Source organism: Streptomyces sp. NPDC032198 (assembly GCF_040636975.1).
GTDB lineage: Bacteria > Actinomycetota > Actinomycetes > Streptomycetales > Streptomycetaceae > Streptomyces.
In genome coordinates this window covers 1-54,845 of sequence record NZ_JBEZVL010000004.1, presented here as the reverse complement: position 1 = coordinate 54,845, position 54,845 = coordinate 1, and the positions used below count along the sequence as shown (strand labels likewise).

Sequence of the window (54,845 nt, the reverse complement as noted above, 5' to 3'; positions counted from 1 at the left end):
TTCGTGCTGGTCGCCCTGGTGGGTCTGACCATCGGACGGTGGCCCGCGCTCGGTTCGCAGGGATCACAGGTCGCCACGGCCGCGTTCTTCGCCTTCTCCACCTATGCCGCCGCCACCTCCGCCACCCAGAAGATCACCCAGCTCGGGGAGATCATCCTGCTGGTCCTCATCGGCTGCGGCATCGGCGTCGTCGTCAACGTCACGGTGGCCCCGCCGATGCGGTACCGCAGCGCCGAGCACGGCATCCGCTCGCTGTCCACCGCCCTGGGCGAGCTGGTGAGCGACATGTACCCGGTGCTGCGCGAAGGGGAGTTGGACGAGGAGCGCTGCCAGCAGTGGCGCTGGCGAGCCGAGCAGACCGGAGGCCTGATCACGCAGGCGCGGGAAGGGTTCCGGACAGCGGAGGAGAGCCTCTACTTCAACCCTCGCCGACTGCTGCGCAGGCACCGGGGCCGGTCCTCGTTCGAGGGATACGGCGCAGTGCTGTCGGCTCTCGAACGCTCGCTGTACCAGGTGGCGTCACTGACGCGCAGCCTGCACCAGTGGCATGAGGAGGACGGGGGCCGACACGACGATCGGGCCTTCCTCGACAGCTACGCCGACTTCCTCGAATCCCTCGCGAAGATCGGCAGGGTGCTCGGCGAGCTGGACGAGGACACGCTCACCGAGCAGGCCCGGCAGCTGTGCCAGTTGGCCGACGAGTCCCAGGGATGCTGCCGGAAGGTGACCGACGCGGCGAGCCGGGCCGGTCTTCCGCTGACCGACCCGGCTCGTCCGTACGGTGTCCTCGTCGTGGAGTCCACCCGGCTCATGGAGGAGTTCCAGCACGCCTGCGACGTGCTCCAGCGGCACGTCGATCAACCGGCGTGACCGGGCCTCGCGGACCCGGGTGGACGCCCTGCGCTCAGTGGTGGCCGTGGGCACTGGAGGAAGCCCCTCCGAAGAGCCGCGCGACGGCACGGAAGGGCAGCGTGACCACCGTGGCAATGGCTCCACCGATGGCTCGGAGTACATCTGCAATGGCCTTCAGCATGAGGGACCTCCATAGAACGTCTTTACTTGCCGGCCGTCAGTTCGTTAGCCGCGGCACGGCTTGATTGCTACCGGTTGCCCTGCGAGCGACGACGAAAACATGGCAGCGTTCGAGCGACGCCTCCATGCCGTTCCCACTCCACCCTTGAATGCCATTTCGTTCCGCGGGTGCTTGATTAGGGTTGATCCCAAAGGGAACGCCTCCCAGGGATACGACGGGTACGACGGGATACGACCCGTACACCCCACGCCGCTGACGAATGGAGCCCCCTATGCGCGCGCTGTCCTTGGTATGCACGCTGAATTCCTCGCCCACTCCATCGAGCAGCCACACCCTGTCCGATCAGGTCATGGCTGAATTCGACAAGCTGGGGGTCGAGACCGAGACGGTCCGGGTGGCCGACCACGACGTCCACCCCGGTGTCGCCGCCGACCTGGGCGACGGCGACGCGTGGCCGGCCCTGCGCGAGAAGGTGCTGGCGGCCGACATCCTGCTGGTCGCCACGCCGATCTGGCTGGGCCACCCGTCGAGCGTCTGCCAGCGGGTCCTGGAGCGCCTGAACGCGGACATGTCGGAGACCGACGCCACGGGCCGGCCCCTGATGTACGGGAAGGTCGCCGCGGTGGCCGTGGTCGGCAACGAGGACGGCGCCCACAAGGTGAGTGCCGATGTCTTCCAGGCCTGCAACGACCTCGGCTTCTCGCTGGCGCCCGGCGCGGTCACCTACTGGGTGGGCGAGGCGAAACAGGGCACCGACTACCAGGACCTGGACGAGACCCCCGAGTCCGTCGCCTCCGCCACCCACGCCCTCGCGGTCAACGCCTTCCACTTGGCCGAACTGCTCGCCCGTCAGCCCTACCCGGCACCCTGACGTGCGCTTGCCGCGACAGACACCACAGGACGGGAGAGATGACCACGAGAACGGGTGCCGGTAGATGGACGTGACCGCTGCGGACCTCGGATACGCCTGCATGGGGATCGGCGCCCTGCTGGCCGCGGTGCTCCCCAGACTGGTGGCGCGGCAGCCCATGTCCATGCCGATGGTCTTCCTGGCCGTCGGATTCGTCGTCTATCTGCTGCCGACGGGGCTTCCCGACCTCGACCCCTACGAGCACAGGGCGTGGCTGGAGCACCTCACCGAAGTCTGCGTCATCGTGGCCCTGATGGGCGCCGGGCTGGCGATCAACCGGCCGTTCGGCAGACGGTCCTGGTCCACCGCATGGCGGCTCCTCGGCATCACGATGCCGCTGACCGTGGTGGCCACCGCCCTCGTCGCCTGGGGTCTCGTGGACTGGCCGCCCGCCGTCGTCCTGCTCCTGGGCGCCGTGCTCGCCCCGACCGACCCCGTGCTCGCGGCGGAGGTGCGTGTCGGTGAGCCGACCGACGCCGAGAACGACGAGGAGGAGGTGCGCGTCGCCCTCACCGGGGAAGCGGGCCTCAACGACGGTCTCGCCTTCCCGCTGGTCCTGGCCGCCCTCGCGATGTTCGCCGCCTCGCAGACGGGCTGGTCAGGGGAGTGGGTGGGCCACTGGCTGTGGAGCGACGTGATCGTGCGCGTCACGGTGGGCGTGGCGGTCGGCCTGCTGATCGGCCGACTGCTCGGGTGGATGTTCTTCCGGGCGGGCTGGGAAGCGCTCCGGCTGTCCGAGCACCGGGAAGGGTTCGTCGCACTGGCGGCGACCTTCATCTCGTACGGCCTCACAGAAGTGCTGCACGGCTACGGCTTCCTCGCCGTGTTCACGACGGCCTGCGCGATCCGGGCCGCCGAACGGGCCCACGGCTACCAAGTGGTGATGCACACCTTCATGGAACAGGTGGAGAGGCTTCTCACGGCCGGTGTGCTGCTCCTCATCGGAGGGTTCATCGCCTGCGGCGGCCTCTCCGCGCTCTCCTGGGGCAGCGCGGTCACGGCCGTCCTGGTGCTGCTCGTGATCCGTCCGCTCACCGGCTGGATCGCGCAGCTCGGTGGGAGGACGACTCTGCGGGAACGCGCGGTGACCTCCTTCTTCGGCGTCCGGGGGATCGGGTCCGTCTTCTACCTCGCCTACGCCCTGGGTGAGGGGCATCTCCAGGCGTACCAGGCGGAGTTGTGGGCGGTGGTGACGTTCACCGTCCTGCTGTCGGTGATGCTGCACGGGGCCGCGGCCTCGCCCGTGCTCAGACGCCTGGACAAGGTCAGCTACCGCTGACGCCCGTGGCGGGGGAGCCGTGCCTATCTGCCCGGCCCCCGGGCACTCGGTCGGTGATCGGACGGTGAGAGGACGCCAACAAAGGGGAAATCGTGGAGATTTCGGGTCTCATCAGTGCGGTGCTCATCGGCATCGTCATCGGGATACTGGGGCGATTCGTCGCTCCTGGACGGCAGCACATCGGCATTCTCTGGACGCTCGTCGTCGGCATCGCGGCGGCGCTGGTCGGCACGGCCGTCGCGGCGGGCCTGGGAGTGGCGAACACCGACGGCGTGGACTGGATCGAATGGCTCATCCAGATCGGTCTCGCGGCGCTGGGCGTCGCCGCGTTGAGCAAGGTGAAGCTGCGCTAGCGGCGACGCGAAGGCCCGCGTGAGGCGGGCCCACGTGCTTCTCGCCGGTCAGACCTCGGCGCCTGCTTCCTCCCAGGGGCTGGGGCCGGTGCCGTCGGACCAGGCCCGCAGCTCTTCACCGTTCACGCACACGATGCCGCACTGCTGCGCGTAATCGAGGGCAGGAGTGGTGAAATCACTCGTCGTGACGAGCGCCGCGATGTCGGCGCCGTGGACGGTGAAACACGTCCCGCCGAAGCGCTGCAGGTCCTGCGAGCCGACCTTGTTGTCGTCACCGTAGAGCTTGCACTGGATGACGATGCGGAGCCCCTCGGCGGTGACCGCCACGACATCCGCGCCCAAGTCACCGGCACCTCCCACCACTTCCACCTCCCGGCATGCGTCACGGACGCACAGGTCGGCTATCGCCTGCTCGAATTCGTCGGGGTCGAGTTCGGCGTCATCGTCCGGAGGGTCGAGGACGACGGTGGCCTCCTCGCCGTCCAACACCTGCGCCGCAGAGTCGACATGGCCCGCATCCGTGAGAACCTCCGACCTCGCGGAGGCCAGTTCGGCTGCCTCTTCCAGTGCCTCGGCGGCACGGCGCGCGTACCTCGCGGCGGAGAAGCGACGCCATCTGGACCGGCCCAGGTGCGCGGCCGCGATGCCCATCACGACGATCGAACCGGCCCACAGCGGACGGCTCTCGGCGATGTCCGCCGCGGTGCGGATCACGAAGACCAGGATGCACAGGATGAGCGCGAGCAGGGCGAAGAACAGGGCGGTCGCGCGCAGATTGAAGCGCCGCTCACGGTCCAGGGGGCGAACCGGGCGCGAGGGTACGGTCATTGGATTTCCCTACGGAGGACGACGACGAAGATCACTCGTCTCCGTGTGCCCAAGATCAACGTACTCAAGATCCCTTGTCCCGACGGGACACGTCCGCCGTGGCCGCGGGAACCGGGACCGTGGCTGCCCTGTACGACGGCGGGCCCGCACCCCGGAGAGGTGCGGGCCCGCCGTGCGGCAGCTGGATCAGGCGGTGGCGAGGGAGACCTCGGTGGACTTCACGAGGATCCTCGCCTCGGAGCCCTCGGCGAGGCCGAGGTCCTTGACGGACTCGGTGGTGATCGCGGCAGTGACGTCCTGGCGGCCCACGAGGCGGACCTTGACGGTCGCCATGGCTTCCCTGGCGGGAACGGACGCGACGGTGCCGGGGATCTGGTTGCGGATGCTCAGGCTCATGGGGGCGTTGCCTCACAGGTTCGTCGGGAACAGGAGCGGGGCGGAGTCGACCTGTCGCGCCCGAGCCTCATACGTCCGCGAACGTCCTGTTGTGAGGCTGCCGCACCCACGAGGGGAAACCAGACGATCGGCTGGCAGATCGGACGGGGCCGAAGGCCGCCGATTCCGGGGGTCCTTCACACCGGTCGATTCGCGCGGCTGTGCGCACGATGGCGGCCGTCGGCTTGTGGAGCGGGTTCGGCGCTCACACACTGGTCTTCTCGGGGCTGTCACGGAGGTACCGCATGCCCCGCCCCGTCTGGTCAGGCGCGATCTCGTTCGGCCTGGTCACGATCCCGATCAAGGTCCTGCCGGCCACCGAGAACCACAGCATCAGCTTCCACCAGTACCACCTGGAGGACATGAGCCGCGTCCGCACGCGGAAGATCTGCGATCTCGACGGCAAGCAGCTCACGAATGCCGAGATCGGCAAGGGGTTCGAGGTCAGCAAGGACACGATCGTCGCGGTCACCGACGAGGAGCTCGACGAGATGCCGCTCCCGACCGCGAAGGCGATCGAGATCGCCGGCTTCGTGCCCTATGAGTCGATCGATCCGATCCGGATCGGCGAGGGGTACTACCTGCAGGCCGACGGGCAGGTCGCGAACAAGCCCTACACGCTCCTCCGCAAGGCCCTCGAACGGAACAGCAAGGCCGCCGTCGCCAAGTTCGCCTGGCACGGGCGAGAGCGGCTGGGCCTGCTGCGCGTCCAGGACGACGTGATCCTGCTGCACGCCATGAAGTGGGACGACGAGGTCCGCGACCCCGAGGAGCTGGCTCCCAAGGCGATGGACCTGGACGACGACGAGATCGACCGGGCGATCCTCCTCATCGACTCCATGACCGCTGACGGCATCGCCGACCAGGACTGGGCCACCGACCGCTACACCGAAGCCCTGGAGCAGATCATCCGGGCGAAGGCCGGGGGGAAGAAGCCGCCCAAACCGGATGAGGGAGAGGAGCCGGCCGGGCAGGTGCTCGACCTGATGGCCGCGCTGCAGGAGTCCGTACAAAAGGCCCGGTCGGCCCGTGGCGAGACCGGTAAGGACGCCACCGTCCACGAGATGCCGAAGAAGAAGACGGCGGCTGGGAAAACCGCGAAGAAGACAACGACGGCCAAGACCTCCGCGGCCAAGAAGACCGTCGGCAAGAAGACGGCCGGCGGCACCAAGGCCACCGCCAAGAAGTCGACCGCCAAGAGCACAGCGAGCAAGTCCGCGACGGCCAAGAAGGCGCCCGAGAAGAAGACGGCCGCACGGAAACCGAGGCGCACCGCCTGAGGCGATCAGTTTCCGGACGGCTCCAGGTGCGCGCGCTCTCCCTGCGGGCCGAACAGGGCGAGCAGCTCCGCGGGACGGCTGTCGGCGCTGCCGATCCAGTGCGGCACGCGGGTGTCGAACTCGGCGGCCTCGCCCTCACCGAGCTGGAACTCCTGCTCGCCGAGCACGAACCTGACGATGCCGTTGAGGACGTAGAACCACTCGTATCCGTCATGGACCTGCAGCTTCAAGGTGGGCGCCCGGTCGACGGGCGGGTAGATCACCTTGTACGCCTGGATGCCGCCGGCCCGCCTGGTCAGCGGCACCATCACGAGCCCGTGCCGCCGCACCGGCCGCAGATGGACACGTGGATCGCCGGTGGGTGGCGCCGCGACCAGATCGTCGAGCGGGACGCCGTGCGCCCGGGCCAGGGGCAGCAGCTGCTCCAGCGTGGGGCGGAGCTTCCCGTTCTCGAGGCGGGACAGGGTGCTCGCCGTGAGGCCGGTTTCGTCTGCCAGCGCCGCCAGCGTGGCGTTCCGCGCCTGGCGCAGCGCCCGCAGACGTGGCCCGACGCCGGCCAGGACGTCTCCCGCGCCGTTGTGCTCCTCCATGCTGTCCATGCCCTCGATGATGCGGATCCGCAATTTTTCTTGCAAGCCCGAAACCGTGATGCCAATGCTGTCCGTACACCACCGGCGTCGAGCCGGTCGATGAAGGGGCACCCGATGGATTCCGTCCACAGCCGACGAGCCGTGACCGATACTTCCGACACTTCTGATACTTCTGACGCTTCCGAGGGCGGCCGGAGCGCGGCAGAGGAGAGCGCCGAGTCGTTCTGGGAGCGGCACTACCGCTCCCGGCGTCCCGGAGCCGCACGCGTCAACCCGCTGCTCGCCGAGACCGTCTCTCCGCTGCGTCCGGGCGCCGCCCTGGACCTGGGCTGCGGCGCGGGCGGCGACACCATCTGGCTCGCCGAGGAGGGCTGGCAGGTCACCGCGGTGGACATCTCCACCACCGCCGTCGAACGCGTGCGGGAGCGCGCCCGCGAGCTCGGCATCGGGGACCGGGTAGCCGCCGAACAGCACGATCTGGCCGACAGTTTCCCGGCCGGGCGGTTCGATCTCGTCTCCGCCCAGTACTTCCACACCCCGCTCCAGCTCTCCCGCGGCCGAGTCCTGCGCACCGCCGCGCGGGCCCTGCGGCCGGGTGGTCTCCTGCTGATCGTCGACCACGGTTCCACCGCGCCCTGGTCCTGGAACCAGGACCCCGACATCCACTACCCCACACCCACCGAGATCGCCGCCGAACTCGATCTCGATCCGGCGCGCTGGTCCGTCCTGCGCGCGGACATGCCCCAGCGCCGGGCCACCGGACCGGCCGGGGAGACCGCCACAGTCACCGACAACGTCCTGCTCGTCCAGCGGACCGCCGAATGACCGCGGAAGGCCGGGCACAGCGGACGAAGGACACCGGACCTCCGCGAACCGGCGCCGACGAAAAGGACACGCTGCGGGGCTTCCTCGACTATCTGCGCAACTCGATCGCGGACAAGGTCGCGGACGTGCCGGAACCGCAGGTCCGCACGGGCGGAGTGCCCTCGGGCACGAACCTTCTCGGGCTGGTCAGGCATCTGACCTGCGTCGAACGGTTCTACTTCCTCGGCGAGGACGTCGACAACTGGCCTGCGACCCTGCGGCCCTCGGCCGAGGACTCCGTCGCCGGCGTGCTCGCCGACTACCGGGAGACGGTCCAGCGGGCGAACCAGATCATCGACGCCTGCGCGGACCTGGCCCTTCCCGCCCCGCGAGCCCCGCGCAGAGGGGCCGCACCATCGATGCGCTGGGTGTTGGTGCACGTGATCGAAGAGACCGGCCGGCACGCGGGCCACGCCGACATCCTCCGGGAGCGGATCGACGGCGCCACCGGCCGCTGACCGGGGTCAGCGGCAGGGCACCGACATGACTCAGACCATTTCGGGCTGGGGTTCAGGTTGCTGCGCCGGTAGGGGCTTCGGATCCCACAGCTTGGTGGTCCGCACATACCCCTGGACCACCGAGAGCATCGCCAGGACAAGAAGCGGTCCGAACACCCACGGGTAGGTGGCCATCTGCATCGGCAGAAAGCGATACGACACCAGGAGCAGCGCGAAGACCGTCGCGCCGTAGGCGACCAGTTGGATGCCCGCCCGGTCCCAGCCGCGGTCGAGCGAGCGCAGCGCCGCGTCGATCGTGAACGCGAACACCACGCCGGCGATGATGTCCACGCCGTAGTGGTAGCCGAACCCCAGCGTCGCGCCGAGCGTGGCGACCAGCCAGAAGACGCCCGCGTACCGCAGCAGGCGTGGGCCCTTGCGGGAGTGGATGAAGATCGTGGTGGCCCACGCCGTGTGCAGGCTGGGCATGCAGTTGCGCGGAGTGATCTCGTCGAACGGTATCGCGTGGGGGGTGGCGATCGGCGGCGGCGTGTGCGGCCACAGGTCGGCCAGGGCCCACTGCTCGCCACCGGTGCCGAAGGCGCCGGTGCCGTAGGTGAATATGGGTCCGACCACCGGGAAGATCATGTAGATGGCCGGTCCAAGGAGGCCGATCACCAGGAACGTACGCACCAGGTGATGGCCCGGGAAGCGGCGCTCGACCGACACGTTGCGCAGTTGGTACAGCGCGACGATGACCGCGGCCACCGCGAGCTGGATGTAGACGTAGTCGAGGACGTGAGCACCGACCGGGCCGGTGGCCGAGACCATCCGTCCCACCAGCCACGAGGGGTTGCCCAGCGCGTGGTCGGCGGTGGCGACGTACTGGTCGAGCACCGTCGGGCGGGTCTTCGACGTGATGAGCAGCCAGGTGTCGCCCGTCTTGCGGCCGGCCACCAGGAGCAGGCTCAGCCCGACGCCCTTCAGGAGCAGTACGCGTTCCTGGCCGGTGCGGCGTGTGACGGCGATGACCGCACAGCCAAGGATCACCCACAACGCGCCGTTGCCGAACATCATTTCGGCGTCGAGAGCCCACCGCACCAGGAAGAAGACGACGTCGATGCCGACTGCGACACCCAGCGCGATGAATCTCTGCCGCCAGGTGAACACCACCATCATCAACGCCATGCCGGCGTACAGCAGCGGCCCCGACTTGGGGGCGAAGATCACCTCTCGCGCCTGGTTGGTGATCGGCCCCGCGACGCCGTAGTGGCGCGCGGCGATCTCCAGCGCGACGAGGAACCCGAAGGCCACCACGGCCGCCGCGGTCCACAGCATCGCCCGCGGTCGGCGCCACGCCGCGAGCACTGATCGGTAGTCGATTCGCGGAGAAATCCGCGATGCTCTAGATATCAATTGATTTGGCCGATTTGTTAGTTGTGGGTAATAGCTCACTCTTCGTGCTAGATGGCGTCAATTCCTGGCGAAATAGGGGCGATCAGGGCACTCGTCGTGAGTTCGATCATGTTAGCGGAGCGGCGCGGATGGCGGTACGGATGAGTTTCACTCCCCTGAAACAGCCCGTTCATGCTCCGCTGCGGACTTGGACTCCCCGCTCAGGTCAGGGCGTTCCACCCGTTCTCCAGTAGCTCGAAGGCGCGGGTGATGGCCCGGCGGGGGTCCTCGTTGCCGCGCGCGGTCCGGGGGGCTTCGAGGGCGAAGTGGGCCAGCGCGGTGCAGGCGGAGTCGTTCGCGGGCAGGCCGCTTTCCTCGGCGATGGCCTGAGCCAGGGCGGAGGTGTGGCGCAGCCACATGTTCTGGACGTAATCGCGCAGGGCCGGGGTGTTGTTGACCAGGTCGAAGAAGGCGGTGAAGCGGGCGTCGCCGCCTGCGGCCGCCATGCGGTGGCGCAGCGCGTGCTCGCGCAGTGCCGCGGGGATGGACTGACCCTGGGGGCGCTCGCGTACGGCGGCGAGCAGACGGGCTTCTTGCGCGGAGTCCTCGTCGAAGACGAGGGCCTCCTTGACCGGGAAGTGCTTGAACAGCGTGGTGGTGCTCACGTCGGCGGCGTCCGCGATCTCGCGGATGCCGACCTCGTCGTACCCGCGCTCCAGGAACAGTCGCAGGGCCGCATCCGCGATGGCCTGGCGGGTCGCGGCCTTCTTGCGCTCGCGGCGCCCCATCGGCGCCGGCGGGGCGCCGGTCTCGCCCTCGGTGCCGTCGTGGGTGTCGCCCTTGGTCTCGATCTCGGTCATGCCGCGACTCTACCCCTTCGGTTGCTCAGCTTTAAAAGTTGATTCGTTGCACTTAGTGAGTTGATGTGCTTTTCTGGATCGGCGGCTGCGAGGCACTGCCCGGCCCCTCGCGCCTTCCCTCCTGTTCGTCATCTCCGAAGTTCCCGCAGCCCCCGAAAGGGGTGATCAGCCATGTCCGCGTCCACGTCCCTCCCTGATGGCTCCACCGACCCCACCGCCGTACCGAAGAACGTGCGCTGGGTGCTGCTCGGCGTCATGCTCGCGATGCTCCTGGCGATGCTCGACAACATGGTCGTGGGCACCGCGATGCCCACGATCGTCGGTGACCTCGGCGGCCTCGAGCACATGTCCTGGGTCGTGACCGCGTACACGCTCGTCACCGCCGTGACCACGCCGATCTGGGGCAAGTTCGGCGACCTGGTCGGCCGCAAGCCCATGTACCTGGCCTCGATCGCCGTGTTCGTCCTCGGCTCCGCGCTGTGCGGCGCCGCCCAGTCCATGACCGAACTGATCGCCTTCCGTGCCCTGCAGGGCATCGGTGCGGGCGGCATCGGTGCGGGCGCCTTCACCTTGATCGCCGCCCTCGTGCCGCCCCGGGAACGGGGCAAGTACCAGGGCATGACCGCCTCGGTCATGGCGATCGGCACCATCGGCGGCCCGCTCCTCGGCGGGTTCATCACCGGGCACTGGGACTGGCGTTGGGCCTTCTACGTCAACCTGCCGCTCGGCCTGCTCGCCCTGGTGTGGCTGGGGCGGATGCTCCACGTGCCCACCCAGCGCCTCAAGGCGAAGATCGACTGGGCGGGGATCGCCCTGCTGACCCTTTCCATCGGCGCCATCGTGCTGGCCGCCACGTGGGCGGGAACCACCTACGCCTGGGGCTCCTGGCAGATCCTCGCCCTGGGTGCCGTGGCCGTGATCGGGCTCGCCCTGTTCGTCCGCACCGAGAAGCGGGCCGGTGAGCCGCTGCTGCCCCTGTCGGTGTTCACCGGCCACCGCAACTATCCGCTCGCGGTGACCATGATCCTGGCCGCAGGTGTGGTCATGTTCGGTGCGGGGCTCTACCTTCCGCTGTTCCAGCAGACCGTCCAGGGAGCGTCGGCCGCCAACTCCGGGCTGCTGATGCTGCCCATGATGATCCCGGTGGTGATCGTCTCCACCCTGGCGGGGAAGGTCATGTCCGCCACGGGCAGGTACAAGATCTTCCCCGTTCTCGGTACGGCGTTCCTGACCGCGGGCCTGGCCCTGCTGGCCACCATGGACACCGGCACCTCACGGCTGCTTACGGGGCTCTACATGGTGCTGGTCGGCATCGGCCTGGGCTTCACCCTGCAGATGGCGGGCACCATCGCGCAGAACAGCGTCGCCATGCGTGACATGGGTGCCGCGATGAGCTCGGTGAACCTCTTCCGCACGCTGGGCGGTTCGCTCGGCGTCGCGGTCTTCGGCTCGCTGTTCACCCGTGCCGTCCACGCGCATCTGCCGGGCGCCGGCACCCCGGCCGACGTATCCGCCGTGTCCGCGTCCGAGTTGCCCGCCGGGGTCAGGAACGCCTACCTCGGCGCGGTCACTGACGGCACCCACCAGATCTTCCTCACCGGAGCGGTGCTGTGTGCCCTCGCCTTCGTCGCCGCGCTGTTCGTCATCGAAGTCCCGCTGAAGAAGGCCGGGCCGCCGCCCGCCACCGACCGGCCCCGGAACAGCACCGCCACCACGGCGGTCAACTGACCTCCGCCACAGCGCACATCGCGTCGTAGAAGAGCGCGGCACACCACTACACACCACAGCACGGCACCGCTGTGCGACACGAAGGGAACACCACCTTGAACACCACCTCCGCACCCCGCATCGCCATCATCGGCGCCGGACCCGGCGGCCTGACCTGCGCCCGCATCCTGCAGGAGCACGGCATCACCGCCACCCTCTACGACGGGGACGCCTCCCGCACCGCCCGCGACCAGGGCGGCACCCTCGACATGCATCCCGCATCCGGCCAGCACGCGCTGCGGGCAGCCGGGTTGCTGGAGGACTTCCTGGCCGAGGCCCGGCCCGAGGGTCAGCAGATGCGGCTGGCCGGCCGCGACGGCCGGGTCCTGTTCGACGCGGTTCCGCCCGAGGCGGACGCCACCGTGGGCAATCCGGAGATCGACCGCGGCCAGCTCCGAGGCCTCCTCCTCGACTCCCTCAAGCCGGACACGGTGCGCTGGGGCCACAGGCTCACCCGCGTCGACCCCCTCGGCGACGGCACCCACCGCCTGCACTTCGCCGACGGCACGATCACCGAAGCCGACCTCGTCGTCGGAGCCGACGGCGCCTGGTCCAAGGTGCGCCGCCAGCTGTCCGACGCGACGCCGGTCTACACCGGCGTCACCTTCGTCGAGACCGGCCTCAGCGATGCCGATCGCCGCCACCCCGGCCTCGCCGAACTCACCGGCGACGGCACCATGATGGCCCTCGACAACAACCAGGGTTTCGTCGCCCAGCGCAACAGCGACGGACACATCCGCGTCTACGTCGGCATGCGCACCGACGAGAACTGGCACCGGAAAGCCGGACTCGACCTCACCGACACCGCTGCCGTACGCGACGCCCTCCTTGACGAGTTCACCGGCTGGAGCCCCGGCCTCCTCGGCTTCATCACCGCCACCGACACCGGCTACACCAACCGCCCCCTGTACGCCCTGCCCGTCCCGCACACCTGGCCCCACACACCCGGCCTCACCCTCCTCGGTGACGCCGCCCACCTGATGTCCCCCTTCTCCGGGATGGGCGCCAACCTCGCCATGCTCGACGGAGCCGACCTCGCACGGGCCCTCGTCGACCACCCCACCGTCGACGAGGCGATCACCGCGTACGAGAAGACCCTCCTGCCGCGCAGCGTCGAAGCCGCCGAAGGAGCGGCCGAGGGAATCGACGGCGCCTTCGCCCCCGACAGCGCCGCGCAGACCCTCGCTCACATGACGCAGCGTCACTGAAACCGGGGCCGAAGCCGCCCCCGGCGCGTGCTCAGCGGGGTGTGCGCGGCCACCGCGTCGATGATCTCGGGCCAGAGTTCGCGGGGGCGGCCGTGTCCCATGTCGGGGATCAGCAAGAGCTTCGCTCCGGGCACCAGGCCGGCGGTCCACTTGCCGCCGCTGGGATCGATCAGCGTGTCGTCCAGACCGTGCATCACCAGTGTCGGCACGCGAAGCTCTCGCAGTGCGTCGGCGCGTGAGCCGCCGAGGACCATCGCGCCGATTTGCCGCCCGATCCCGGACGGGCGGCAGGCGCGGTCGTAGCTCTGGGCGGCCGGCTCCGCGGCGATGAACCGGCCCAGGTCGACAGGGTGATCGTCGAAGGTGGTGGAAAGACCGCAGTCGCGGTTGTCGTAGCGGATCACATGGCGCCCACGCCGGGCGAGCGCACGGCAGAAGTGCTCGTGCCAGGCGATCAGCTGGGTGCCGAACCCCATCACCAGCAACACGGCCGGATCCGCGGGATCACCGAACGCCTCGTAGGCCAGGGACACTCCGGGCGAGGCTTCGGCGATCGGCATGGCGGAAGTGTCCCAGCCCCGCGCGCGGAGGCAGATGGAGGGTTCCTTGGTCTATACCAGCACTCCCCGTCCCAGTAGTCTCATGCGTGGCCAGTAGCACACCATCCCCCACCCAGGTTGCGCGCCGGCGCGGGCGACACACCCCCTCACCTCTGCCCCCAGCAGCCGGGCGACCTCCCCCTTTTCGCCGCCTCCAGGAGGATCACGGTGAACGTTCGCACCAGAAGCACGGCCGTCATCGGCGCCATCTGCCTTGTCGCTTCCCTCGCCTTGACCACCGCGTCCGCCGACGAGCCCGCCGCCCCACGGAAAGCCCCGGCGGTCGCGCTCAAGAAAGTGGCCACGGCCACGAACCCGACCGCGGGCACCGCCGGTCCCGGCGGCACGGTCTGGCTGGCCGAACGCGCGGGCACCGTACGCGTCCTGGACCGCCATGGGCTCGGCAATCCCGTCCTCGACATATCCAAAGAGACCACCACCGACGGCGAACGCGGGCTGCTCGGCATCGCGTTCGACAAGAAGTTCGCGCACTTCTACATCTCGTTCACGAATCTCGAAGGCACCAGCACCGTCGACGAGTTCGCCGTCCGGAAGGGCAAGATCCGGCCGGAGACCCGGCGCACCGTCATCACCCAGACGCAGCCGTACCCGAACCACAACGGCGGCGACATCAAGATCGGCCCGGACGGCTACCTCTACATCGCGCTCGGCGACGGCGGCTCGGGCGGCGACCCGCACGGCAACGGCCAGAACCTCGACACGCTGCTCGGCAAGCTGCTGCGGATCGACCCGAGGGGCGGCAAGCCGTACGCGATCCCGCGGGACAACCCCTTCGTGGACGACCCGAAGGCGCGGGACGAGATCTGGGCGTACGGGCTGCGCAACCCCTGGCGGTTCTCCTTCGACAAGGGCACGGGCGACCTGCTGATCGGTGACGTCGGTCAGAGTGCCTGGGAGGAGATCGACTGGGCCCCGGCGAACAGCGAGGGCGGCGCGAACTACGGCTGGTCCCAGATGGAGGGCACCCACCCCTTCCGGGACGGCACGGAGCCCGCGAACCACGTACCGCCGGTCCACGAGTACGACCGCACCGGCCTCGGCTGCTCGGTGACCGGCGGATACGTCTACCGGGGCAAGGCGATCCCGGCCCTGAGGGGTCAGTACGTGTTCAGCGACTACTGCGACGGCACCATCCGCGCGCTGCGGATGGAGAACGGCAAGGTGACCGGCGCGAGCGACCTCGGGGTGAACGGCGGGGAGGTCATCTCGTTCGCCCAGGGCGGCAGCGGCGAGCTGTACGTGCTCGACATAGGCGGCAGCGTCTACCGCATCGCCCCGGCGTAACGACCGCTACGACCGTCGGCCGGAGATCATCCGACTCGGGCGCGTGCGGGGACGCACGACTCTGGTGGCAGAGTGGAAGGGCTAGTTCCGTCGCCGCCCAGGGAAGGTAGTCCCCGCATGCGCCTGCTGCTCATACGCCATGGTCAGACCCCGTCCAACCTCAAGCACCTCCTGGACACCGGGGCACCGGGCCCGGGGCTGACACCGCTGGGGCAGGACCAGGCGGCGGCCCTGCCGGAGGCGTTGGCGGCGGAGAAGATCGATGCCCTGTACGTCTCCACGCTGCTGCGCACCCAGCTCACCGCCGCGCCCCTCGCCGCCGCGACCGGGCTTGAGCCCCGGATCCGGGACGGTATCCGGGAGCTGGTCGCGGGGGACCTGGAGATGCGGGGCGACAAGGAGGCCGCCACCGTCTACATGGGCACCGCCTTCGCCTGGTCCGGCGGCGACACCGAGCGCCGGATGCCGGGTGGCGAGAACGGCGTGGAGGCCCTCGGCCGCTTCGACGCCGTCGTCGCCGAAGCGGCCGCGACGGGAGCCGAGACGGTGGCGATGGTCAGCCACGGTGCCGTGATCCGTACGTGGGTGGCGGCCCGGGCGGCCAACGTCGACGTCGCGTACTCGGCGGGTCACCCGCTGGCCAACACGGGCGTGGTGATCCTCGAAGGCTCACCCGAGGAGGGCTGGCAGGCCCTGGTGTGGGAGGGCCGCCCGCTGGGCCCGGAAGGGGAGTTCCCCGAGGAGAGCGGTCCGGCGGGAGAGGTCACGGTCCCGGTGGCCTGAGCCGCGGACCCGGCCAAAGGGCGCGGCGCCGCGGCTTACGGCTCGCACCGCGATGCTCGGCAGGCGGAACTGTGGCGGTGATCGTACGGTGGCCGCATGCGTTCCCGAGGACGCTGTGGGTGGGCCCGTTTCCGTTCGCACGTGGCGGGCCCACCCTTTTCTCTGCCCCCTGCCGCGCGGGCGGGTCAGGCCCGGCGTGCCGCCCACACGCCGCGTTCGGTGCGGACCGCGAGGTCGTCGCGGCGCAGGATGCTGAACGGGCTCTCGGCGTCGAGCAGTCGGTCGAGGGCGGCGAGATCCTCGGCGGGCAGGGCATGGGCGGCGCCCGCGCGCAGGCGCTTCATGCTGCTGAGCGCGTACCGGCCGACCGCGGCGCTGCCGGAGCCGTCGACGTTCACGGTGATCGTGCGCTCGCCCTCGATGCCGAACCCGGCGGCCGCGAGCTTGGGCCCCCAGTCGGCGCCGCGGTGCGGCATGTGGGCTGCTTCCTGGTGCGCGAGAGCGGTGTGGCAGCGCTCCTCGAGGCCGGGCCGATCCGCCGGGGCGTCGGCGGGCAGGAAGCGCGGGAAGCCCGCCAGCTCGACGACGGCGAACAGGCCGCCGGGCGCGAGCAGCTCGTGCACTGTGCGCAGGGTGCGGTCGGGGTCGGACATGTGGTGCATCGACGCCGACGCCCACACCAGCTCGGGCCGGTCGAGGCCGGGCCGTCCGAGGTGGGGCCAGTCCGCGTCGAGATCGGCCCGCACCGTGTGTACTTGGCCGGCCAGACCGAGCTCCGCGGCCCTCGCCCGCAGACGCCGCAGATGATCGTCCGACGCGTCTACGGCGGTCACCTGCGCTTCGGGGAAGCGGGCCAGCAGGGCGAAGGTGCCGGCCCCGGTCCCGCACCCCAGGTCCACGATGTGGCGCGGCGCCTTCTCCAGGGGCAGCCATGCGGTGATGGACGCGATGTGCTCGGCGAGCACCTCCGCGTCCAGGTCGAGGATCTCCGCCTGGCTGTCGGTGTCCGGCTCGTGCTGGTGGGCGGCGCGGTGGTGGCCCGCGTCTGAGGAAACGTGGTTCATGCGGGCGACGCTAGGTCGGTCATGCGTTCACGGCACCACCAATCCCGGGCTGCGCAAGAAGATGGTTCGCTGTGCTGCCGTATGCGCAACTGAATGGTCAGCGCGTTCCGGCGCGGACCTGGGCGGCGGGGGCCTCCGCCCGGTAGGTCACTGCCCGGTGCGACCGCTCTCGCCCTAGCTGCCCCTGTCGTCCTTGTCCTCGCGCTGGTGACCGCGGCGGGCGTCGCGGTCGAAGATGCCCAGGATCTCGCACGGCCCGTGCTCGGCGCCGATGGCGTGCGGGAGCATCGTGGGGAACTCGGCGGCCTGGTTGGTCTCGATGCGGAAGCGCCGGTTGCCCAGCAGCAGGACCGCGGTGCCGGAGAGGACCACGAGCCATTCGCGGCCGGGGTGCGCGCGCATGCGTGCGGGGTTGTCCGGCGGCGGATTCGTCATCCGCTGGCGTACGACACTCATACCGGGCTCCGCCTTGATCGGCCAGCGCATCTGTCCGTGGGCCCCGTCGATCGTCGGGCTGGTGATGACGTCGTCGGTGGCCGTCTCGACGAGCTGGTCCAGGGAGGTGTCCAGGGCCCGCGCGAGGGTGACGAGCTGGTCCAGGGCCAGGCGGCGTTGACCGTTCTCGATGCGGCTCAGGGTGGACTGGCTGACCGAGGCGCGGGTGGCCAGTTCTTCCAGGGACCAGCCCTGTGCGACCCGCAGGGCGCGGATCCGTTTGCGTACGAGGCTGTCCAGCTCGTCATTGTCTTGCGTCATAGGCAACATCGTATGCCTTGCCCGCAAGGTGTGCCTATCGTCGTGACCGTAGCCCCCGGACGGCTGGGGGTCCGCGTGAAGAACGCGATGTACGTGATGGACGTGCAGGACGAGAGGGAAAGGGCGTGCCGCCATGTCTGAGACCACCATGACCACTGTGAATCCTGGGACTGCCGTGACCGGTGCCGTGGAGGCGACCGACGAGCTGCCGAGGGAGGCCGTCGATGCCGTGGTGATCGGTGGCGGCGCCGCGGGCCTGAACGGCGCGCTGATGCTCGCCCGCTCCCGCCGCGCGGTCGTCGTGATCGACAGCGGAACCCCGCGCAACGCACCCGCCGACGGTGTGCACGGCTTGCTCGGTCTGGACGGCACGCCGCCGGCCGAACTGCTGCGGAGAGGACGTGCGGAGGTACGCGGCTACGGCGGACTGGTCGTGAACGGGGAAGTGGCATCCGCTGCCCCGGCCGCCCCCTCCGCCGAGGGAGATCCGCGCTTCGTGGTCACCCTCACCGACGGCAGCACCCTGTCGGCGCGCCGCCTGCTCATCGCCACCGGACTGCGCGACGTCCTGCCCGGCGTCCCCGGCCTGGCGGAGCACTGGGGGCACGGCGTGGTGCACTGCCCGTACTGCCACGGCTGGGAGGTGCGTGACGAGCCCATCGGGATCCTGGCCGTGGGTCCGGCCTCCGTCCACCACGCCTTGCTGTTCCGCCAGTTGACCGACGACCTCGTCTACTTCACTCGCGGCACCGATCTCGACGAGGGCACCCGCGCGCGCTTCGCCGCTCGCGGCATCCGCGTCGTCGACACCCCGGTGACCGAGGTCGTCGCCGCCGAGGAGGGCGGCGTCGCGGGCGTACGCCTGCGTGACGGAGACCTGGTGCCCCGGCGTGTCCTCGCCGTCGCCACCACCATGCAGGCCCGCACCGAGGGCCTGGCCGAACTGGCTCTGCCGATGGACGACTTGCCGGGCGGCATGGGCCGCCACTTCGCCACGGGCGCGGCGGGGGTCACCGAAGTGCCGGGGGTGTGGGTGGCCGGCAACGCCACCGATCTGGCGGCCCAGGTCGGCGCCTCCGCCGCGGCCGGTGCTCTGGCGGGCGCCCGCATGAACGCCGACCTGGCCGCCGCCGACACCGAGGCGGCCCTCGCCGCCACGCAACGGGACGCCGTCACCCGCGCCTGAACCCTCCGCCGCTCCCAAGGCCTCTCGTACCGCGCTCGGCGTAGCGCTGCTCGGCGCGCTCCTGTCCTCCGGCTACCGCAGCGCCATCGACTCCCAACTCGACGGCGTCCCCCGGGAAGCCGCCGACACGGCACGCGAAGGCGTCGCCAACGCGATCGGAGCGGCGGACGGAACCGGCGCCCACGCACAGGCGCTGATCCGCGCCGCGAAGGAGTCGTTCGTCGACGGCTGGCAGCAGGCCATGTGGGCAGGCGTCGCCGTCATGGCCGTCCTGTTCCTCTACATCCTCACGCGAGGACCGCAGCGCCTGGAGTACGCGGCGGCGGACGAAGCTGAGGAGGCCGTCTCGGGTCAACACGGCGCCGCAGCATGACGGGCAGGACCGGCTGCGGTGCTCCGTGGGGGGAAATCCCAACTGAAGGAGTGATCTATGCGCTCGCAGGAGTGACGCTCCTTGCTGGGGCGCCGACAGTGTTGTGACCATCGCCGGATGAACGGACAGAAGCGGAAGGCCGAGTTGGATGGCGTCGCCGAGACGACGCTATGGACGTTGCACCACCGCGCTCTGGCCGCGAAGGACCCTGGCTCGGCACTGCGGGACCCGAAGGCGATCGAGGTGATCGACGCTGTCGACTACCCCTTTGAGGGGCGGTTCGGCACCGGCAACTGGGGCTTCGCGCAAGGGATGGCAGTACGGGCACGCTGTTACGACCGTGAGGTGCGACGTTTCCTCAGTGATCATCCGGACGGCATGGTCGTCTCGCTGGGGGAGGGCCTGGAGACGCAGTTCTGGCGGGTGGACAACGGCCGGGTGCAGTGGCTCGGCGTCGACCTGCCCGACGTCGCGGAGCTGCGCCAACGGCTGCTGCCGGACGCGCCACGCCACCGCACGCTGCCCTGTTCGGCCACCGACGCCCGGTGGATGGACGAGGTCGATGACTCGCGCGGGCTGCTGATCCTCGCCCAGGGGATGCTGATGTATCTCCCGAGGGACGTGGTGCACCGGCTCATCGAGGCGTGCGCCGCCCGATTCCCCGGAGCGGAGCTGGTCTTCGACACCCCGCCCGCCTGGATGGCCGCCCGCACCGAACGCGGCCGGTGGAAGTACCCCGCCGGGTACCGTCCGCCGCCGATGCTCTGGGGGATGACACCGACGGAACAGCGCACGCTGCGCACGGTGCACCCGAACGTCGCCGCCGTACGGCAGGTGCGCGCACCACGGGGCCGGGGATTCCTCTGCGGGTGGCTCCTGCCGCTCGCCAACGTTCTTCCTGCGATCCGTACGCGAAAGCCCCTCTGGGTCACGCGCGTGTCGTTCGGCCCGACGAAACAGCACCAAGGAGTCAACGCATGACGGATCGACTGCAAGTCGAGGCCGAGCGGGAACAAGCCCACCTGTGGCCTCCGCGAGAAGCGCCCCAGGCGTTGGTCGACGAACGGCCGCCGCCGATGCCCGAGCAGCGTGCGGTTCTCGTCGAAGGCTCCACGCTGCGGTTGCGGGAGTTCGTGCCCAGCGATGTCGACGGCGTCCTCGGCATCTTCGGCGACCCCCGCACGACCCGCGAGTTCGGCATGCCGCCCTTCCGGCGGTCCGACGCCGCGGCGCTGGTCGAGCAGGCCAGGGCAGGTGCCCGGCGGACTCCTCGCTCGCACTACCGCCTTGGCGTCAGCGAGATCGCCACAGGCGAGCTGATCGGCTCGGCGAAACTGATCGTCGAGGACCAGTCGGGCGAGGGCGGGATGGTCCGCACCGGCTACCGCAGCGCGGAGGTGGGCCTGGCGCTGCGAGCCGACCGGGTGAGCGTCGGCCACAGCGTCGAGATCGGCTTCCTGCTGGGCATCCTGGGCTTCGACCGGCTCGGCCTGCACCGCGTCTGGTCGGGATTCATGCCGTCGAACGTCGCCGCGCAGCGGGCCATCGAGAAGGCAGGAATGGTCCGGGAGGGGTGCCTGCGCCACTACGGCCACGTGGACGGGGTGTGGCACGACATCGTCCAGTACTCGATCCTCGAGGACGACTGGAAGGCTCTGCGGGGCCGCTGAGACCCCGGATATTGGTACGAGGCGACGAGTTCCCCCTCCCAACTTGTATCTCCACACGAACGTCAGTGATAGTCGCCCTCATAGCCTGAGGTGGTGACCAGTGACGTGCCCATGAACCTGCGCACCAGCCTTGCCCGCGTACTCGAGGACTTCAGTCCCGCCCTGCTCGATCTCGTCCATGGGACTCCCGGGCTGACCGACGAGGTCGGCGGGGTCGTCATCCACGACCCGGGGGATGCCGTCGCGTACCCGCCGCGCGCCATCGTGCTGGGCGTCGGCGTCTACGGTCCGGTGGCGATCGCCCGGCTCATGCACGAGCTGGGCGCGCACGGTGCGGCGGCCCTGGTGGTGCGCGGCCCGGTGGAGCGGGACGCGGCGCTCGCCAAGGCGTCGGCGGCCTCGAACGTGGTCCTGATCAGCTTGACGCAGGGCGCGTCGTGGTCGCAGCTCACGGAACTCCTGCGGACGCTGCTCACCGAAGGAGACGTCGGTGACGCGGGCGTCGAGTCGCTCGGGGGAGTTGCTTCCGGTGATCTGTTCGCGCTCGCCAATGCCGTCGCGACCTTGCTGGACGCGCCGGTCACGATCGAGGACCGCCGCCAGCGCATCCTGGCCTTCTCGGGCCGTCAGGATGAGGCCGACCAGTCGCGCGTCGCCACGATCCTGGCCCGCCAGGTGCCGGACGGCTATCTGCGGATCCTGGAGAGCCGCGGGGTCTTCAGCGAGCTGTACCGCAGTGACCGTCCCGTGCACATCGCCCCGGCGACGCTCGAAGAGGGGGAGACGGCCATCCCACGGGTGGCCGTCGCGGTGCGGGCCGGTGACGAGTTCCTGGGATCGGTGTGGGCCGCGGTCGAGGAGCCGCTGACCCCTGATCGTGAGCAGGCGTTCCAGGACGCGGCGAAGCTCGTCGTCCTGCACCTGCTGCGCTACCGGGCGGGCGCCGACGCGCAGAACCGGCTCCGGGCCGACCTCGTGAGCACGGTCCTCGAAGGCGGTACGGGTGCGGTGGACGCCCTGGACCGGCTGGGACTGGTCAAGGAGCCCACGGTGGTGATGGCCATGGGCCTCGCCGGGCAGAAGGGCGATCATGCTCAGCTCGCGGCGGAACGACAGCGGCTGACCAGCGCCCTGGGTATCCACCTCAACGCGGTGCAGCCACGGTCGGCTCTGGCGCTGCTCGGCGATGTCGCCTACGCCGTCGTCCCGGTGCCGGCGGATCCGGTGGCCGGCCGGGAGCGGGCGGTGCAGATCGCGGCCAACTTCCTGGAGCGTGCCGGCAAGCGGTCGCAGGTGGTGATCGGCATCGGGTCGGTGGCGACCGACCCGTCGGCCCTCGGCCGGTCACGGACCAGGGCGGACCGCGCGCTGCGCGTGCTGATGAGTGACCTGGGCAGCAGGCGGGTGGCCTCGATCGGCGACGTGTACATCGACGCGCTGCTGCTCGACCTGCGGGACCTGGCCGCGGTCCAGGGGGATGAACTGCTCAGCCCGGTGGCCCGGCTGGTGGAGTACGACACCAGGCACCGCTCGCACCTGGTCGAGACACTGCGCGCGTGGCTGGACGCCTTCGGCGACATCATCGCGGCGTCGGCGAGCGTCTTCGTCCACCCCAACACCTTTCGCTATCGCATCCGCCGGGTCGCGGAGGTGGCACAGGTCGATCTGCAGGATCCCTCCGTGCGGTTCGCCCTCACGCTGCAGCTGCGGCTGATGACTGCCTCGGGCTCGGGCGCACCGGGGGAGTGAGCCGGGGCGCGCGGGTTGGCCTCCACCGGCGGCAGGCCGCGGGGCGGCCTGGCCGTGGTGCGCTACGTCACCGACACCGACACCGACACCGACACCGACACCGACACCGACACCGACGCCGTGATGCGGGCGGAGCGCCTGGTGGAAACGGGCACGGTGGACGAGGTCAGCGGCGCGCCCCGGCACCCCTGCACCCGCGCGCTGCTGGATGCCGTGCCCCGGCCGGCGGCCACGCGGTAGCGCCCTACGCAACGGCCCCTGGGGCAGGTCCGGGAAGGACCTGCCCCAGGGGCCGTTTCATGCTGTCGCCGCCGGGCGGATCCGTTACAGCTGGATCCACTCCTTGGCCGTGGTCACCCGCTCGAGGATCTCGTCGACCGGCTCGACACCGAGCCCGGGCCCGGTGGGGACGGCGAGATGACCGTCGGCGAGTTCGAAGGGCTCGGTGACGTCCGTGGCGAAGTAGCGGCTTGAGCCGGAGGTGTCGCCGGGCAGTGTGAAGCCGGGCAGCGCGGCGAGCGCGACGTTGGCGGCGCGGCCGAGCCCGGTCTCCAGCATGCCTCCGCACCACACGGGGACGCCGTGGGCCACGCACACGTCGTGGATGGCCTTGGCCTCCAGATAGCCGCCGACCCGGCCCGGCTTGACGTTGATGATCGACGCGGCGCCCAGGGTGATGGCCGCGGCGGCGTCCTCGGCGGACTCGATGGACTCGTCCAGACACACCGGCGTACGCAGCTGCTTGGCCAGCGCGGCATGCTGGACCAGGTCGTCGTCGGCCAGCGGCTGCTCGATGAGCAGGAGGTCGAAGGCGTCGAGCTTGGCGAGCTGACGCGCGTCGGCCAGGGTGTACGCGGCGTTGGCGTCCACCTGGAGCAGCAGGTCGTCGCCGAACCGCTCCCGCACCGCGCGGACCGGCGCGATGTCCCAGCCCGGTTCGATCTTGAGCTTGATGCGTACGTACCCCTCGTCGATGAAGCCGCCGACGGCGTCGAGGAGTTCGGGGACCGAGTCCATGATGCCGACGGAGACACCGCACGGAACGCTCTCGCGCTCGGCGCCGAGGAAGCCTCCGAAGGACTGGCCGGTGGCGCGCAGCTGGGCGTCGAGTACGGCCGTCTCCAGGGCCGCCTTGGCCATCTTGTGGCCCTTGAACGGCTTCATGGCGCGCTTGACCGCGTGGGCGTCCGCTTCGTCGGGCAGCGCCGGGATCAGGAAGCGGCGCAGCACGTCGGCCGCCCCGTCGACGTACTCCGAGCAGTAGCGCGGTTCGGACATGGCGACGCACTCGCCCCAGCCCTCGCCGTCGGGCGTGACCACGCGGACGAGCAGGACGTCGCGTGCGGTCTCGACGCCGAAGGAGGTCCGGAACGGCGCCCGCAGGGGCATCGCGATCCGGCGCAGTTCAATTCCGTTGATCTTCATGCTGCTTGGCTCCTGGAGGAGGGGGAGGGGGCGGCGGTCACGTGACGTCGGTGGCGCGCGCGACGACGTAGGAACTGCGGTCGTGGAAGCCGGTGACGCGGGCGCCATCGGCGAGGAGACCGCCGAGCACGTCGCGCATCGCGAGCCGCCACGCCTTGGCCGCGCCGGGGTCGGTGCGGCGCAGTCCCTCGATGTCCGGCGGTACCTCGACGAGCAGGGTCGCGGCGTCCAGGCGCCCGACGGCGGGCAGGCCGTCGCGCACGGACAGCGCGGTCGTGGCGTCGTCGGGGACCTCCACGGGCAGGAGGCGCGACTCCGCGGCGTCGTTCAACTCCCAGGCGATGAGCGCCCGGTCGGTGTCGTCGCCGCCGTTGATGACGTCATCCATCGCCCCGTAGAAGCTGGTGAGGTACTCCACCGGCCGCCCGCCCAGCTTCGTCAGGTTGAAGTGGGCGTTGCGCCGCACCAGCGGGTCGTAGGTCCACGTGATCCGGCGCAGCCCGCGGTCCAGGGCCCACCGGCGCTGATGGAGCTTGAGGGCCAGGCCCGCACGACGGCCGGGCAGCGCACCGGTGACGTGCGAGTGCAGGGCCTCACCGGCCGGGGCCGCGAAGAAGGCGACGGACGCGCCGACGAGCCGGCCGTCCTCGAAGGCTCCAGCGACGTAGTTGCCCGCGTGGGACAGCGCCCGCATCTGCTCGACACCCATGGGCGAGCTGCCGGGGGAACTGCCCCAGATCGTCTCGAACAGTGCGTTGGCGCCCGCCAGTTCGTGCAGTTCGTGCAGCTCCTGCACGACGAGACCGTGCTGGGTGGCCGGTGCCTGTACGTCGAGGGAGCTCACCGGGCCACCTCCTCGACGAGGGCTGCGAGCAGCCGGGCGCGGGGGACCATCTCGGCGACGACCAGGTGCTCGTTGTCGGCGTGCGCTCCGCCGCCGACAGCGCCCAGGCCGTCGAGGGTGGGGCAGCCGAGCCCTGCGGTGAAGTTCCCGTCGGACGCGCCGCCGACCGCGGCGGACGACAGGTGCCCCAGGCCCTGCCGCTCGGCGATGCGCTGGGCCCGCTCGAACAGGCCGGCCGAGGAAGTCGCCTCAAGCGGCGGCCGGTTGGGTCCGCCGCGCACGTCGAGGCGCGCACCGGGCACGGTGGTCTTCAGGGCACGCATCGCCACGTCCACCCGCTCCTGCGCGCTGAGGGTCGGGACGCGGACGTCCACCGAGACGCGTGCCTCGGCGGGCACCGTATTGGTCGTCGTGCCCGCCCCGACCACCGTGGGGACCACGGTGGTGCGCCAGTCATGCGGGGCGCCGATGTTGATCTCCTCGGCCAGCGTGTCCAGGGCGAGGGTCAGATGCGCGGCCTCCACGGCCGCGTTGATGCCCTTCTCCGGTTCGAGGCCGGAGTGGGCGGCCTTGCCGTGCACCACCAACTCGTAGGCGGAGGTGCCCTTGCGGGCCGTCTTCAGCGCACCGCCGTCCGCCGACGCCTCCAGGACGAAGGTCGCCGCACACTGCCCGGCGACCTCCTCGATCAGCGCTCGCGACGCGTCCGAGCCGACCTCCTCGTCGCCGGTCACCAGGACACAGACCCCCTCCAGGGAGGGCAGCGTGGCCAGGGCGTGGAACATCTGCACAAGACCGGCCTTCATGTCGAAGATCCCCGGGCCGCGCGCGATGCCGTCGGTCACCGACCACGGATGCGTGGCCAGCGAGCCCATCGGCCACACCGTGTCGTGATGACCGAGGAGCAGTACCCGGGGCGTGCCGAAGGACCACCGCAGGTGCGTGATGCCGTCGACGACGATGCGCTCGGGCGGGACGCCCAGGTGCCGGGTCCCCTGCGCGGCCACGACGTCCGCGCTGTGCGCCACCGCGTCCAGGTCGGAGGAGAAGGACTCGCACACCACGAGTTCCTCCAGGTCCGCGAGCATCGCGGGAAGGCTGAGGTCCGGCTGTTCCGGCTGTTCCGGTATCGCGTGGCTCATCGGGTCCTCCCCAGTTGCTCGCGGAAGAGGCGCTGCACGTTCTTCGGTCACCTTCGACTCCTCCTCTGATACATGCCTGCGACGCTATGCGAGTCCGAAGGAGCAAGGTTCGTCGGGGAGAACCAACATCGACAACGGGCTCCGTATCTCCGGACGACTTGCCCAGCATTCATCGCCCAGGGCAGGGGAGCCGTGCCGGCCTGGGATCCCGCCACATACCGGCCGCCCAGTGTTCGGACGGGGTGACGAAGCGCGTGACGCCCCGGGGGCATGGGCCCGATGGCCACCGCCCACTGATCTGGGCCGACCCCACGGTGCCCGATCGCACGGAGGCTCTGCTCGGGCGCGGCCCCTCACCACTGAGCGCCATGGTCACTGGTGTGTCCTGGCTCGCCGAGGGCCGCGCCACGTGCGTCGCGATGCCCTGCAACACCGCGCACGCCTACCTCGACGCGCTGCGCGCCCACACCGACGTCCCCATCCTCGACATGGTGTCCGCCGCCCTCGAAGCCTGCCGCAGTCTGCGGCCCTCCGTGGACCGGATCGGGATCCTCGCCACCGAGGGGGCCCGCCTCACGCGCCTTTACGACGTGACGGGCGCATGGCTGGACCCGCACATCATCCATGTGCGCCCGGCCACGCAGACGCACCACGTCAACCGCGCCATCGCCGACGTCAAACAAGGCGGCGACACGGCGCGGGCGCGGCGCGAGCGACATCGCTGTGGCCGTCGGTGAACTCGACGCGGCCGGAGCCGAGATGACCGTCATCGCCTGCACCGAGATTCCCCTGGTGGCAGACACGGCTCAGCGCATCATGCCGGTCCTCGACTCCACCGCGGCACTGGCCGACCAGGCCCTCGCCGCACCGCGCGCGGGCCGCGGGCCCGGATCAGCCCTCGTACCCGACCGCCTTGGCGTTGCGCCGGAAGTCCGACCAGACAGGTGAGGAGCACGCACGGCAGTCGGTACCGAAGAATTCGCCGCGCGCCTCGTGGTCGCCCATCAGGAAATACCGGAACCAGGCGGTGATCGGGCCCCGGAAGCCGCCGCCGTCCCCTGCGGGAGTCACATGCGATGCTCCCGCCAACTCCCCGTAGACGGCGGGTACATGACCGGCGCCGTTGTACCGGGGAATCACCAGGAGCTCGGGGATCACCACCAGGTCGTGCTCGCCGCCGAGGAGGAACAGGGGGCCCTTGAGATCGCCGATCCTGCCCTGGGGGCCCGGCTCGACGGGGACGGTCACGTCGACGCGTGGGTCGGCACCGGCGTTGATCGCTCCGCCGCCGCCCTGCGAGTGCCCCGACGCGCCGACCTTTTCCAGGTCGACCTTTCCGTAATACGGGCTCCGGGGGTCCGCGTCGGCCTTCTTCAGCACATCGAGACCGTCGAGCATCGCGGTGCCCGAGCCCGACTGCGTGGTGTTCGCGGCGACCACGATGAACCCGTGCGAGGCGAGGTGCTTGAGGAGCCCGTCGTAGATGACCGGAGTCACGAACGAGCCGTTGCCCCAGATGATCACCGGGTGCTTCGTGCAGCCCCTGCTGCCCAGTTCAGTGGGTCGCAGGATGGTGTGACTCAGTCCGGCGCGCTCCTTGGTCACGGCGAAGGGTCCGTCCTCGGCCCAGCGGCCGCCGACCGACGCACAACCGTCGACCGTACGAGCGGCAGAGCCAGAGCCGGTGTCCGGCTGCCGGGGACTCGGCTGCGCGAGGCCTTGGCCCGTGAGCGCGGCCGACAGCGCGAGCGACGCGGCGAGGACGGCCGCGGACCGCCGCACCCTTCGGTTCCTCGGCATGGGGATCTCCTCTGCTGCGGTGCGGGCCGTCACGGACGCGCCGCGGCCCGGGCGACGGCTGCGCCGAAGGCGGCCATGCCTTGGGCGTTGGGGTGCAGCGGCGCCGCGACGCTGGACGGCACCAGACCCTCGATGTAGCGCTCGGACGGTGCGGCGCAGGTGTCGTGCCCGGCGCTGACGGCAGCGGTGTCGACGTACGTGGCGTCGTGGGCCTTGCTCTGCTGCGCGAGCACGCCGTTGAGCTGGTTCACGCGAGCCTGGAGGTAGTTGCCGTCCTTGTCCCAGATGGGCTGGGTGGGCCAGCAGCCGTCCTTGCGGATGTAGGTGGCGTACCCGGCGATGACGATCCGGGCGTTCGGGGCCCGGCGGTGCACCTCGTCGAGGGCCCGGCCGAAGGTGGCGCTCCAGGCCTCGATGGCCTTCGCGGTGGGGTCACCCTTGGCCGCGGCGGTGTCGGCGCAGGAGATGCCGGCGGGCTTCGGCAGCAGGTTGACGCAGCCGAGCGCCGTGGCGACGAGACTGACATCGTTGCCGCCGATGGTCAGGGTCACCAGATCGGTGCTCGGCTTGAGGGCCTCGTACTGGGGCGGCAGCAGCCCGAACTGACGGCCCGAGAAGTCACTCACCTTCGCGCCCGAGCAGCTGACGTCGGTGAGCTGCGCGCCCAGCGCCTCGGCGGCGACCGCCGGATAGTTCCGTCCGGAGCGCAGACAGGACCACTGGCTCTGGTTGGGGATGAGGGGCCCTGCCGCGAACGAATCGCCGATGGCGACGTACTCCAGGGGCTCCGCGGCCCGCGAGGACGTCGCGCCGGCCGGAGAGACTCCAAGGGCGCAGGCGGACAGGGCGGCGGCCATGACCGCGGTGGTGCGGGCGCGTGTGGGGCGCACGGGCTCTCCTGTGTGGGGTGTACCGGGAGTAACGGACGCCCTTATGATCCGGGCCATCGCCGCCCGGGTGTTCTGGGCGCGCCACCAGACTTTCCGGGGGATCAGTTGTGACCGGTGACAAAAGCGTGGGCCGCTTCCTGATCGCCGACGTACCCGGACTGGCCGCGACCGTCACCCGGCGCATCGCCGACGACCTGCCCGTCTACGGGCGGCTGCCCGCCGAAGAGCTGCACGGCGACGTCCGGGCCATCGTCGACATGACGATCCGCGCCTTCGCCGACGTACTGCGCACCGAGCGCATGCCACCGCCGGAGTTCATCGAGACGGTGCGCCGCTCGGCCGCCAGGCGAGCCGAGGAACGCATCCCCGTGGAGGCGGTCATCAGCGCCTACCACTACGGGGCCCGCATCTGCGTGGAGGAGGTGACGGCCACGGCCGAACCGCACGACCTGATCGAGGCCCACCGGCTGCTGCTCGACTGCCTGCGGGAGATCACGGCCGCCGTCACCTCGGGATACGTGGAGGAGAGCCAGTCCCTGATCGGGGAGCGCGACGCGGCCCGCCACACCGTCCTGTCCGCCCTGCTCGACGGCAGAGGAAGCCAACTCGACTCCGCCCACCTGGGGATACGCCTCCCGCCGTGCTATCTGGCCCTCGCCTTCACCATCGGGCGCCACCCCGACGAGGACCGCGACGACGTCGACGCCACCGTGGCCTCCCGCCGCAAGATCAGACGCCTGCGCACGGAACTCGACCGCACCCTCGGCCAGCCCGTCCTCTCCCGCCTGTCCGCCGACGAGGGCCTGGCGCTCATCCCGTCCGAGGCGGCACCGGACCGCGCGGCCGACACCGACCGGGCCCGGCTCGAAAGGCTGACGGCCTCCCTCATCACCGTCAGCGGAGTCCCCCTGGTCGCGGGTGTCGCCGCCAGCACCCCGGCCGACGTCCCGCACGCCGTCCGCCTTGCCACCGAGCTGCGCGACACCGCGACGGGCACGGGTCGGCCGCCGGGTGTCTACCCCCTGACCGCGCTGCTCCTGGACTACCAGCTCACCCGCGCCAGCCCCGCCCGCGCCCACCTGGCCGCGCTGCTGACCCCTCTGGCGGACGGCCCGGACCTGCCGGCGACCCTGCGGACGTACTTCGCGTCGAACCTGGACCGCCGCGAGACGGCGGCGCGCCTGCACGTGCACCCCAACACCGTCGACTACCGCCTGCGCCGCATCGCCGCTCTGACGGGCCTCGACCTCGCCGCACACACCGATCTTCTGACGCTGCGGGCGGCACTGAGCGCGTACGACGCGACGGGGAGCGCCTGACGCAGGACGGGGCACCCGCGCACAGGGCAGAATCCAGAACCGTGATGATCACCGCGCGCGAACTGAACCGGGCCACCCTCAGCCGCCAACTGCTCCTTGAACGTGAGCCATTGACCGTCCAGGACGGCATGCGGCGCGTGGTCGCGCTCCAGGCGCAGCAGCCTGCCTCCCCGTACCTCGCCCTGTGGAACCGCCTCACCGACTTCACCGCGGCGGACCTCGACGCCGCGTTCACCGACCGTTCGCTGGTCAAGGCGACCCTGATGCGGATCACGCTGCACGCGGTGCACGCCGAGGACTACACCGCCTTCCGCGCGGCGATGCAGCCCACGCTGTACGCCTCCCGGCTCGGCTCCCGTTTCGCCGCCTCGGGGCTGACCCCGGCGGACGCCGACGCAGTGGTGCCGGAGCTGCTGGACTTCGCCGCCCTGCCGCGTACCTCGGCCCAGATGCAGGAGTGGCTCGAGGAACGCCTCGGCGCGGAGAAGGCGTCGAAGGCGGAGAAGTACGAGGGAGCGTGGTGGGGGCTGAAGGCGTACGCGCCGTTGCACCACGCCCCGACCGGCGCGCCCTGGTCCTTCGGCCTCCGGCCGTCCTTCGTCGCGGCCGGGAACGGGACCGTGCCGACCGGCCGGGCGGCGGACCCGCGGGCGCTGCGGTCCCTGGTCCTGCGCTACCTGGCAGGATTCGGGCCCGCGTCGGTCGCGGACGTGGCGCAGTTCTCCATGGTGCAGAGAACAGCCGTACGCGCGGCGTTCCTCGCCCTGGGTGACACCGTCGAGCAGCTCCAAGGGCCGGACGGGGAGGTGCTCTTCGACCTTCCGGGCGCTTCCCGGCCGCCCGCCGAAACCCCCGCCCCCGCGCGGCTCATGGCCATGTGGGACAGCATTCTGCTGGCGTACTCCGACCGCGGTCGCGTGATACCCCCGGCGTACCGGCCCTGGGTGATCCGGCGCAACGGCGACGTACTGCCCACCTTGCTGGTCGACGGTCATGTCGCCGGTGTGTGGCGTCCGTTGCCCGACGGCATCGAGGCCACGGCCTTTCACCCCCTGCCAGCCGCCACTTGGGACGCACTCGCCGAGGAGGCGCGGTCCCTGGCGGTGTTCCTCGGCGACCGTGAGGCGGCGGTCTACAGCCGCTACCACCACTGGTGGACGAAACTTCCGGAGACCGAGGTCGAGGTGCGCATGCTGTAGCCGACGCACCTCGATGGGCATCTGCGATCCGCGCCCTTGTGTCACAGATCGTCGACAGCGCCAACCGGACGCCGAGTTCTTCTCTCTTGCCCCGCGGACCGACCACCCCGTCCGCCGCGTTCAGTCACCACTGAGGGAGATCTCCACCATGCCCGGGACATCCACTTCCATGAGCCTGCGTCTGCACGGCCGCGTCGCGGCACTCGCCGCGGCCAGTATGGCCCTCGCCCTCGCCGCCCCGAGCCCGGCCACGGCCGTTCCCGCCGGCACCGCCGCCGCGGCCGACCCGGTCTCCGTCCTGAAGTTCACCGCTCAAGAACGCCGCGAAGCCCTCGCCTACTGGACGCCCGCCCGTATGAAGGCCGTCGGCAAGTCCGTGGACCTCGGTCCGACCGGACCGAAGGCCAAGCCGTGGCGGGGCACCACCCTGAAGAGCGTGGGGCGGCTGTTCTTCGTCAACGCCAACGGCGCCGACACCTGGTGCACGGCCACGGCCGTGAAGAGTGCCAACCGCTCGGCCGTGATGACCGCGGCCCACTGCGTGCGCCGGGGCTCCTCGCCCGTCAACACCAACTTCTCGATGGTGTTCGTCCCCGCCTACCACAAGGGTAAGGCCCCCTACGGCGCGTTCGCGGTGCGCTCGGCGGCGGCCCCGCGCAGCTGGGAGAAGGACTCCACCAACGACATGTCGGCGCTGACCGTCGACGCCGACAAGAACGGCAAGAAGCTCACCGACGTCGTGGGCTCCCAGGCCATCGCCTTCAACCGCCCCGTCGGCGGCACCATCTCCTCCTTCGGCTACTCCGCCACCCGCCCCCAGCTGGGCGAGGAACTGCTGCGCTGTGTCGGCCCGGCGAAGAAGGAGAACGGCACGCAGGCCATCCCCTGCGACATGAGCGGCGGCTCCAGCGGTGGCCCGTGGCTCGCCGACTTCAACGCCACCACCGGCAAGGGCGTCCTCGTCTCGGTCAACAGCTCACTGGACTCCCTGACACCGACCAAGATGTACGGAGAGGTCTGGGGAGCCACGGCCAAGAAGGTGTACGGCCAGGCCCAGCAGGGCTGAGGCGTCGGTCACCGGGTTCTGCGGGTGTTCCACTGCGGCAGTTGCTCGAAGAGGGCCACGGCGTCGCCGTTCCAGTGCCGGTGCCAGGTGGCGGCTTCGGCCGTCGCCTCGTGGGCGTAGTGATCGATGGTCTTCTGCAGGCGGGTGTGGACGCCGTGGCGGTGCGCGATGTCGCGGATGCGGTCGATGGCCTGCGGTGTGCAGTGCGGGTTGCCGAGGGCGGCCTCGACGGTGTCGTGATCCTCGCCGCCGGTGGCGGCGAGGAGCTCGCGGGTCAGGTAGGTGTGGCGGCCCGCCCGCAGGTCGGCGCCCCTGGGCTTGCCGGTGACGTCGGGGTCGCCGAAGAGGTCGAGGTAGTCGTCGCGTATCTGACCGCTGAGACCGGCGGGCCGGGCATAGCGGCGCAGGCTCTCCTCATGCTCCGCCAGGTCCTCGCCCGCGGCGAGCAGGCCGAGGCGCAAGGGAGCGAGGATGCTGTAGCGCGAGGTCTTGTACTCGCACACCGTCTCGAGCAGCCCCTCGTCGTCCGAGGGGTTCACGTCGCGTTCGAGGTCGAGGACCTGGCCGATGACGGTGTCGGTCGTCACCCCGAGCTGGACGTCGAGCATGGCCTGCTTGCGGTCGGCGGGCAGCTCGGCATCGAACAGGACGCGCAGGGCCAGGAAACCGGCGAGATCCCCCGCCATCATCGCCAGGCCGAGGGCGGCCTGCGGGTGGTCCGGGAAGTCTTCGCGGCACGCGTAGTACGTCGAGGGCCCGCCGCGCCGCATCGGTGAGTCGTCCATGATGTCGTCGAGGATGAGCGCGTGGCTGTGGAGCAGCTCAAGACTCAGTGCGGCTTCCGCGAGCCCGGGCACCTCGTCCCGGGTGACCAGGCCGGCCGCCTCGTGGAGCAGGGTGATCCGGATCCGCTTCCCGCCGCGCAGCGAAAGCTGTGACAGGAGTTCCAGGCAGCGGGCCGGGAAGCGCCCCAGCCGCGCGCCGTTGAGGTCACCCGCGAGCTCGGCGAAGTACTTCTCGAAGGCCGCGTCGAACCGCCGCTGGTGACCGGCGGCACGCTCGAAGGCGCTGACAGTGCTGCTGTTCATAGACGTGCGGGCCGACCTTCCTGTACGGGTGCGGTGTCCAGCCTGCCATTCGCCCAGGAAGGCTCCGTCACCGGTACCGGGGGCTGTGACGAGAGTGCCGTGCAGCGAAGGCCATGACGGTCGTGCGGAAGGCGGCCGGGGCGCGTGGCGGGCTGGGCCGTGCCGCCCCAGATCCCGGTGACGTGCCGACGGGCGTCGAAGTCCCTGACAAGGCGGGAGCGGTGCGGCGGCGACCCTCGCGGGGTCGGCCACCGAGGGGAGTTGGAGGGGCGCCGGGGGAGAGGGGTGGCCGTCAGGTGAGCGGCGGGTTGCTGCCGCTGGGCGCACGGCTCAGGTCGACCACGCAGAAGAGGTTGCCGTCCGGGTCGGCGAGGACGACGAAGTCGGGGTCCGGCGGATACAGCTCCCACTCGACGGCGCGCGCACCCAGTGAGATCAGCCGCCCGACCTCGGCTCGTTGTTCCTCCGTGGTGTCGGTGAACAGGTCCAGGTGGAGACGCGGCCGGGGCTCCGCCGGTGACGTGCTGTGCTGCAGCCCGAGGGCCCGGCCGGAGCCGTCCGCGTGGTCGAGCGTCCGCCAGGCCTCGCTCTTCCACTCCTCGGTGGCCACCAGGTCCAGCGCCTGCGTCCAGAAGGTCACCGCGCGGGGGATGTCGCCGACGCCGATGACGGGAACTCCGAGTTTCAGCATGTGCCAGAGCCTAGGTCTCCGTCAGGCCAGTCGGCGCGCCAGGCCGTGCAGACGCAGGGCGAGTTGGATGTCCAGGGCCCGGTCCGCGTTGCGCCGGCCCTCGCCGAGGAGATCGTCGGCCCGGTTGAAGCGCTGGTAGAGCGTATTGGCGTGGATGTGCAGGCCCGAGCAGGTGCGGGCGTGGTGCTGCGCGTTGGCCAGGTACATCGCCACCGTGGCCGCCAGGTCGCCGCCCCGCCCCCGCTCCCGGTCGTGATCGAGGAGCGGGCCGAGGGTCGTGCGGACGAACACCTGGGCGTCGTAGGCCCCCGTCTGGGCGAACAGGGCACGGTAGGCGCCCAGTTCGGCCGGCTCGGCCACCAAGCCGACCGGCCGAGCGCCCGCGGCATCGTCGCCGCCTGCCTCGCCTCCCGGTGCGCTCTGCGGATCTCCGCGACGCCGCGCCCGCACGAGCCCGTTGCCCTGCCCGAAGGCAGGGCAACGGGGCTTTCTCACGTCCGTTGGGCGGGCAGTTGTTGAACGTACTCGGCGACCAGCGTCGCCACCGCCTCAGGAACCTCCATGTTCATGGGGTGGGTGGCCTCGATCCGGTGGACGGTGACGGTCGGCCGGGCGTGGGAGAGCACGTCAAGATCGTCGGAGACCTCTTGGGCGAACCGGGCGCTGAAGTCGGCGAACCACTCCATGCCGGGCGCCGGCGGCAGATGTCGCCCGGCCTGTACCACCAGCAGCGGGCGCTCGACCCCTTCCAGCCATGCCGTGACACCGAGCGCGGAGAGCCGGTGGAGTTCGTCCACGATCTCCCTCGCCGCCGCCGGCTCCGGCAGCGTCTGCCACCTGCCGTCGGGCAACGGGCGTGCGGCAGCGCGGGCAGCGGCCTCCGCACGATCGGCGGGAATCCCGAACCGGACGGCGGCGTCGACCTTCTGCTCGACGTAGTCGGGTGGCGCGATGGCCCCGGCCGTCGCCAGCATCCCCTCACTCACGCGTTCGGCGCCGGGGTATGCGCGTGCCCACCAGAAGCCGTCGAGATTCACGGCGGCGCGGGCACGCTCCGGGTAGGCCCGGGCGTACTCGACGGCGATCATTCCACCCAGGGAGTGGCCCACCAGCAGGGCCTCCGACACCCCGTGGGCGTCGAGGGTCTCCGCGATGTCCCGCAGCACGGCGGGGATGGTCCAGGGGGAGATACGAGGAGAGCGGCCGTGTCCGGGAAGGTCGACGGCGAGAACACGGTGCCCGGCGGTGAGGAATGCGGCCGAGGCGTCCCAGTCGGTGAGTGACCGTGAGAAACCGTGCAGGAGAACCAGTTGAGGGCCTTCGCCCCCGTAGTCATGTGCGTGTAGGAGTGTCATCGCGGGTCACTGTAAGGGGCACGCGGTGTTTCGAACACCGAATAACACCGAGCAGGGGAGCATCGCGGAAGGGCTAGAACAGACCCGGTGTGTCGTCCCCCGGGTCACGCGTCCCGTCGGTCCTGCGCCGACCCGCCAGCAGCCCGTCCACGCCGAGGAGCTGGAGGATCTGCCGTACGGCCCTGGACGGATGGAGCACGACCAGGCGGCCGTCCGCCGCCCGGCACCGTTCGTGATGGGACAGCAGTTCGTTGACGCCGGAGGAGTCGATGAACGTGACGTTGGCGAGATCCAACTCGACGCTCCTGGTCAGCAAGGGCTCCAGCGCGGTTCTCAGCGTGGGCGCGCTCTCGATGTCCAGGTCCCCGGACACACGCACCAGTACGGGATCCAGGCCCAAGACCGTATCCACATGGAGCGGTTCGGATGAGGCGGGAGCCATACCGGGCGGTCTCCTCAGGTGCGTGGATGGGGCCGACGAGGTGTGCGGGTGGGCTCGGTCAGAGGGCGGCCTCCTGGTTGCTCGTCCGTCGCGCATGAATATGCCCCGAAATGCTGCGCCGCACGCACGGCATAAGTGGAACGCTGCTTGCAGGACACCCCGGGCGCAGTCGGTGCCGCTCCGGGGTGGGCAGACCGCCGGATCACCAGGGTATGTCTGCGCGGGCCCCGCCTGGAGTGCTCCCTCCTCGAGAGGCGAGGCCCGCTCCTCGGCCAAGTGCTCAGGAGCCGGCGAGATCTCCTGGTCGGCGCGGCACTTGAGAGGCTGCCTCGCTGGCATGCCTGCCCTCGTCACGGACGGGTAGGCAGGCCAGATCGCGTCAAACGACGGCAACTCCTCGCGCCGCTCAGGCCGGCTTCGTCGCGGGTGCCGGGCGTGGCCCGCTCGGGACGTCGGGCTGAGGGAGTTCGCGCCGAATGCGGACCGGGGACAGCAGGACCGGCAGGAACGCGACCGACATCAGCGCGCCGCCCACCCACAGCGCGGTGTCGATTCCGGCGAACTCGCCGAGCGCTCCCGCCACCGCGGAGCCCACCGCGATCGCACCGGTCAGCAGAAAGCGGAAAGTGGCGTTCATACGGCCGAGCAGGGCGTTTGGCGTCAGCTGCTGGCGCAGGCTCACCCCGAGCACGTTGTCGACGCCCATCTTGAAGGTCACCATCAGCCAGCCGGCGCCCGCCACATACAGCCAGCCGCCGCGGTCGATCAGTGGTACGAGCAGCGCTCCGGGGGCCAGCCAGAGGCCGACGAGGCCGAGGGTACGGCCGTAGCCGAACCGCCCGGCGATGGCGCGGGCGGTGCGCGCGCCGAGGAGGATCCCGAGGCCGCCCGCCGCCCAGTAGAGGCCAAGCACCCCCTCGGGCAGCTCGAGTTCCCGCACGAAGAGCACCGGGAGCAGCGTGTTCACGATCACCGAACCGAAGTTGAGCAGGGCGGCGGAGAAGGCGAGGGCGCGCAGTTCCTGGTTGCCCAGTACGTGCCGCAGGCCCTGTGCTATCTCCGTGCGCAGTCCGGTGGTGCGCTCTCCTCGGGTCGGGACCGGCTGAGACGGGCGTACGCGCGTGAGACTGATCGCCGAGGCCAGATATCCGGCGGCGCTGCAGACCACCGCGAGCGGCGCGGTGAGCAGCTGGACGAGTCCGCCGCCCGCGCCGCGGCCCCCGATGCTGCCCGCGGCCTGGAGGCTCACCATCGCGGCGTTGGCCCGCACCAGCCCGTCGCGGCCCACCAGTTGGGGCAGCACGGTCTGCGAGCCGACGTCGAAGAACACGGTCGCGCAGCCATTGAGCAGCGCGACCACGTAGAGCTGGCCGAGCGTGAGCCGGTCGAGCCCCCAGGCCACCGGGATCGAGGCGAAGAGCGCTGCCCGCACCAGATCCGCGGCGATCAGCACCCGCCGTTGCCGCATCCGGTCCACCCAGGCTCCCGCGGGCAACCCGATGAGCAGGAAGGCCGCGGTGCCGAGGGCGGCGAGGAGTCCCACCTGGCCGGCGCTCGCGTCCAGTGCGGAGACGGCGAGCAGCGGGAGGGCGACGTACCCGATGTTGGTGCCGAGCTGGCTGATCGCGCTCGCGGTGAACAGCGCGCGGAAGTCGGCTGTCCAGAGGGAGTCGGAGGTGCTGGGCGGCTGGTCCGGTCGTCTGATCATGGCGGCCAAACTGCCCCACGGCCTGGGCGGCACCCCAATGATTTAGCCTGAGCTGAATGCTGCAGATCGAGTTCACGGCCGAGGACGTCGCCCGCACCCGCTTCGCGGTCTCCCCGCTGTGGGAGGTCGTGGCCAGCGTGCGGGTCCTCAAAGGCGCAGACGAACAGGGACTGCACCGGCGTTGGGCCGATCAGGTCCGCCCCCGCCTCGCGGCCGCGAAACTGGACCTGTCCCCGCTCTCCGCCCTGGTCCAGGTCCCCACGTACGGCATCCCGGGTTTCCTGGTTCCCCCGCCGACCACCCCGCAGCCCTCCCTGGACGTGGAGTTGGCGGCCCTGCGCACGACCCCGTACGAGCTTCTGCGCACCTCGTCGGACGCGGCGCAGGCAGGCGTCGAAGCCCTGCGCGCGGACCCGGAGCGCGGCCTCGGGCGGCTCGCGGACACCATCGCCGCCTACTGGGACGTGGCGATCGCCCCGCACTGGCCGCGCATCCGCACCCTGCTCGAAGGCGACATCCTGCACCGCGCCACGCTCCTGGCCGAGGGTGGCGCCCGGCGTCTCTTCGACGACCTGGACCCCCAACTCGCCTGGAAATCAGGCACCTTGAACCTGGAGCACCGCTTCGTCCGCGGCGAGCGCACCCTGGACGGCCGCGGACTCCTGCTGTGCCCCTCGGCGTTCATCTGGCCGCGCATCTTCTCCACGATCGGCTTCGACCCCTGGCAGCCGACCCTGCGGTACCCGCCCCGCGGCGTCGGCACGCTGTGGCACCCCCGTGCCACGGCGCCCTCCACCGCCCTGGCCGCCGTCCTCGGCCGCTCCCGGACCCTTCTCCTCACCCAGCTCACGGCCCCCGCCACCACGACCGACCTCGCCGCGCGCACCGGCCTCACCGCCGGAGGTGTGTCGCAGCATCTGACGGCGATGCGGGCGGCGGGTCTGGTGACGGCGCACCGGACGGGGCGTCTTGTGCTCTATGCGCGGACGAGTGTGGGAGAAGCGCTGCTCACGGCAGGCGACTGACGGACACGTCCGTTCCCAGGGTCAAGCGGGGGCGGCGCCGTCGGCGAAGTGCGGCAGCACCATCGCCACCAGCGCGTCGACATCGGCGTCGACCATCGGCTCGCCCGTCATGCCCATCCGGTGCAGCAGGACTCCGACGACGACGTCGATAAAGAACAGGACCCGGTTCTCGGGCTCGCCGAGGGCCTCCTGGAGCGCGATCCGATACGGGTCCTGCAACCGCGTGGAGAGGATCTCGCGCAGGGCCGGGTCGCTGACGGCATCGCTGAACACACCGGCGAACGCATCACCCACCCCGGGTTCGCCGATCTTCCCCGCGACCCAGCGGATGGTCGAGGACATGAGCTCGGCGCGGCTCGCGCCCTCCAGCGGCACCGGGCCGAACGCGTCGAGGAGGCAGTCCACGATCAGCGCGCCCTTCGACGGCCAGCGCCGGTAGACCGTCGACTTCGCGACGCCCGCCGCGGCGGCGATGCGCTCGACGGTGGCCTGCGCGTAGCCCAGTTCCCGCACCGTGCTCAGCGTGGCGGTGAACACCGCGGAGTTGACGCCGGCGCGGGGACGGCCGGGCGGCCTGCCGGAAGTTGTCGAAGCCATAGCCATACCCTACCTGTTTTCGCTACCTTGAGTATCGATACCCGGGGTCGCGTAACTCTCCGGGCAACTGAGCAACTGAGCAACTGAGCAACCGGGCAACTGGGCGACCGAACAAGGAGAAGAACATGAGTGAGAGCACTGCTACGGAGCGCCCGCCGGAGCCGGACTGGCTGGCGATGACGGCCGAGGAACTGCTCGCCTACCGCGACGCGGAGAACCGCTTCCGGGCGTCCGCCGAGGCGCGGACGTTCACCGGGGACCCTGATCCCGGCGCCACGATCAACTGGCAGGAGGTGGCGCTGCCCGGCCGCGAGATCCCGGTCCGGGTCTACCGACCGTCAGCCTCGCCCCCGTCCGAAGGCCGGACCGGGCTGCCCCTCGTGCTGCATGTGCACGGAGGAGGCTTCGTGGGGACGGCGGTGCAGTGCGACTGGGCGAACAGCTACGTGGCCGCCCAACTGCCCGCGGTCGTCGTCTCGGTCGAGCACCGCCTCGTCGCCCAGGACACTCCGCTGTCGGAGGCCGTCGACGACGGCTGGGACGCGCTCCAGTACGTGGTGCGGCATGCCGCGCAGTGGGGCATCGACCCGGCACGGACCGCCGTCTTCGGCGAGAGCTGCGGCGCGTTGATCAGCGCCCTGGCGGCGATCCGGTCCAGGGAAGCAGGCCTGGGCCTGCGAGCGCAGGTGCTGGTCAACCCCGCTGTCGATGTGACCGAGACGCTGTTCGATCACGCGTCCATCACCGAGTACGCCCACACCCCCTTCCTCGGCCTGCCCCAACTGCGGCTGTTCCAGCGGCTGGCCGTACCGCCGGGAAGCGACCCCCGCGCGCTCTCGCCGCTGTACGCCGACCACCTCAAAGGGCTCGCCCCGGCACTCGTGGTGGTGCCGACCCACGACCCGCTCGCCGATCACGGCCGCCGCTACGCCGAACGGCTGCGAGCGGCCGGGACGCCCGCGAGGCTCACCGAATACCCCGGTGCGGGGCACGCCTTCCTCAGTGTGCCGGCCGTGGCCCCACAGGCCGGTGCCGCGCGCACGGAGATCCTGGAGTTCCTCCGGACCGCCCTCGCCGGGTGAGCTGGGGCGGCCCTCACCTGCATCAGCCCCAGGCCCTTACTCCAGGCCGTCGACGGATACGTACGCCAGAAGGCGGCTCGCGCACCTCGCGTACGTATCCGTTCCGAGGGCCTGCGTCTCAGACGCGTTCCAGGACCACCACCGGGATCTGCCGGTCGGTCTTGCGCTGGTAGTCGTCATAGGCAGGCCAGGTGGCGGCCATGGTCCGCCACATGTCCGGCTTCTCGTCCGGGGTGGCGGTGCGTGCACGGGCGGTGTACTTGTCGCCCTTCACCTGTACCTGGACCTCAGGGTTCGCCTCGATGTTGCGGAACCAGAGGGGCGGCTCGTCGGCTCCGCCGTTGGACGCCACCACGAGCACGTCGTCGCCGTACGGCTGGTAGATCAGCGGAGTGCTGCGCTGCTCGCCGCTCTTGCGGCCGATGGTGGTGAGGATCAGCACCGTCGTGTTCTGCCAGTCGTGGCCTTCCGCGCCATCGGTCGCCACGTAACGCTCGACATGCTCTTTACCGAACAGCATCTGCCGTCTCCCTTTGTGTACTGGCGGGACAGCGCGTGCATGCGTGCACTGCCTGTCCCGCCGGTCCTGCCTGTTCTGACTGTGCTGAACAACTCTTCACGGTCGCGCCGCGGTTTTCCGCCAACGTGGCGCCGCATCGGCGCGCCCGGCGTAACGAGACGTCGAACACACGTCAGTCACGTACGTCAGCAGGCCCCGAACGACCGGTCGCCGGGAACAAGGACTTCGATCGCTCCGCCGACTTCGGAGCCAAGCAGACGCACCCACCGCTCCTGATGCGCCGTCACGCCGGAGCACACGGTTTCCGCAGTGGAAGCCGACATGCGTGGCCACGTTGTTCGGCTCGGAGGCGACTGCGCGCTGCAGGCCTTCGCGCGCCGGCTCCATGTGGCCCGCCTGACGGTGAGTGACTCCTCGCTCGTCGAGGGCCCAGAAGTCGCTTCTTCTACCCGTTCTTTGCCGATTGATGACACCGCGGAGGGAACTTCAGGCAGATGGGCGGCTTGCGGGAGTGGTGTGGCTGGCGCCCCAAAACCCCGCCCATCAGGGCTCGTTGGGCGGAACATGGATGATGACACGAGAGACACGGTTCCCGCGCCGCCCCAGGGTCAACTCCTCACCGGTGCCTACTGGTTGGACTCGCCCGCACATGCGGGCGAGGAATGCGTGTGGTGCACGCAGCTGATGCAGGCAGGCGCCGCGTCCGAACCACGAGCCCGTACGCAGGTCGAATGATGCCGCGCCATGTCGCACCGCGCTCGGTGCGGCATGGCGGTGAACGCTCCGCCGTCGAGCTAGGCGCGGCCTTCGACGACGAGGTTGCCGTCTACGGTGAGGCGGGCGATGTCGCCGGTCTTGAAGAAGCCCTCGGGGTTGAACGCGCGGGCGTTCTGGTCGGGGGCTTTGTAGTAGCCGCGCAGGGTGTAGGGGCCGCGTGTCCAGAGGTGCCCCGGAGATCCCGCCGGTACGTCGGTGCCGTCCGGGTCGGTGAGGCGGATCTCGTCCCCCGGCGAGAGGGGGCGCCCCTGCGTGTGATGGATGACCTCATCGGTGTCGGCGAGGCGGGTGAGGGAGACCAGCCCCTCGGCCATACCGAAGACCTGCTGGAGCCGGCAGTCGAAGGCAGGCCGGATGCGGGCCGCGAGTCCGGGTTGGAGAGGTGCGTCGCCGACCTGGACGAGGCGCAGGCTGGAGAGGTCGTACCGGCCGTCGGGGAGGGCGTTCAGCCACGGTTCGGCGTCGGCGGGGGTGAGGGAGGCGATCGTGACCTTTTCCGTCTCGATCGCGCGGAAGACGTCGGCGGGTTCGGGGTCGTCGATCAGTACGACGGTGCCGCCGGCCGCCAGGGTTCCGACGATGCCGGGACAGCCGAAGATGAAGTTGGACGCGGCCGGGAGGGCCGCGAGGTAGACGTCCTCAGGCCCGAGGCCGATGAGTTCGGCTGCGGCGCGGGTCTGGTACGCGTAGTCGTTGTGGGTGCGCGGGACCAGATCAGGAAGGGCCGTTGCGCTGTCCGACGGCCTGTCCGAGGGCAGGAAGAACGCGGCGTCGTTGGGGTCGTACGCGCGGTCCGGGTCGCGCGGAGCGTCCAAGGTGCTGAAGGGGAAGAACAGACATCCGCTGGGAGCGGTGGCGAAGCCGCCCTGACCGCCATCGGGGTCGTCGAGGGTGAAAGCGCGGCGCAGACGCGGATGGTCGTCGCTGACCTGCGAGGCCATCTTCGCGTGGTCGAAGCCGCGATGGACGCCGGGGCCGATGTACGCGGCGGCTTCGGTGACATGGGTGAGGTGCCCGATCTCGTCGGTGCGGTACGAGGTGGGCGCCAGCACCGGAAGGGCACCGGCCCGCATGAGGGCGTAGACGGTGATGACGAACTCGGGCACGTTCGGGAGCTGGACGATGACCCGGTCGCCCGCCCGGACGCCTCGGAGCGCGAGTCCGGCAGCCATGCGGTCGACGCGGCGGTCGAGCTCGCGGTACGTGAGGCGACGCTCGCCGTGTACGAGGGCGGTGCGGGTGGCGTACGTACGGGCGTGCTCGGCGAGGAGCTGGGGCAGGGCGGCGCCCTGGTAATACCCCTGGTCGTAGTAGCGGCCTATGGTCTCGGGCAGGCGCGGGGTGCAGCCTTTCAGCATGGTCCAGACTCCTTCCGGGTGGCGCGCGTGAGGATGTGGATCACGGGCGGCTCAGACTTGCATGCCGGATGCGGAAGCGACAACCAGCATGTGCTGCGCCGCGGGTCTTGGGTGTCTGCCGCCCCAGGCGTCGGCCCCCGGTGGAGCAAGCCCCTCAGGCGTCAGTAGGGCAAGCCCTCCGACGCCGCCCGCAAGGCTGCGAGCAGGCAAGCGGTGATCTCTTCGCCTGATGCCGCGGGGTCATCCGCATACCGCTGGGCGAAGTCCTCCGCCGCCGCGCGCAGTGCGCCGTTGAGGGTCGCCGCGTGCACCTTGACGGTCAGGTCGTCGGCGCTGCCGCCGGACCGCTGGGCGAGGAGCCTGCCGAGTACGGGCAGGGCGTCGTCGTGGGCCTGGAGCCAGACCGCGCGCAGTGCCGGGTCGGTGGAGGTCATCCGGATCAGGTCGAGGATGACGGGGGTGTAGGCCGGCAGTTCGCCGACCCGGCAGGTCTCCGTGAAGAAGTCCAGCAGGCTCGTCTCCGCGGGCCAGTTGCGCAGCTCCGCCACGGCGAAGTCCAGCCCCGCCGACAGGAGGGGCAGCACGCAGCTTTCCTTGGTGGGGAAGTGACGCCACATCGTGCGGGCGGAGATCCCCACGGCTTGCGCTATCTGCTCGCCTGTCGTGGCGGTGACGCCTTGTGAGGTGAACAGGCGGACGGCCGCACGGGCGATCTCGAAGCGGAGAGCCGCTTTTCGCCGTTGGACGAGCGACGGTCTGACGTCGTCCTCCGTCGTCCGCCCTGGCTCGGTGGATGGCGCGTCGCGCACTCTCGACTCTCCTCTGCCTAGATCACGGCAGCATAGCGAGCCGCCAGGTGACGCACGCAGACGTCTTGTCACAGAGTGACACCGAGCCCTACTCTCCCGTAAGTGACCAGCGGGTAACCCTTGTTGGCTCTATATGTCATGCGCACGTCAATCACGTCGCGCTTGCCTGTCGCCCCCACCCGCCCGTCCAGGAGCCGCTCATGCCCCCTCCCAGTAGACGCGCCCTGCTCACCGGCGTCGCCGGCCTCGCGTGGTCATGGCGGTCGGCAGCGTCAACACCAGCAAGCTCCTCGTCCGCGCGGCGGCCACCGGCGCCGTCCCCGACCTGCCCGACGGTCTCGGTGAAGGATGGGGCACCAACGGCGATCGCATCTACGCGTGGACGAACCTGCGGGACGACTTCGGGAGCGAGCAGGGCGGCCCGGTGGTCTTCGGCAGCAAGGCGTGGGAGGACCCGGCCACCGCGAACACGATCATCCAGGCGTCGCTGCCGCCCCTGGGCCTCGACACCAGGACGACCATGCTGGTCGGTTTCGGGGTGAGCCCCGATCGCGGCCACTTCCGTTACGACGCCTCCGCCGACTCCGTGTCGCTGCACTGGCCCCGGGACGGCGACGCCGCAAGCCACCGGCACATCCGGCGCCGGGTCTCCGAGGTGTCCAAGGTGCTCGGTGTGCTCACGGACACCAACTCCCTGGTCAACAGCACCTGGCACCCGCTGGGCGGAGCACCGATGGGCACCGTGTGCGACATCGACGGCCGCGTGCGCGGACAACGCGGGCTCTACGTGCTCGACGGCGCGCTCTTCCCGGGCGCCACGGGCGCGTGCAACCCGTCCATGACCATCGCCGCCGTGGCCGAGCGGGCGATGGACGCCATCACCGCCCACGACATCGACACCATCATCTGAATCCCGGGATCCGGCGATCTCGGGACCCCGAGCGAGGAGCACACCATGAGCCGCAAGAGACAGCCTTCGCGTTCTGCCCCCACCACCCGCTCGATTCCCAAAGTCCGCATGGATATGGGGGAGTTGACCACCCGCCGTGCCACCGGCGTCCGGCTGCGTCTGGTGGCGGGCATCGCCGCCGGCACCGTCTGCGTGGGCCTCTCGGGGGCGCCGGCCACCGCGGCCGACGAGCAGCCCGTCGTCTCCCGGGGTGTCACCATCCCCACCTTCTACAACCCGCCCGCCGAACTGCCCGCAGCCAACGGCGCGTTGATACGAACCGAGCCCCTGCCGCTCGGGCTGAGCATCCCCGGCCTGGACGGGCGCCCCATGCCGGGCACCGCGAGCCGCCTGATGTACAAGTCCACCGACTCCGCCGGGCAGCCCGTCGCGGTGACCGGTGCCTACATAGAGCCCTCGGCCGCCTGGACGAAACCCGGGCCGCGCCCGCTGGTGGCAGTGGCGTCCGGCACCATGGGGCAGGGCGACCAGTGCGCCCCGTCGTTCGCGCTCCAGCACCCGCTGACCCTCAACGGCGAAACGGTGTCCGTGGGCTACGAAGCCCTGGCCATCTACCGGATCCTGGCCACCGGGGCGGCCGTAGTCCTCACCGATTACGTCGGCCTCGGTGCCACCGACCGCGTGCACACCTACGTCAACCGCCTAGACCAGGGGCACGCCCTGCTGGACGCGGCCCGCGCCGCCCGAGCCGTACCCGGGGCATCGGTCACCGCGGAGTCCCGCACCGGTCTGTACGGCTACAGCCAGGGCGGTGGCGCCAGCGCGGCGGCGGCCGAGCTCCAGTCCTCGTACGCCCCCGACATCAACCTGGCGGGCACCTATTCGGGCGCCCCGCCGGCGGACCTCACCTCGGTCATGAAGGGGATCGACGGCAGTGCCCTGGCCGGTGCGCTCGCCTGGTCGATCACCGGCTTCGCCCAGGCGGACCCCGACCTGCGTGCGGTCGTCGACGCGCACATCAGCACCGCTGGGAAGGCGGCCCTGAAGGACGCCTCGACGATGTGCGTCGGTGACGCGCTGTTCGGCTACGGCTTCACCAAGAGCAACAAGTGGACCACCGACGGCAAGTCCGTCGGCGACATCATCGCCGCCGACCCCCGGGCAAAGGCCGCCCTGGACAAGCAGCGCATCGGCACGCTCACGCCCACCGGTCCGGTGCGGCTGGCGACCGGCGTGCAGGACGACATCGTTCCGCACGCGCAAGCCCGGCAACTGGCCGTGGACTGGTGCCGCAAGGGCGGCAACGTCACCTATGAGCCCCTGGTCCTGCCCAACCTCGGCGACAAGATCCTCACCAATCACCTCGTGCCCCTCATCACCGACCAGGGCGACGCCGTCTCCTGGCTGACCGACCGGCTCTCCGGCAAGCCGGCCACCTCCACCTGCTGGAAGATGCCGCTCCAGCCCTGACCCCGGCGGACCGCCGTCCCCGCCCCGGCCGCGACAGGGCTCAGGCGGGGACGGATTCGTCGAAGGGGGGATAGCGCTCGCTGCCCGATCGCTCGGCCGCATCGATGTAGCCGGTGAGGGCGTCGCGGGAGCGAGCGAGCTTCTGCATCTGATCCTCCAGCCGCTGCCGTCGCGACCGCGTCGAACTGCCGCGGCTGATCAAGACCATGGCCGACCGCTCGATCGCCACCGGACACGGAGGGGAGCAATATCCCGTATTGATCGAGGAGTTCGGCAAGCCCGGCATCGACTGACTGCCTACCCCAGTGTCCCTGGGGGCAACCGGCGGGTGGCGAGGGCCAGTTGATGCAGGTCTTCCAGGGCGTCGACGAGGACGGTGTGCTGGTACCACTTGATCCAGGTGCCGAGCGTGCGGCTCGTGGTGTCCAGGGTCTGGAGCTGCGCCTGGGTGAAGCCGACCAGGGGGCGCGCGTGATGGGAGGAGATGACACCGCGGACGACGTCCTGGTCGTCGACGAGCGGGATGCTGTGACAGGCGCGGCTGCCGGCGGTGAGGATCACCTGGCGGGTCTCGTCGTCGAAACCGGCTGACGAGGCCACGTCCTTGACGGTGACCTGGTTGCTGGCGGCGGCGGCTCTCGAGCACGCGGTGTTTCCGTCGACGAACGCGAAGAAGTCGGTGAACTGCCGGGACAGGCCCGTGTGCTTCGCCATCCGCAGGACGCCGTCCTCGAGCAGCTGCACGTTCCCCATGTCCGTACCGGTGATGGTCAGGACGCGTTGCAGGGCGGCGCCGAGGACCTCGCCCTGGTTGGCCGCGTTGAGGGTGCCTGCCTCGAGCGAGCCGAGGTCGGGCATCGGATGCTGTTCTCGTCCGCTGAACCATGCCTTGGCGCCCGGCGGCGGCCCCGGTGTCCGGGCCACCGCGGCGGCCAGCTGGTGCAGTTTGACGTTGGCCCGCTGGGAGGCCTGGCGCAGCAGGTCGAACGCCGCCTCCGCGTTGGCCAGGCGATACCGTTCGACCAGGACACCCTCGGCCATGGCGATCCTGGGGCGCGCGCGTGCCTGGACCTCCAGCTCGGACACCTGCCCGCGCAGCTGCTCGGCGGTGGCGCGCAGCTCTTCCGTCTCGTTCCTGAGGGAAGTTGAGTCCTGAGAGGGCCCGTCCCCGGATCGGCCCACGGGCCGGTCCTCGGGTCGGGGCGCAGACGGAATGTTCGTCACGTTCTCTCCCATGGCGGCACGCTGCCCCATCCTTCTCGTCGATCAGCGAGCAGCGGCCGCGACGTCGCTGACGCCGCCCGCGCCAGCTCCGTTCGCTGGGCCGGCTGCTCACACACCAGGCAGACCTTAACCCGAGGTGTGGATGGTGTGACGGCCGCCCTGAAACAGGGGCATACGCAGGGGCGATTGGTGGCGATGTGCCGGATTGTGGAGAGGGCGGCAGGCCCGCCGGACCGGCTCCGCACCGCTCTTGATCCACCCTTGATGCGCCGGGGCGGAGCTGGCGGTGAGGTGCTCGAAATCCAGTGGTAGAGCGCCGCCGTGAGCCGTTAGCGTGCTGCCGGACCGAGTAGCCGAGGCAAGGATGTGCCGTTGTACACCCTGTGAGTTTTCCCGAGCGCTGATTCGTCGCGCGTCGCGCATGCGTGACGCGCTGCTCTTTGCTGCGGACTTCTCACTGGAACCGGTGTACTTCTGTGCTCAATAGCTGGGTGGTCATGCCCACCTGCCTGCCGACCGTTCTCCGCCGTTGCCACGCTTGCGCGTCGGAGCGTTTCCGGGCGAACGGCAAATTCCGCGTCAACGCCCACCACAAGCTCCTCGACGCCTGGCTCCTCGTGCTCTGTACCGCTTGCGGGGAGACCGCCAAGCTCACGGTCCTGGAGCGGATGAATGTGCGCTCCGTACGTTCTGAACTGCTGGACCGGATGCACGACAACGACCCCGGCCTGGCAGCCGAGCTGCTCCAGGATCCGGTTGTGCGGCGCCGTAATCGCATCGCCCTCGACTGGGGCGACGCCTGGCGTCTTGACACCGGCGGATCGGATCACCTGGACCGCGAGGTGATCGACGTCTCGGTCCGGTTCGCGGCGCGGATTCCGGTCCGGCCGGTGCGGCTGATCGCCGAGGGGTGCGGCCTTTCACGGGCCGAGGTCGAGAGACTGATCACGGAGGGGAAGCTCGTCTCGGCAGTCCGGCTGAACGGCAAGCTGTCGGGTGACTTCACCTTCACGCTCAAGCGCTGACCCTCCGCGGGGCCAGAGGCGATGGGCCAGGGGCCTGTCCGGCGTGATCCGCCAAGATCCGTCGGGCAGGCCCCAAGAGGTAGTGGGGGAGTGAGGGCTTGGGTGGTCAGGCGTCGCGCTTCTGGACGTCTTCCTGCGCGCCTTCGTTGGGCGTCAGCGCGTCTGCTGCTTCACCTTCATGCTTGCGCCGCCTGCCGTCGTCCCCCACGCGGGTCTCGGCGTCCTCCACCTCGTGCAGAATCTCGTCGGCGGCGGTCTGCGGGTGCTCCTCGTCGTGCGAGGGCTGGTGCTCGGGGGTGTGCCGGCTCATGTGTCTCCTTGCTCGCGTGGCGTCCGCCGGGGGCGGGGCACCGTGCTTCCGTGCGGGTGCACTTTGGTTGCGTGTGCACTTCCGATGGGTCCCACCTGATGCGGTGCCCTGGAGTGGCGCAAGGAAACAACGCCTGAACGGATGAGCGGACGACGCGGGTCCGATACCGGACGCAGGCGCCTCGACACCCGGGCCGGTGGCGGCCCTCAGGCCGACTGGAGCCGCATCACCGACAATACGGCCCCAGCCTCCGCCCTCCAGGCGCGGCGGCAAGGCAACTCCCGCAACCTCCCACCGCCGGGGGCACCTCGCGCGAGAGCCGTTTCGAGGAGGAGCCCCGGTCCCTCGCGCCCCCGGACGCTGCCACACTCGGGCGGCGGCGCCGGACACTCACAGCGTCCCACTACGAACGTGACCTGTCCCCATGCAGCCCGCAGCAATAGAACACCGGTTCCGCAGCCGCTGCCGCTCCCGTTCTCGATCACCGGGAAGGGCGGACCTGCTCACGCACCCACTCAGGAGCGGGGTTGACGTGCGGCCGGCCCGCGACGACGACGGTCGGCACGGTCTCGTTGCCCTCGTTGGCCGCCCTCACGGCTGCCGCTCCGTCCGGGTCGCGCCAGATGTCGACCCAGTGCAACTGGCGCGCGCTTCGCCCGAGGCGGAAACGCAGGCGTATGCAGTACTGGCAGCCCGCCCGCCAGAAGACGATCGGCCGGCCGTCGACCGCGCTGCGGTGCTGCGCCTCCAGCGCGCCGATCGGCCTCGGGAAGAACAGTGGCGAGTTCACGCCCGCCAGCAGCACGAACACCAGCAGAAGTGCGGCGGCCGTGCCAGGACTTCCGCCGAGGATCAAGCCGATCGAGACGACTGAACCACACAGCACCAGCAGCATCGGCAGAACCCAGGCGCGCATCATGAAGACGCAGGCTACCGATGAGCGGAAGTGCCGCCCGAGCCAGGCAGGTCATCTGCGCGTTCGCCGCCCGATGCGGAGACCAATTCGCCGCCCGCCGCCGGAGACAAACTCGCCTTCCCCGCCGACGTGGTCGCCGCTGTCACCGATACCGACGCTGATCAATGATCCCTTCGACGATTGTCATCAGTCGGTCCCCGGCCCGGTCGATGCTTCCGTTCTGCGTGCTGACCTGTGCGCCTTCGAGTACGAAGGTGATCTCGGCCGCGGCCTGTTCGGGGTCGGGCAGTCCGGCCTCGGTGCACATGCCGACCAGCCTGCGGGTCTGGTGTGCCTTGTGCTCCTCGATGACTCGCCGTGCGGGGTGATCGCGGTCGGGCAGCTCGGCGATGGAGTTGATGAACGGGCAGCCCCGGTGCGAGATCGCCGGCAGTCCCTCGGCGATGAAGCGGGCCAGGCCCAGGATCTGCTCCCTGGGGCGGCCGGGGTGTTCAGCCTCGACCCGGTCGAAAGCCGCTCGGTAGTCGGAGGCCACGATCCGCAGCCACTCCGCGACCAGTGCGTCCTTGGTCTCGAAGTGCCGGTAGATCGCCATCTTGGTGGTCTCGGCCCGCTCGGCGATCGCCTGGACGCCCACTCGCCGGATGCCCTCGCTCTGGAACAGCTCTTCCGCCGCGTCGAGGATGCGCTCGCGAGGCGGCAGCTTCGCCACTCTGGTGGGTCTGCCGGCGGTCGATGTCATGACTGCTGCTCCCTAAGGCCGGTCAGGTGCGTCGGTTGAGGGGGCCTCAACGCCTGCTACGGTACCAGTCCGTGCCACACGATACCGATCGGTATCGTGTGGCACTCATCGGTATCCTTCTTTCCGCTGGGAGTGACAGTGAGAGTGACCGAGTACGTGACCTACGACGCGACCGGGCTCGCGCAACTGGTGGCCGCGGGTGAGGTGACCCCCGCCGAACTGGAAGCAGCCGCACACGAGGCGGCGCAGGCGGTCAATCCGCGGATCAACGCCATCGTGGAGACATGGCAGGCCGACGACCGGCCGGGCCCCGGCAGCACGCCGCTGGCCGGAGTCCCTTTCCTGGTCAAGGACATAGGTGTCTCCATGGCAGGCCGACGCATGGAACTCGGCAGCCGGCTGGCCGCGGGCAACATCGCCGACGCCGACTCCTCCCTGATGCTTCGCTTCCGCCGCGCCGGCCTCGTGACGTTCGGGCGTACCGCGACCCCCGAGATGGCGTACAGCATCACGACGGAACCCGCTCCGTACGGGGCGGTCCGCAACCCGTGGGACCCGGAGCGCAGCGCGGGCGGTTCCAGCGGGGGCGCGGGCGCGGCCGTGGCGGCCGGGGTGGTCCCGATGGCCCACGCCACCGACGCCGCGGGGTCGCTCCGCATCCCCGCGTCCTGCAACGGCCTCTTCGGGCTGAAGCCCACCCGGGGCCGGGTCTCCATGGGCCCGGACGTCGACGAGATCTTCAACGGGCTCGGTGTGCACGGCAGTCTCAGCCGCACGGTGCGCGACAGTGCCGCACTGCTCGACCGGATACGCGGACCGGAACCGGGTGACCCCTACTTCGCGCAGGAGCCGGCCCGGCCCTACGCGCAGGAGGTCGGACGCCACCCGGGTTCACTGAGGATCGGTGTCCTTGCCCGGGCGTGGGGCGGGCGCCGCCCCACCGCACCAGTGGCCGACGCCCTCGCCCGTACTGCGCGTCTGCTCGAATCCCTCGGTCACCAGGTGGAGGAGGCCGAGGTCGAACTCGGGGTGGAGTGGGAGGAGTTCGTGCTGGCCGACGCCCGTCTGATGACCGCGAATCTGACCGCCTTGGTCGACGAGTTGGCCGCCGCCTTCGACCGGCCCATCGACACCTCGACCCTCGAACCGGAGACCCTGGCCGGATACCACTACGGACAGCGGGTCAGCGGCGCCCAGTTCGTCGCCGCTCTCGCGATGCGCAACCGCGTCGCCCGAAGCCTTGCCCGGTACTACGACGGTCACGACATCCTGCTCACCCCGACCTTGCCGGAGCTTCCCATGCCCCTGGGCGCCTATGCCGAGGGCGCGGAGGCACTGGACGGCCTCGGCTGGATCGACCGGCTCAACGACCGTTCGCCGTTCACCATGGCGTTCAATGTAGCGGGCACGCCCGCCATGTCGGTGCCGTTGATGGCCGACGCCGGGACGGGACTGCCGATCGGCATGCAGTTCGCCGCCGGCCACGGGCTCGAAGGCCTGCTCTTCCGCCTCGCCGGACAACTTGAACAGGCAAGCCCATGGTCGGGCCGCACCCCAGCGGTGTGGGCAGGGGATCACCCGACCCCGTGAGGCGCTTTCCCAGAGGGCCTGCCCGCCGGGAAAGCACCGCACGAATGATGGTTGCCCATTCCGCGCGAGTACGGCACAAAAGTCCGCCGAACCGTCCTGCTCCACTGATGCAACCGACGCATCCGCACCGCGGAGGACACCCGGCACGTTGACCCCCCGGATTCCACGGTGTTCGCTCGCCTGCGGTGCACCCGGTCATGCCCGATCGACGCAAGGGCTGCCGGCCGTGGTGCCCGGCGCGAGCGCGCCCGGACGGCACACGGAGACCGCTGTCGACCCAGGAGGAACCGATGACCGTTCATCAGCGCGTGACGGCTGCGAGCGCCGGGCTCGCCGCCCTGTGCGCCGTGACCGTGCTCACCCCCGCAGGCGCGTCCGCGGCCCCCACCCCCGTGCCGCACACCGAGCGGGTGAGCGTCGGCCCGGGAGGCGCCCAGGGCAATGCCGCTTCGACGCAGCCTGCCATCAGCGCCGACGGCCGCTACGTCGCGTTCGTGTCGGCGTCCCGGAACCTCGTCGCGAACGACACCAACGGGACGCCCGACGCCTTCGTACGAGATCTGCGCACCGGAAGAACGGAGCGCGTCAGCGTCAAGAGCAACGGAAAGGCGAGCCACGGTGTCGTAGGGGAGGTATCGCTCAGCCCCGACGGGCGGTACGTGGTCTTCACCTCCACGGCCGACGACCTCGTGAGCGGCGACCCGAACGACCTCGACGACGTCTTCCTGCACGACCGGAACACCGGCAAGACCCAACGGATCAGCCCCACGGGCGCGTCCTACGACGGGCTTCGCCGCAACCTGACGTACGACCCCGTGGTCAGCGGCGACGGCCGCTACGTCGCATACGCGTCGGGCGCCGAGGATCTCGTCGCGGGGGACGCCAACCAGCGGGACGACGTCTTCCTCTACGACCGCAAGAAGAAGACCACGGAACTGGCACAGCTCACCAACGCGGGCAAGCAGGGCGAAGGCGACGCGTTCGCCCCCGCGTTCGCGGGTGACTCCGGCGGCCGGTACCTCGCCTTCACCTCCAACGCATCGAACCTGGCCGACGTGGAGGACCACTCCCTCGCGACGGACATCTTCCTGCGCGACCGCGAGAAGGGCACGACGGAACTCATCAGCATCCCGCAGGCCTACAACCGCAAGACCCCGTCCTGGGACGCCGTCCTCAGCGGAGACGCGCGCTATGTGGCGTTCACCTCGTCGTCCAGGGTGCTCCGCCCCGAGGGACCGCCCCCGACCAGCTCGCACAACGTCTTCCTCTACGACCGTGAGACCAAGCGCATGCGCCTGGTCAGCGCCACCGCGGACGGCACACCGGCCGACGGGGACAGCGATGACGTGTCGCTCAGCCGGGACGGGCGCTACGCGGTCTTCACCTCCGCCGCCCCCAACCTCGCCCCCGACGACGACGGCGACAGCAGCGCGGACGTCTTCCTGCGGGACATGCAGACGGGGGAGGTGCAACTCATCAGCGGCGAGGACGGATCGGTCTTCGAGGACACCGACCCCGGACCGCGCACGGGGGTCAGTGAGGACGGCGGCTCGGTGGTGTTCGACTCACCGGCAGGGAACCTCGTCACCGACGACACCAACGCCGCGTCCGACGTCTTCCTGCGCCGGTTGCGCTGACGCCGTGCCCGGCCCTAGCGCAGCATGGCCGACAGCAGGTCCGTGCCCACGGTCGTCATCGCGGGGACGTTGAGGGTGTAGTAGATGTAGCGGCCCTGCCGCTGGGCCGACAGCAGATCGGCGCGACGCAGGACGGCGAGGTGGCGGGAGACCTCCGGGGGCGTCAACTCCCAGGTGTGGGCCAGCTCGCCGGTGGTGTGCGAGCCGCGGGCCAGGGTGCGCAGGAGGCGTAGCCGTACCGGATGGGCGAGCGCCTCCAGGCGTAGCCCGACCGTCTCCAGTGACACCGGCTGCGGCGGGTTCGGCTCGGCCACCGGGTACTGCACCACCGGCTGCCAGCCGGGCGCGTGGACCACCACGAGATGCGGGCTGCCGAAGACGCTGGGTATGAAGGTGATCCCGCTGCCGTGGGCGGCGGTCGCCTTGTCCTGCAGCTTGTCCACGGTGATGCAGTCGCCGTCCGGCGACAGCGCGACGGCACCGGAGACCGAGGCGAGTGCCGCGTCGATGCCCTGGTGCTTCAGAAGGTCGTTCTTCAGGCGCAGGTCGGATGCGAGCCGGGCGCCGACACCGGCCCAGGCGGCGTCGAAGAAGGCCTCGGCGCACTGTTCGAGGGTGTGGCGCACCCGTGCCCGTACGGCGGCTGGGTCATCAAGCAGCCGTTCGGCGAAGGCCTCCTGCCGTGCGCCGCGGGCCTGGGCCAGATCCAGGGCCCGCTCGCGCGCGGCCACGTCGGTGAGCGGGGAGGGCGCGGCGAGGGGGGCCCGGTTGCTGCCGCACGTGGTGACGAGCGCGGCGCTCACATACGTTTCGTCGTCGATCCGGTCCCCGTCGTCCAACTCCTGGGCGAGCGTGGGCCGAGGGCGGGCGGGCAACAGGAAGTCGGCCTGCGACGAACGCCAGAGGAACTCCGCCTCCTGCAGCCGCTCGGCCAGCTCCGGTCGCAGCCCGGCCCGGACGTCCGCGACCCAGTCGGCGAGATGCGGGTGATGCCCCGGGACCGCCAACGCGTGCAGCATCGCGGTCAGTTCGGCCAGCGGGGAGGCGGCGAAGCACAGGCGGGCGGGCGGCATGCCGGTGATGTCGATGCGCAGCGTCATCCCTTCATCATCGCTGGCCGGACGGCCGGGGGCGCGTCGGTTGACGGAGACCGTCAACCG

55 protein-coding genes and 2 pseudogenes (1 of these 57 running past the window's edge) are annotated in these 54,845 nt (G+C 70.5%); 28 read left to right on the top strand and 29 right to left on the bottom strand.

All coding sequences use genetic code 11. The annotated features are described in order from the left end of the window. On the top strand, positions 1-870 hold the 3' portion of the coding sequence (locus AB0E78_RS11135) for an aromatic acid exporter family protein (protein WP_361830581.1). The gene continues 342 nt to the left of window position 1, outside the view; the window shows 870 of its 1,212 coding nt (coding positions 343-1,212); the start codon falls outside the window, past its left edge; it ends in the stop codon at positions 868-870. A gap of 34 nt (positions 871-904) precedes the next feature. On the opposite strand, the gene AB0E78_RS11130 is transcribed toward AB0E78_RS11135, so the two are convergent. Further along, positions 905-1,033, bottom strand: coding sequence for an LPFR motif small protein (locus tag AB0E78_RS11130; RefSeq protein ID WP_351165998.1), 129 nt, complete (start codon positions 1,031-1,033; stop codon positions 905-907). A 271-nt stretch (positions 1,034-1,304) separates the two neighbouring features. Here AB0E78_RS11130 and AB0E78_RS11125 point away from each other — a divergent pair, with 271 nt between their 5' ends. From AB0E78_RS11125 to AB0E78_RS11115, 3 genes are all read left to right on the top strand, one after another. Next, positions 1,305-1,904 carry an NAD(P)H-dependent oxidoreductase gene (locus AB0E78_RS11125; protein WP_361830579.1) on the top strand — a complete coding sequence of 200 codons (600 nt, stop codon included), beginning with the start codon at positions 1,305-1,307 and terminating at the stop codon, positions 1,902-1,904. Positions 1,905-1,968: 64 nt separating this feature from the next. Beyond that, positions 1,969-3,222, top strand: coding sequence for a cation:proton antiporter (locus AB0E78_RS11120; protein ID WP_361830577.1), 1,254 nt, complete (start codon positions 1,969-1,971; stop codon positions 3,220-3,222). A gap of 92 nt (positions 3,223-3,314) precedes the next feature. Further along, a complete protein-coding gene (locus tag AB0E78_RS11115; protein ID WP_361830576.1) occupies positions 3,315-3,575 on the top strand; it encodes a GlsB/YeaQ/YmgE family stress response membrane protein in 261 nt (86 codons plus the stop codon). Positions 3,576-3,623: 48 nt separating this feature from the next. Here AB0E78_RS11115 and AB0E78_RS11110 read toward each other — a convergent pair whose 3' ends face one another. Both AB0E78_RS11110 and AB0E78_RS11105 read right to left on the bottom strand, forming a co-directional pair. Further along, positions 3,624-4,403 carry a restriction endonuclease gene (locus AB0E78_RS11110; protein WP_361830574.1) on the bottom strand — a complete coding sequence of 260 codons (780 nt, stop codon included), beginning with the start codon at positions 4,401-4,403 and terminating at the stop codon, positions 3,624-3,626. Positions 4,404-4,595: 192 nt separating this feature from the next. Further along, positions 4,596-4,799, bottom strand: a pseudogene (locus AB0E78_RS11105) (TOBE domain-containing protein); the annotation flags it as partial. A gap of 284 nt (positions 4,800-5,083) precedes the next feature. Here AB0E78_RS11105 and AB0E78_RS11100 point away from each other — a divergent pair. Then, on the top strand, positions 5,084-6,118 hold the full coding sequence (locus AB0E78_RS11100; protein WP_361830572.1) for a Ku protein: 1,035 nt from the start codon (positions 5,084-5,086) through the stop codon (positions 6,116-6,118). A gap of 5 nt (positions 6,119-6,123) precedes the next feature. On the opposite strand, the gene AB0E78_RS11095 is transcribed toward AB0E78_RS11100, so the two are convergent. After that, positions 6,124-6,717, bottom strand: coding sequence for an XRE family transcriptional regulator (locus tag AB0E78_RS11095; RefSeq protein WP_361830570.1), 594 nt, complete (start codon positions 6,715-6,717; stop codon positions 6,124-6,126). 132 nt (positions 6,718-6,849) lie between these two features. Between AB0E78_RS11095 and AB0E78_RS11090 the strand changes: the two genes are divergently transcribed. Continuing rightward, a complete protein-coding gene (locus AB0E78_RS11090) occupies positions 6,850-7,533 on the top strand; it encodes a class I SAM-dependent methyltransferase (protein ID WP_361830568.1) in 684 nt (227 codons plus the stop codon). Continuing rightward, entirely contained in the window at positions 7,530-8,030 is a 501-nt protein-coding gene (locus tag AB0E78_RS11085) for a DinB family protein (protein WP_361830566.1), read from the top strand. Before AB0E78_RS11090 ends, AB0E78_RS11085 begins: the two co-directional genes overlap by 4 nt. 30 nt (positions 8,031-8,060) lie before the next feature. Here AB0E78_RS11085 and AB0E78_RS11080 read toward each other — a convergent pair whose 3' ends face one another. Both AB0E78_RS11080 and AB0E78_RS11075 read right to left on the bottom strand, forming a co-directional pair. Continuing rightward, positions 8,061-9,347 carry a phosphatase PAP2 family protein gene (locus AB0E78_RS11080; protein WP_361830565.1) on the bottom strand — a complete coding sequence of 429 codons (1,287 nt, stop codon included), beginning with the start codon at positions 9,345-9,347 and terminating at the stop codon, positions 8,061-8,063. Positions 9,348-9,625: 278 nt separating this feature from the next. Beyond that, the gene (locus AB0E78_RS11075; protein WP_361831717.1) at positions 9,626-10,192 is read right to left on the bottom strand and encodes a helix-turn-helix domain-containing protein; all 567 of its coding nucleotides are present in this window, start codon (positions 10,190-10,192) and stop codon (positions 9,626-9,628) included. A gap of 243 nt (positions 10,193-10,435) precedes the next feature. Here AB0E78_RS11075 and AB0E78_RS11070 point away from each other — a divergent pair, with 243 nt between their 5' ends. Then, positions 10,436-11,992, top strand: coding sequence for an MDR family MFS transporter (locus tag AB0E78_RS11070; RefSeq protein ID WP_361830563.1), 1,557 nt, complete (start codon positions 10,436-10,438; stop codon positions 11,990-11,992). 95 nt (positions 11,993-12,087) lie between these two features. Continuing rightward, entirely contained in the window at positions 12,088-13,239 is a 1,152-nt protein-coding gene (locus AB0E78_RS11065; protein WP_361830562.1) for an NAD(P)/FAD-dependent oxidoreductase, read from the top strand. Here AB0E78_RS11065 and AB0E78_RS11060 read toward each other — a convergent pair. Then, complete coding sequence (locus AB0E78_RS11060) at positions 13,233-13,799, bottom strand: hypothetical protein (protein WP_361830560.1); 567 nt, start codon at positions 13,797-13,799, stop codon at positions 13,233-13,235. The two genes, AB0E78_RS11065 and AB0E78_RS11060, sit on opposite strands and share 7 nt — an antisense overlap. A gap of 207 nt (positions 13,800-14,006) precedes the next feature. On the opposite strand from AB0E78_RS11060, the gene AB0E78_RS11055 reads away from it, so the two are divergent. Both AB0E78_RS11055 and AB0E78_RS11050 read left to right on the top strand, forming a co-directional pair. After that, positions 14,007-15,143 (top strand): PQQ-dependent sugar dehydrogenase, encoded by a 1,137-nt coding sequence (locus tag AB0E78_RS11055; protein ID WP_361830558.1) that lies wholly within the window; start codon positions 14,007-14,009, stop codon positions 15,141-15,143. Positions 15,144-15,260: 117 nt separating this feature from the next. After that, on the top strand, positions 15,261-15,926 hold the full coding sequence (locus AB0E78_RS11050) for a histidine phosphatase family protein (RefSeq protein ID WP_361830556.1): 666 nt from the start codon (positions 15,261-15,263) through the stop codon (positions 15,924-15,926). A gap of 185 nt (positions 15,927-16,111) precedes the next feature. Here the strand turns inward: AB0E78_RS11050 and AB0E78_RS11045 are convergent, their stop codons facing one another. Together AB0E78_RS11045 and AB0E78_RS11040 are read right to left on the bottom strand one after the other, a co-directional pair. Beyond that, positions 16,112-16,990, bottom strand: a complete 879-nt coding sequence (locus AB0E78_RS11045) for a class I SAM-dependent methyltransferase (RefSeq protein WP_361830554.1) — start codon at positions 16,988-16,990, stop codon at positions 16,112-16,114. 174 nt (positions 16,991-17,164) lie between these two features. Continuing rightward, the gene (locus tag AB0E78_RS11040; protein ID WP_361830552.1) at positions 17,165-17,746 is read right to left on the bottom strand and encodes an XRE family transcriptional regulator; all 582 of its coding nucleotides are present in this window, start codon (positions 17,744-17,746) and stop codon (positions 17,165-17,167) included. A gap of 133 nt (positions 17,747-17,879) precedes the next feature. On the opposite strand from AB0E78_RS11040, the gene AB0E78_RS11035 reads away from it, so the two are divergent. From AB0E78_RS11035 to AB0E78_RS11010, 6 genes and pseudogenes are all read left to right on the top strand, one after another. Beyond that, positions 17,880-18,932: an NAD(P)/FAD-dependent oxidoreductase gene (locus AB0E78_RS11035; RefSeq protein ID WP_361830550.1), complete on the top strand. Its 1,053-nt coding sequence runs from the start codon at positions 17,880-17,882 to the stop codon at positions 18,930-18,932. 28 nt (positions 18,933-18,960) lie between these two features. Further along, positions 18,961-19,305, top strand: a pseudogene (locus AB0E78_RS11030) (MFS transporter); the annotation flags it as partial. A 117-nt stretch (positions 19,306-19,422) separates the two neighbouring features. After that, entirely contained in the window at positions 19,423-20,286 is an 864-nt protein-coding gene (locus tag AB0E78_RS11025) for a class I SAM-dependent methyltransferase (protein WP_361830548.1), read from the top strand. Beyond that, positions 20,283-20,975, top strand: a complete 693-nt coding sequence (locus AB0E78_RS11020; protein ID WP_361830546.1) for a GNAT family protein — start codon at positions 20,283-20,285, stop codon at positions 20,973-20,975. Before AB0E78_RS11025 ends, AB0E78_RS11020 begins: the two co-directional genes overlap by 4 nt. A 93-nt stretch (positions 20,976-21,068) precedes the next feature. Then, positions 21,069-22,724, top strand: coding sequence for a helix-turn-helix domain-containing protein (locus AB0E78_RS11015; RefSeq protein WP_361830544.1), 1,656 nt, complete (start codon positions 21,069-21,071; stop codon positions 22,722-22,724). Between the two features lie 15 nt (positions 22,725-22,739). Next, positions 22,740-22,964: a hypothetical protein gene (locus AB0E78_RS11010; RefSeq protein ID WP_361830542.1), complete on the top strand. Its 225-nt coding sequence runs from the start codon at positions 22,740-22,742 to the stop codon at positions 22,962-22,964. 84 nt (positions 22,965-23,048) lie between these two features. Here AB0E78_RS11010 and menC read toward each other — a convergent pair whose 3' ends face one another. From menC to AB0E78_RS10995, 3 genes are read right to left on the bottom strand one after another with little or no spacing between them, the layout of a single operon-like run. Beyond that, complete coding sequence (gene menC, locus AB0E78_RS11005; RefSeq protein WP_361830540.1) at positions 23,049-24,149, bottom strand: o-succinylbenzoate synthase; 1,101 nt, start codon at positions 24,147-24,149, stop codon at positions 23,049-23,051. 37 nt (positions 24,150-24,186) lie between these two features. Further along, entirely contained in the window at positions 24,187-24,993 is an 807-nt protein-coding gene (locus AB0E78_RS11000; protein ID WP_361830538.1) for a GNAT family N-acetyltransferase, read from the bottom strand. Continuing rightward, positions 24,990-26,135 carry a M20 family metallopeptidase gene (locus tag AB0E78_RS10995; protein ID WP_361830536.1) on the bottom strand — a complete coding sequence of 382 codons (1,146 nt, stop codon included), beginning with the start codon at positions 26,133-26,135 and terminating at the stop codon, positions 24,990-24,992. The genes AB0E78_RS11000 and AB0E78_RS10995 overlap by 4 nt, the downstream gene beginning before the upstream one ends. Positions 26,136-26,221: 86 nt before the next feature. Between AB0E78_RS10995 and AB0E78_RS10990 the strand changes: the two genes are divergently transcribed. Then, on the top strand, positions 26,222-26,872 hold the full coding sequence (locus tag AB0E78_RS10990) for an aspartate/glutamate racemase family protein (RefSeq protein WP_361830534.1): 651 nt from the start codon (positions 26,222-26,224) through the stop codon (positions 26,870-26,872). Between the two features lie 154 nt (positions 26,873-27,026). On the opposite strand, the gene AB0E78_RS10985 is transcribed toward AB0E78_RS10990, so the two are convergent. Both AB0E78_RS10985 and AB0E78_RS10980 read right to left on the bottom strand, forming a co-directional pair. Next, complete coding sequence (locus AB0E78_RS10985) at positions 27,027-27,935, bottom strand: acetylxylan esterase (RefSeq protein WP_361830532.1); 909 nt, start codon at positions 27,933-27,935, stop codon at positions 27,027-27,029. A gap of 29 nt (positions 27,936-27,964) precedes the next feature. Then, positions 27,965-28,825 (bottom strand): SGNH/GDSL hydrolase family protein, encoded by an 861-nt coding sequence (locus tag AB0E78_RS10980; RefSeq protein ID WP_361830530.1) that lies wholly within the window; start codon positions 28,823-28,825, stop codon positions 27,965-27,967. A gap of 107 nt (positions 28,826-28,932) precedes the next feature. Between AB0E78_RS10980 and AB0E78_RS10975 the strand changes: the two genes are divergently transcribed. The 3 genes from AB0E78_RS10975 (at position 28,933) to AB0E78_RS10965 (ending at position 32,409) form a co-directional block, all read left to right on the top strand. After that, the gene (locus tag AB0E78_RS10975) at positions 28,933-30,144 is read left to right on the top strand and encodes a helix-turn-helix domain-containing protein (RefSeq protein ID WP_361830528.1); all 1,212 of its coding nucleotides are present in this window, start codon (positions 28,933-28,935) and stop codon (positions 30,142-30,144) included. A 41-nt stretch (positions 30,145-30,185) separates the two neighbouring features. Further along, complete coding sequence (locus AB0E78_RS10970; RefSeq protein ID WP_361830526.1) at positions 30,186-31,343, top strand: winged helix DNA-binding domain-containing protein; 1,158 nt, start codon at positions 30,186-30,188, stop codon at positions 31,341-31,343. A 148-nt stretch (positions 31,344-31,491) separates the two neighbouring features. Further along, positions 31,492-32,409: a trypsin-like serine protease gene (locus AB0E78_RS10965; protein ID WP_361830524.1), complete on the top strand. Its 918-nt coding sequence runs from the start codon at positions 31,492-31,494 to the stop codon at positions 32,407-32,409. Between the two features lie 8 nt (positions 32,410-32,417). On the opposite strand, the gene AB0E78_RS10960 is transcribed toward AB0E78_RS10965, so the two are convergent. The 6 genes from AB0E78_RS10960 to AB0E78_RS10935 form a co-directional block, all read right to left on the bottom strand. Further along, positions 32,418-33,497 carry a polyprenyl synthetase family protein gene (locus AB0E78_RS10960; protein ID WP_361830523.1) on the bottom strand — a complete coding sequence of 360 codons (1,080 nt, stop codon included), beginning with the start codon at positions 33,495-33,497 and terminating at the stop codon, positions 32,418-32,420. Between the two features lie 292 nt (positions 33,498-33,789). Further along, entirely contained in the window at positions 33,790-34,188 is a 399-nt protein-coding gene (locus AB0E78_RS10955; RefSeq protein WP_361830521.1) for a VOC family protein, read from the bottom strand. A 21-nt stretch (positions 34,189-34,209) separates the two neighbouring features. Continuing rightward, positions 34,210-34,548, bottom strand: coding sequence for a helix-turn-helix domain-containing protein (locus AB0E78_RS10950; RefSeq protein ID WP_361830519.1), 339 nt, complete (start codon positions 34,546-34,548; stop codon positions 34,210-34,212). Between the two features lie 131 nt (positions 34,549-34,679). Beyond that, the gene (locus AB0E78_RS10945; protein WP_361830517.1) at positions 34,680-35,543 is read right to left on the bottom strand and encodes an alpha/beta fold hydrolase; all 864 of its coding nucleotides are present in this window, start codon (positions 35,541-35,543) and stop codon (positions 34,680-34,682) included. 73 nt (positions 35,544-35,616) lie between these two features. Next, the gene (locus AB0E78_RS10940) at positions 35,617-35,985 is read right to left on the bottom strand and encodes an STAS domain-containing protein (protein WP_361830515.1); all 369 of its coding nucleotides are present in this window, start codon (positions 35,983-35,985) and stop codon (positions 35,617-35,619) included. 406 nt (positions 35,986-36,391) lie between these two features. Further along, positions 36,392-37,693 (bottom strand): MFS transporter, encoded by a 1,302-nt coding sequence (locus AB0E78_RS10935; RefSeq protein WP_361830513.1) that lies wholly within the window; start codon positions 37,691-37,693, stop codon positions 36,392-36,394. A 56-nt stretch (positions 37,694-37,749) separates the two neighbouring features. Here AB0E78_RS10935 and AB0E78_RS10930 point away from each other — a divergent pair, with 56 nt between their 5' ends. After that, a complete protein-coding gene (locus AB0E78_RS10930; protein ID WP_361830511.1) occupies positions 37,750-38,718 on the top strand; it encodes an ArsR family transcriptional regulator in 969 nt (322 codons plus the stop codon). A gap of 21 nt (positions 38,719-38,739) precedes the next feature. On the opposite strand, the gene AB0E78_RS10925 is transcribed toward AB0E78_RS10930, so the two are convergent. After that, entirely contained in the window at positions 38,740-39,315 is a 576-nt protein-coding gene (locus AB0E78_RS10925) for a TetR/AcrR family transcriptional regulator (protein ID WP_361830510.1), read from the bottom strand. Positions 39,316-39,440: 125 nt separating this feature from the next. On the opposite strand from AB0E78_RS10925, the gene AB0E78_RS10920 reads away from it, so the two are divergent. Continuing rightward, positions 39,441-40,397 (top strand): alpha/beta hydrolase, encoded by a 957-nt coding sequence (locus AB0E78_RS10920; RefSeq protein ID WP_361830508.1) that lies wholly within the window; start codon positions 39,441-39,443, stop codon positions 40,395-40,397. Positions 40,398-40,515: 118 nt separating this feature from the next. Here AB0E78_RS10920 and AB0E78_RS10915 read toward each other — a convergent pair whose 3' ends face one another. The 3 genes from AB0E78_RS10915 to AB0E78_RS10905 form a co-directional block, all read right to left on the bottom strand. After that, positions 40,516-40,917, bottom strand: coding sequence for a nitroreductase family deazaflavin-dependent oxidoreductase (locus tag AB0E78_RS10915; RefSeq protein ID WP_361830506.1), 402 nt, complete (start codon positions 40,915-40,917; stop codon positions 40,516-40,518). A 794-nt stretch (positions 40,918-41,711) separates the two neighbouring features. Continuing rightward, positions 41,712-43,052, bottom strand: coding sequence for an AMP-binding protein (locus AB0E78_RS10910; RefSeq protein WP_361830504.1), 1,341 nt, complete (start codon positions 43,050-43,052; stop codon positions 41,712-41,714). 161 nt (positions 43,053-43,213) lie between these two features. Further along, on the bottom strand, positions 43,214-43,861 hold the full coding sequence (locus AB0E78_RS10905) for a helix-turn-helix domain-containing protein (protein ID WP_361830502.1): 648 nt from the start codon (positions 43,859-43,861) through the stop codon (positions 43,214-43,216). A gap of 256 nt (positions 43,862-44,117) precedes the next feature. On the opposite strand from AB0E78_RS10905, the gene AB0E78_RS10900 reads away from it, so the two are divergent. Continuing rightward, a complete protein-coding gene (locus AB0E78_RS10900; RefSeq protein ID WP_361830500.1) occupies positions 44,118-44,771 on the top strand; it encodes a GMC oxidoreductase in 654 nt (217 codons plus the stop codon). A gap of 114 nt (positions 44,772-44,885) precedes the next feature. Further along, positions 44,886-46,241: a lipase family protein gene (locus AB0E78_RS10895; protein ID WP_361831715.1), complete on the top strand. Its 1,356-nt coding sequence runs from the start codon at positions 44,886-44,888 to the stop codon at positions 46,239-46,241. A 297-nt stretch (positions 46,242-46,538) separates the two neighbouring features. On the opposite strand, the gene AB0E78_RS10890 is transcribed toward AB0E78_RS10895, so the two are convergent. Beyond that, entirely contained in the window at positions 46,539-47,423 is an 885-nt protein-coding gene (locus AB0E78_RS10890; protein WP_361830498.1) for a GAF and ANTAR domain-containing protein, read from the bottom strand. Positions 47,424-47,941: 518 nt separating this feature from the next. On the opposite strand from AB0E78_RS10890, the gene AB0E78_RS10885 reads away from it, so the two are divergent. Further along, entirely contained in the window at positions 47,942-48,490 is a 549-nt protein-coding gene (locus AB0E78_RS10885) for a DUF1062 domain-containing protein (protein WP_361830496.1), read from the top strand. Between the two features lie 106 nt (positions 48,491-48,596). Here AB0E78_RS10885 and AB0E78_RS10880 read toward each other — a convergent pair whose 3' ends face one another. The 3 genes from AB0E78_RS10880 to AB0E78_RS10870 all read right to left on the bottom strand — a co-directional run bounded on the left by AB0E78_RS10880 (position 48,597) and on the right by AB0E78_RS10870 (position 50,458). Then, a complete protein-coding gene (locus tag AB0E78_RS10880) occupies positions 48,597-48,800 on the bottom strand; it encodes a hypothetical protein (RefSeq protein ID WP_361830494.1) in 204 nt (67 codons plus the stop codon). Between the two features lie 481 nt (positions 48,801-49,281). Further along, a complete protein-coding gene (locus tag AB0E78_RS10875; protein WP_361830493.1) occupies positions 49,282-49,719 on the bottom strand; it encodes a glutaredoxin domain-containing protein in 438 nt (145 codons plus the stop codon). A 139-nt stretch (positions 49,720-49,858) separates the two neighbouring features. After that, on the bottom strand, positions 49,859-50,458 hold the full coding sequence (locus AB0E78_RS10870) for a helix-turn-helix domain-containing protein (RefSeq protein ID WP_361830491.1): 600 nt from the start codon (positions 50,456-50,458) through the stop codon (positions 49,859-49,861). Positions 50,459-50,596: 138 nt separating this feature from the next. On the opposite strand from AB0E78_RS10870, the gene AB0E78_RS10865 reads away from it, so the two are divergent. Together AB0E78_RS10865 and AB0E78_RS10860 are read left to right on the top strand one after the other, a co-directional pair. Beyond that, positions 50,597-52,048 carry an amidase gene (locus AB0E78_RS10865; protein WP_361830489.1) on the top strand — a complete coding sequence of 484 codons (1,452 nt, stop codon included), beginning with the start codon at positions 50,597-50,599 and terminating at the stop codon, positions 52,046-52,048. A gap of 290 nt (positions 52,049-52,338) precedes the next feature. Next, positions 52,339-53,685, top strand: a complete 1,347-nt coding sequence (locus AB0E78_RS10860; RefSeq protein WP_361830487.1) for a hypothetical protein — start codon at positions 52,339-52,341, stop codon at positions 53,683-53,685. A gap of 14 nt (positions 53,686-53,699) precedes the next feature. On the opposite strand, the gene AB0E78_RS10855 is transcribed toward AB0E78_RS10860, so the two are convergent. Next, positions 53,700-54,785 (bottom strand): DUF5937 family protein, encoded by a 1,086-nt coding sequence (locus tag AB0E78_RS10855; RefSeq protein WP_361831713.1) that lies wholly within the window; start codon positions 54,783-54,785, stop codon positions 53,700-53,702. Positions 54,786-54,845 lie beyond the last annotated feature (60 nt).

Coding starts and splice junctions, on each gene's coding strand:
- AB0E78_RS11130 (WP_351165998.1), bottom strand. CDS start 1,033: ATGCTGAAGGCCATTGCAGATGTACTCCGAGCCATCGGTGGAGCCATT.
- AB0E78_RS11125 (WP_361830579.1), top strand. CDS start 1,305: ATGCGCGCGCTGTCCTTGGTATGCACGCTGAATTCCTCGCCCACTCCA.
- AB0E78_RS11120 (WP_361830577.1), top strand. CDS start 1,969: ATGGACGTGACCGCTGCGGACCTCGGATACGCCTGCATGGGGATCGGC.
- AB0E78_RS11110 (WP_361830574.1), bottom strand. CDS start 4,403: ATGACCGTACCCTCGCGCCCGGTTCGCCCCCTGGACCGTGAGCGGCGC.
- AB0E78_RS11100 (WP_361830572.1), top strand. CDS start 5,084: ATGCCCCGCCCCGTCTGGTCAGGCGCGATCTCGTTCGGCCTGGTCACG.
- AB0E78_RS11095 (WP_361830570.1), bottom strand. CDS start 6,717: ATGGACAGCATGGAGGAGCACAACGGCGCGGGAGACGTCCTGGCCGGC.
- AB0E78_RS11085 (WP_361830566.1), top strand. CDS start 7,530: ATGACCGCGGAAGGCCGGGCACAGCGGACGAAGGACACCGGACCTCCG.
- AB0E78_RS11080 (WP_361830565.1), bottom strand. CDS start 9,347: ATGCTGTGGACCGCGGCGGCCGTGGTGGCCTTCGGGTTCCTCGTCGCG.
- AB0E78_RS11075 (WP_361831717.1), bottom strand. CDS start 10,192: ATGGGGCGCCGCGAGCGCAAGAAGGCCGCGACCCGCCAGGCCATCGCG.
- AB0E78_RS11070 (WP_361830563.1), top strand. CDS start 10,436: ATGTCCGCGTCCACGTCCCTCCCTGATGGCTCCACCGACCCCACCGCC.
- AB0E78_RS11060 (WP_361830560.1), bottom strand. CDS start 13,799: ATGCCGATCGCCGAAGCCTCGCCCGGAGTGTCCCTGGCCTACGAGGCG.
- AB0E78_RS11050 (WP_361830556.1), top strand. CDS start 15,261: ATGCGCCTGCTGCTCATACGCCATGGTCAGACCCCGTCCAACCTCAAG.
- AB0E78_RS11045 (WP_361830554.1), bottom strand. CDS start 16,990: ATGAACCACGTTTCCTCAGACGCGGGCCACCACCGCGCCGCCCACCAG.
- AB0E78_RS11040 (WP_361830552.1), bottom strand. CDS start 17,746: ATGACGCAAGACAATGACGAGCTGGACAGCCTCGTACGCAAACGGATC.
- AB0E78_RS11035 (WP_361830550.1), top strand. CDS start 17,880: ATGTCTGAGACCACCATGACCACTGTGAATCCTGGGACTGCCGTGACC.
- AB0E78_RS11025 (WP_361830548.1), top strand. CDS start 19,423: ATGAACGGACAGAAGCGGAAGGCCGAGTTGGATGGCGTCGCCGAGACG.
- AB0E78_RS11020 (WP_361830546.1), top strand. CDS start 20,283: ATGACGGATCGACTGCAAGTCGAGGCCGAGCGGGAACAAGCCCACCTG.
- menC (WP_361830540.1), bottom strand. CDS start 24,149: ATGAAGATCAACGGAATTGAACTGCGCCGGATCGCGATGCCCCTGCGG.
- AB0E78_RS10995 (WP_361830536.1), bottom strand. CDS start 26,135: ATGAGCCACGCGATACCGGAACAGCCGGAACAGCCGGACCTCAGCCTT.
- AB0E78_RS10990 (WP_361830534.1), top strand. CDS start 26,222: ATGCGAGTCCGAAGGAGCAAGGTTCGTCGGGGAGAACCAACATCGACA.
- AB0E78_RS10985 (WP_361830532.1), bottom strand. CDS start 27,935: ATGCCGAGGAACCGAAGGGTGCGGCGGTCCGCGGCCGTCCTCGCCGCG.
- AB0E78_RS10965 (WP_361830524.1), top strand. CDS start 31,492: ATGCCCGGGACATCCACTTCCATGAGCCTGCGTCTGCACGGCCGCGTC.
- AB0E78_RS10960 (WP_361830523.1), bottom strand. CDS start 33,497: ATGAACAGCAGCACTGTCAGCGCCTTCGAGCGTGCCGCCGGTCACCAG.
- AB0E78_RS10955 (WP_361830521.1), bottom strand. CDS start 34,188: ATGCTGAAACTCGGAGTTCCCGTCATCGGCGTCGGCGACATCCCCCGC.
- AB0E78_RS10945 (WP_361830517.1), bottom strand. CDS start 35,543: ATGACACTCCTACACGCACATGACTACGGGGGCGAAGGCCCTCAACTG.
- AB0E78_RS10940 (WP_361830515.1), bottom strand. CDS start 35,985: ATGGCTCCCGCCTCATCCGAACCGCTCCATGTGGATACGGTCTTGGGC.
- AB0E78_RS10935 (WP_361830513.1), bottom strand. CDS start 37,693: ATGATCAGACGACCGGACCAGCCGCCCAGCACCTCCGACTCCCTCTGG.
- AB0E78_RS10930 (WP_361830511.1), top strand. CDS start 37,750: ATGCTGCAGATCGAGTTCACGGCCGAGGACGTCGCCCGCACCCGCTTC.
- AB0E78_RS10925 (WP_361830510.1), bottom strand. CDS start 39,315: ATGGCTTCGACAACTTCCGGCAGGCCGCCCGGCCGTCCCCGCGCCGGC.
- AB0E78_RS10920 (WP_361830508.1), top strand. CDS start 39,441: ATGAGTGAGAGCACTGCTACGGAGCGCCCGCCGGAGCCGGACTGGCTG.
- AB0E78_RS10915 (WP_361830506.1), bottom strand. CDS start 40,917: ATGCTGTTCGGTAAAGAGCATGTCGAGCGTTACGTGGCGACCGATGGC.
- AB0E78_RS10910 (WP_361830504.1), bottom strand. CDS start 43,052: ATGCTGAAAGGCTGCACCCCGCGCCTGCCCGAGACCATAGGCCGCTAC.
- AB0E78_RS10900 (WP_361830500.1), top strand. CDS start 44,118: ATGGCGGTCGGCAGCGTCAACACCAGCAAGCTCCTCGTCCGCGCGGCG.
- AB0E78_RS10895 (WP_361831715.1), top strand. CDS start 44,886: ATGGGGGAGTTGACCACCCGCCGTGCCACCGGCGTCCGGCTGCGTCTG.
- AB0E78_RS10880 (WP_361830494.1), bottom strand. CDS start 48,800: ATGAGCCGGCACACCCCCGAGCACCAGCCCTCGCACGACGAGGAGCAC.
- AB0E78_RS10875 (WP_361830493.1), bottom strand. CDS start 49,719: ATGATGCGCGCCTGGGTTCTGCCGATGCTGCTGGTGCTGTGTGGTTCA.
- AB0E78_RS10870 (WP_361830491.1), bottom strand. CDS start 50,458: ATGACATCGACCGCCGGCAGACCCACCAGAGTGGCGAAGCTGCCGCCT.
- AB0E78_RS10860 (WP_361830487.1), top strand. CDS start 52,339: ATGACCGTTCATCAGCGCGTGACGGCTGCGAGCGCCGGGCTCGCCGCC.
- AB0E78_RS10855 (WP_361831713.1), bottom strand. CDS start 54,785: ATGACGCTGCGCATCGACATCACCGGCATGCCGCCCGCCCGCCTGTGC.